49 protein-coding genes and 1 pseudogene (1 of these 50 only partly in view) are annotated in these 57,671 nt (G+C 63.7%); 42 read left to right on the forward strand and 8 right to left on the reverse strand.

Going from position 1 to position 57,671, the window contains the following annotated elements; all coding sequences use genetic code 11:
• The first annotated feature begins 349 nt into the window (after positions 1-349).
• From topA to OW493_RS01030, 3 genes are all read left to right on the forward strand, one after another.
• The gene (gene topA, locus OW493_RS01020) at positions 350-2,992 is read left to right on the forward strand and encodes a type I DNA topoisomerase (RefSeq protein ID WP_077371966.1); all 2,643 of its coding nucleotides are present in this window, start codon (positions 350-352) and stop codon (positions 2,990-2,992) included.
• Positions 2,992-3,471: a DUF6586 family protein gene (locus tag OW493_RS01025; protein WP_077371969.1), complete on the forward strand. Its 480-nt coding sequence runs from the start codon at positions 2,992-2,994 to the stop codon at positions 3,469-3,471. The genes topA and OW493_RS01025 overlap by 1 nt, the downstream gene beginning before the upstream one ends.
• A 253-nt stretch (positions 3,472-3,724) precedes the next feature.
• The gene (locus OW493_RS01030) at positions 3,725-3,964 is read left to right on the forward strand and encodes a hypothetical protein (RefSeq protein WP_103751365.1); all 240 of its coding nucleotides are present in this window, start codon (positions 3,725-3,727) and stop codon (positions 3,962-3,964) included.
• Positions 3,965-4,094: 130 nt separating this feature from the next.
• On the opposite strand, the gene lexA is transcribed toward OW493_RS01030, so the two are convergent.
• Entirely contained in the window at positions 4,095-4,724 is a 630-nt protein-coding gene (gene lexA, locus OW493_RS01035; protein WP_077371975.1) for a transcriptional repressor LexA, read from the reverse strand.
• A gap of 562 nt (positions 4,725-5,286) precedes the next feature.
• On the opposite strand from lexA, the gene OW493_RS01040 reads away from it, so the two are divergent.
• The 6 genes from OW493_RS01040 (at position 5,287) to OW493_RS01065 (ending at position 10,793) form a co-directional block, all read left to right on the forward strand.
• Positions 5,287-5,964, forward strand: coding sequence for a TetR/AcrR family transcriptional regulator (locus tag OW493_RS01040; protein WP_289862873.1), 678 nt, complete (start codon positions 5,287-5,289; stop codon positions 5,962-5,964).
• On the forward strand, positions 5,964-6,506 hold the full coding sequence (locus tag OW493_RS01045; protein WP_289862874.1) for a L,D-transpeptidase: 543 nt from the start codon (positions 5,964-5,966) through the stop codon (positions 6,504-6,506). Before OW493_RS01040 ends, OW493_RS01045 begins: the two co-directional genes overlap by 1 nt.
• A 202-nt stretch (positions 6,507-6,708) precedes the next feature.
• Positions 6,709-7,803, forward strand: coding sequence for a beta-N-acetylhexosaminidase (gene nagZ, locus OW493_RS01050; RefSeq protein WP_279874177.1), 1,095 nt, complete (start codon positions 6,709-6,711; stop codon positions 7,801-7,803).
• Between the two features lie 47 nt (positions 7,804-7,850).
• On the forward strand, positions 7,851-9,242 hold the full coding sequence (locus OW493_RS01055) for a mechanosensitive ion channel family protein (RefSeq protein WP_289862875.1): 1,392 nt from the start codon (positions 7,851-7,853) through the stop codon (positions 9,240-9,242).
• Positions 9,223-9,804 carry a hypoxanthine-guanine phosphoribosyltransferase gene (locus OW493_RS01060; protein WP_077371987.1) on the forward strand — a complete coding sequence of 194 codons (582 nt, stop codon included), beginning with the start codon at positions 9,223-9,225 and terminating at the stop codon, positions 9,802-9,804. Before OW493_RS01055 ends, OW493_RS01060 begins: the two co-directional genes overlap by 20 nt.
• A gap of 251 nt (positions 9,805-10,055) precedes the next feature.
• Positions 10,056-10,793, forward strand: coding sequence for an S-methyl-5'-thioinosine phosphorylase (locus tag OW493_RS01065; protein ID WP_289862876.1), 738 nt, complete (start codon positions 10,056-10,058; stop codon positions 10,791-10,793).
• A gap of 116 nt (positions 10,794-10,909) precedes the next feature.
• Here OW493_RS01065 and mfd read toward each other — a convergent pair whose 3' ends face one another.
• On the reverse strand, positions 10,910-14,437 hold the full coding sequence (mfd, locus tag OW493_RS01070) for a transcription-repair coupling factor (protein WP_136938277.1): 3,528 nt from the start codon (positions 14,435-14,437) through the stop codon (positions 10,910-10,912).
• Positions 14,438-14,985: 548 nt separating this feature from the next.
• Between mfd and OW493_RS01075 the strand changes: the two genes are divergently transcribed.
• The 11 genes from OW493_RS01075 (at position 14,986) to OW493_RS01125 (ending at position 26,187) form a co-directional block, all read left to right on the forward strand.
• On the forward strand, positions 14,986-16,434 hold the full coding sequence (locus OW493_RS01075) for a glyceraldehyde-3-phosphate dehydrogenase (protein ID WP_077371996.1): 1,449 nt from the start codon (positions 14,986-14,988) through the stop codon (positions 16,432-16,434).
• A 341-nt stretch (positions 16,435-16,775) separates the two neighbouring features.
• Positions 16,776-18,125: a Na(+)-translocating NADH-quinone reductase subunit A gene (locus tag OW493_RS01080; RefSeq protein WP_084209148.1), complete on the forward strand. Its 1,350-nt coding sequence runs from the start codon at positions 16,776-16,778 to the stop codon at positions 18,123-18,125.
• Complete coding sequence (locus OW493_RS01085) at positions 18,125-19,357, forward strand: NADH:ubiquinone reductase (Na(+)-transporting) subunit B (protein ID WP_077372002.1); 1,233 nt, start codon at positions 18,125-18,127, stop codon at positions 19,355-19,357. The genes OW493_RS01080 and OW493_RS01085 overlap by 1 nt, the downstream gene beginning before the upstream one ends.
• A gap of 1 nt (position 19,358) precedes the next feature.
• Positions 19,359-20,141: a Na(+)-translocating NADH-quinone reductase subunit C gene (locus OW493_RS01090; protein WP_077372005.1), complete on the forward strand. Its 783-nt coding sequence runs from the start codon at positions 19,359-19,361 to the stop codon at positions 20,139-20,141.
• A gap of 2 nt (positions 20,142-20,143) precedes the next feature.
• Positions 20,144-20,812: an NADH:ubiquinone reductase (Na(+)-transporting) subunit D gene (locus OW493_RS01095; protein WP_077372008.1), complete on the forward strand. Its 669-nt coding sequence runs from the start codon at positions 20,144-20,146 to the stop codon at positions 20,810-20,812.
• A 1-nt stretch (position 20,813) separates the two neighbouring features.
• Complete coding sequence (gene nqrE, locus OW493_RS01100; protein ID WP_077372011.1) at positions 20,814-21,434, forward strand: NADH:ubiquinone reductase (Na(+)-transporting) subunit E; 621 nt, start codon at positions 20,814-20,816, stop codon at positions 21,432-21,434.
• Between the two features lie 25 nt (positions 21,435-21,459).
• A complete protein-coding gene (gene nqrF, locus OW493_RS01105) occupies positions 21,460-22,692 on the forward strand; it encodes an NADH:ubiquinone reductase (Na(+)-transporting) subunit F (protein WP_077372013.1) in 1,233 nt (410 codons plus the stop codon).
• A gap of 3 nt (positions 22,693-22,695) precedes the next feature.
• The gene (locus OW493_RS01110) at positions 22,696-23,769 is read left to right on the forward strand and encodes an FAD:protein FMN transferase (RefSeq protein ID WP_240499576.1); all 1,074 of its coding nucleotides are present in this window, start codon (positions 22,696-22,698) and stop codon (positions 23,767-23,769) included.
• Positions 23,770-23,952: 183 nt separating this feature from the next.
• The gene (gene nqrM, locus OW493_RS01115) at positions 23,953-24,204 is read left to right on the forward strand and encodes a (Na+)-NQR maturation NqrM (RefSeq protein ID WP_289862884.1); all 252 of its coding nucleotides are present in this window, start codon (positions 23,953-23,955) and stop codon (positions 24,202-24,204) included.
• A 131-nt stretch (positions 24,205-24,335) separates the two neighbouring features.
• A complete protein-coding gene (gene sthA / locus OW493_RS01120; RefSeq protein ID WP_077372019.1) occupies positions 24,336-25,727 on the forward strand; it encodes a Si-specific NAD(P)(+) transhydrogenase in 1,392 nt (463 codons plus the stop codon).
• Positions 25,728-25,878: 151 nt separating this feature from the next.
• Complete coding sequence (locus OW493_RS01125) at positions 25,879-26,187, forward strand: YrhK family protein (protein ID WP_191236682.1); 309 nt, start codon at positions 25,879-25,881, stop codon at positions 26,185-26,187.
• 53 nt (positions 26,188-26,240) lie between these two features.
• Here OW493_RS01125 and OW493_RS01130 read toward each other — a convergent pair whose 3' ends face one another.
• The 3 genes from OW493_RS01130 to OW493_RS01140 form a co-directional block, all read right to left on the reverse strand.
• On the reverse strand, positions 26,241-27,110 hold the full coding sequence (locus tag OW493_RS01130; RefSeq protein ID WP_289862890.1) for a DNA replication terminus site-binding protein: 870 nt from the start codon (positions 27,108-27,110) through the stop codon (positions 26,241-26,243).
• A gap of 202 nt (positions 27,111-27,312) precedes the next feature.
• A complete protein-coding gene (locus tag OW493_RS01135; protein ID WP_077372028.1) occupies positions 27,313-28,233 on the reverse strand; it encodes a carbon-nitrogen hydrolase in 921 nt (306 codons plus the stop codon).
• Positions 28,233-29,294, reverse strand: coding sequence for an agmatine deiminase family protein (locus OW493_RS01140; RefSeq protein WP_289862892.1), 1,062 nt, complete (start codon positions 29,292-29,294; stop codon positions 28,233-28,235). The genes OW493_RS01135 and OW493_RS01140 overlap by 1 nt, the downstream gene beginning before the upstream one ends.
• A gap of 245 nt (positions 29,295-29,539) precedes the next feature.
• Between OW493_RS01140 and OW493_RS01145 the strand changes: the two genes are divergently transcribed.
• Positions 29,540-30,784 (forward strand): lipoprotein-releasing ABC transporter permease subunit, encoded by a 1,245-nt coding sequence (locus OW493_RS01145; protein ID WP_077373141.1) that lies wholly within the window; start codon positions 29,540-29,542, stop codon positions 30,782-30,784.
• A gap of 52 nt (positions 30,785-30,836) precedes the next feature.
• Positions 30,837-31,559 (forward strand): ATP-binding cassette domain-containing protein, encoded by a 723-nt coding sequence (locus OW493_RS01150; protein WP_077372034.1) that lies wholly within the window; start codon positions 30,837-30,839, stop codon positions 31,557-31,559.
• A 105-nt stretch (positions 31,560-31,664) separates the two neighbouring features.
• Here the strand turns inward: OW493_RS01150 and OW493_RS01155 are convergent, their stop codons facing one another.
• Positions 31,665-32,246: a DUF2062 domain-containing protein gene (locus OW493_RS01155; RefSeq protein ID WP_077372037.1), complete on the reverse strand. Its 582-nt coding sequence runs from the start codon at positions 32,244-32,246 to the stop codon at positions 31,665-31,667.
• A 168-nt stretch (positions 32,247-32,414) separates the two neighbouring features.
• Between OW493_RS01155 and OW493_RS01160 the strand changes: the two genes are divergently transcribed.
• The 9 genes and pseudogenes from OW493_RS01160 (at position 32,415) to murB (ending at position 41,986) form a co-directional block, all read left to right on the forward strand.
• A complete protein-coding gene (locus OW493_RS01160; RefSeq protein WP_289862895.1) occupies positions 32,415-35,252 on the forward strand; it encodes a ComEC/Rec2 family competence protein in 2,838 nt (945 codons plus the stop codon).
• A 120-nt stretch (positions 35,253-35,372) separates the two neighbouring features.
• Positions 35,373-35,981, forward strand: a pseudogene (locus OW493_RS01165) (MotA/TolQ/ExbB proton channel family protein); the annotation flags it as partial.
• A gap of 170 nt (positions 35,982-36,151) precedes the next feature.
• Positions 36,152-36,577, forward strand: a complete 426-nt coding sequence (locus tag OW493_RS01170) for a biopolymer transporter ExbD (RefSeq protein WP_077372047.1) — start codon at positions 36,152-36,154, stop codon at positions 36,575-36,577.
• Between the two features lie 28 nt (positions 36,578-36,605).
• Positions 36,606-38,354 (forward strand): lipid A export permease/ATP-binding protein MsbA, encoded by a 1,749-nt coding sequence (gene msbA, locus OW493_RS01175; RefSeq protein WP_254696427.1) that lies wholly within the window; start codon positions 36,606-36,608, stop codon positions 38,352-38,354.
• Positions 38,351-39,340, forward strand: coding sequence for a tetraacyldisaccharide 4'-kinase (gene lpxK, locus OW493_RS01180; protein WP_077372052.1), 990 nt, complete (start codon positions 38,351-38,353; stop codon positions 39,338-39,340). The genes msbA and lpxK overlap by 4 nt, the downstream gene beginning before the upstream one ends.
• A gap of 52 nt (positions 39,341-39,392) precedes the next feature.
• Positions 39,393-39,587, forward strand: a complete 195-nt coding sequence (locus tag OW493_RS01185) for a Trm112 family protein (protein WP_077372055.1) — start codon at positions 39,393-39,395, stop codon at positions 39,585-39,587.
• Positions 39,587-40,393: a 3-deoxy-manno-octulosonate cytidylyltransferase gene (gene kdsB / locus OW493_RS01190; protein WP_289862899.1), complete on the forward strand. Its 807-nt coding sequence runs from the start codon at positions 39,587-39,589 to the stop codon at positions 40,391-40,393. Before OW493_RS01185 ends, kdsB begins: the two co-directional genes overlap by 1 nt.
• Positions 40,386-40,928, forward strand: a complete 543-nt coding sequence (locus tag OW493_RS01195; protein ID WP_289862901.1) for a low molecular weight protein-tyrosine-phosphatase — start codon at positions 40,386-40,388, stop codon at positions 40,926-40,928. Before kdsB ends, OW493_RS01195 begins: the two co-directional genes overlap by 8 nt.
• Positions 40,925-41,986, forward strand: coding sequence for a UDP-N-acetylmuramate dehydrogenase (gene murB / locus OW493_RS01200; RefSeq protein ID WP_289862904.1), 1,062 nt, complete (start codon positions 40,925-40,927; stop codon positions 41,984-41,986). Before OW493_RS01195 ends, murB begins: the two co-directional genes overlap by 4 nt.
• A 125-nt stretch (positions 41,987-42,111) precedes the next feature.
• Here the strand turns inward: murB and rne are convergent, their stop codons facing one another.
• Complete coding sequence (gene rne, locus OW493_RS01205) at positions 42,112-46,230, reverse strand: ribonuclease E (RefSeq protein ID WP_289862905.1); 4,119 nt, start codon at positions 46,228-46,230, stop codon at positions 42,112-42,114.
• A 1,030-nt stretch (positions 46,231-47,260) separates the two neighbouring features.
• Between rne and rluC the strand changes: the two genes are divergently transcribed.
• The 3 genes from rluC to sppA are packed head-to-tail and all read left to right on the forward strand — an operon-like array spanning position 47,261 to position 50,011.
• Positions 47,261-48,220 (forward strand): 23S rRNA pseudouridine(955/2504/2580) synthase RluC, encoded by a 960-nt coding sequence (gene rluC, locus OW493_RS01210; protein ID WP_077372067.1) that lies wholly within the window; start codon positions 47,261-47,263, stop codon positions 48,218-48,220.
• Entirely contained in the window at positions 48,213-48,899 is a 687-nt protein-coding gene (locus OW493_RS01215; RefSeq protein ID WP_289862906.1) for an HAD-IA family hydrolase, read from the forward strand. The genes rluC and OW493_RS01215 overlap by 8 nt, the downstream gene beginning before the upstream one ends.
• Before the next feature lie 35 nt (positions 48,900-48,934).
• Entirely contained in the window at positions 48,935-50,011 is a 1,077-nt protein-coding gene (gene sppA / locus OW493_RS01220; RefSeq protein WP_289862908.1) for a signal peptide peptidase SppA, read from the forward strand.
• On the opposite strand, the gene OW493_RS01225 is transcribed toward sppA, so the two are convergent.
• Positions 50,008-50,595 (reverse strand): nucleoside triphosphate pyrophosphatase, encoded by a 588-nt coding sequence (locus OW493_RS01225; RefSeq protein WP_141392621.1) that lies wholly within the window; start codon positions 50,593-50,595, stop codon positions 50,008-50,010. The genes sppA and OW493_RS01225 overlap by 4 nt on opposite strands.
• Before the next feature lie 495 nt (positions 50,596-51,090).
• On the opposite strand from OW493_RS01225, the gene OW493_RS01230 reads away from it, so the two are divergent.
• The 8 genes from OW493_RS01230 to pabC form a co-directional block, all read left to right on the forward strand.
• Positions 51,091-51,489: a YceD family protein gene (locus tag OW493_RS01230; RefSeq protein WP_308457318.1), complete on the forward strand. Its 399-nt coding sequence runs from the start codon at positions 51,091-51,093 to the stop codon at positions 51,487-51,489.
• A 33-nt stretch (positions 51,490-51,522) separates the two neighbouring features.
• Positions 51,523-51,693 (forward strand): 50S ribosomal protein L32, encoded by a 171-nt coding sequence (gene rpmF, locus OW493_RS01235; protein ID WP_065392644.1) that lies wholly within the window; start codon positions 51,523-51,525, stop codon positions 51,691-51,693.
• Between the two features lie 29 nt (positions 51,694-51,722).
• Positions 51,723-52,745, forward strand: coding sequence for a phosphate acyltransferase PlsX (gene plsX / locus OW493_RS01240; RefSeq protein WP_084209135.1), 1,023 nt, complete (start codon positions 51,723-51,725; stop codon positions 52,743-52,745).
• A gap of 372 nt (positions 52,746-53,117) precedes the next feature.
• Positions 53,118-54,080 (forward strand): ACP S-malonyltransferase, encoded by a 963-nt coding sequence (fabD, locus tag OW493_RS01245; protein WP_077372081.1) that lies wholly within the window; start codon positions 53,118-53,120, stop codon positions 54,078-54,080.
• A gap of 60 nt (positions 54,081-54,140) precedes the next feature.
• Positions 54,141-54,884 carry a 3-oxoacyl-ACP reductase FabG gene (gene fabG, locus OW493_RS01250; RefSeq protein WP_043331893.1) on the forward strand — a complete coding sequence of 248 codons (744 nt, stop codon included), beginning with the start codon at positions 54,141-54,143 and terminating at the stop codon, positions 54,882-54,884.
• A 100-nt stretch (positions 54,885-54,984) separates the two neighbouring features.
• Positions 54,985-55,218, forward strand: a complete 234-nt coding sequence (acpP, locus tag OW493_RS01255) for an acyl carrier protein (protein WP_065392587.1) — start codon at positions 54,985-54,987, stop codon at positions 55,216-55,218.
• A gap of 530 nt (positions 55,219-55,748) precedes the next feature.
• Positions 55,749-56,993, forward strand: coding sequence for a beta-ketoacyl-ACP synthase II (fabF, locus tag OW493_RS01260; RefSeq protein WP_289862917.1), 1,245 nt, complete (start codon positions 55,749-55,751; stop codon positions 56,991-56,993).
• Positions 56,994-57,140: 147 nt separating this feature from the next.
• On the forward strand, positions 57,141-57,671 hold the 5' portion of the coding sequence (gene pabC, locus OW493_RS01265; protein WP_289862918.1) for an aminodeoxychorismate lyase. The gene runs 321 nt beyond the window's last position; the window shows 531 of its 852 coding nt (coding positions 1-531); the start codon lies at positions 57,141-57,143; its stop codon lies beyond the right edge, outside the window.

A 57,671-nucleotide genomic window follows, 5' to 3' on the forward strand; every position in this document is an offset into this window, starting at 1 on the left:
AGGCCTGCCACTGCCTGTGTCAGTAATGCCACACTGATGTGACGAATCGTGAAAAGGCCACTTATATATAGTCATGGCTTTCCTGTCGTCATGGCGACACATGCACCTGGCGGGTCTGGCAGGTCCGGGTGCCGGTCGATGACCGCGTCATGCCTCGGGCGTCGATTCTCGAGATTCGGGGTGGTGTGTGATGTCCGCTGCCACCACCCACATGTCGTGGTGCTGGCAACATTGCTGGTCAGCGCTGAAATGCTGGGGTAGGGTAGGCGCATTTTTAGGCTGGGATAAAACCCAGCGCTACGAGTCATTCGCCGGTGCAGTCAGCGCCGGCCAGGAGATGCGAGCAACCATGGGCAAGTCACTGGTGATCGTCGAGTCGCCTGCCAAGGCCAAGACCATCAACAAGTATCTCGGCAACGACTTCGTGGTGAAGTCGAGTGTCGGGCATATCCGCGATCTGCCGACCAGCGGTAGCGGCAAGCAGGCCACCGATCCCAAGGAGCGTGCCCGTCAGGCAGCCGAGACGCGCAAGATGTCGCCGGAAGCCAAGGCGGCTCACAAGGAAAAGAAGGCCAAGACGCAGCTCATCCGTCGCATGGGGGTAGACCCGGAGAACGGCTGGGAGGCGCATTACGAGATCCTGCCCGGCAAGGAAAAGGTCGTCTCCGAGCTGACGCGCCTGGCCGAGAAGGCCGACACCATCTATCTCGCGACGGATCTGGACCGCGAAGGTGAGGCGATTGCCTGGCACCTGCGCGAGACCATCGGTGGCGACGATACCCGCTACAAGCGCGTGGTGTTCAACGAGATCACCAAGAAGGCGATCACGGCGGCCTTCGATGAGCCGGGCGATCTGAAGATGGACCGCGTGCATGCTCAGCAGGCGCGTCGCTATCTGGATCGTGTCGTCGGTTTCATGGTCTCGCCGCTGCTGTGGGCCAAGGTGGCTCGTGGGCTGTCGGCCGGGCGAGTGCAGTCGGTTGCCGTGCGCTTGATCGTCGAGCGTGAGCGTGAGATCCGTGCCTTCATTCCGGAAGAATTCTGGGATGTGCACGCAGAGCTTGCCGCGACCAGCGGCGAGGCGATCCGTTTCGAGCTGGCGCGTCAGGATGGCAAGGCCTTCCGTCCGACCAGCGAGAAGGAAACGCTGGATCGCATCGCGGCGCTGCGTACCGCTCGGCTCGCGATTTCCAATCGCGAAGACAAGCCGACCCGCTCCAAGCCGAATGCCCCCTTCATCACCTCGACCCTGCAGCAGGCGGCCAGCAGTCGTCTGGGCTTCTCGGTCAAGAAGACCATGATGATGGCGCAGCGCCTCTACGAGGCCGGTTACATCACTTACATGCGTACCGACTCGACCAATCTGTCGGCGGACGCGGTGGCCACCGCGCGGGACTTCATCGCTGAGGAATTCGGCGACAACTATCTGCCGCAGGCCGCCAACGTCTACTCCAGCAAGGAAGGCGCCCAGGAAGCTCACGAAGCGATCCGTCCTTCCGAGGTGGCGCGTCGCGCGACGGACCTCACCGGCATGGAGCGTGACGCGGAGCGTCTGTATGAGCTGATCTGGCGTCAGTTCGTCGCCTGCCAGATGGTGCCGGCAGAGTATCTGTCCTCGACCCTGACCATCGAGGTCGATGGCTACGAGCTGCGCGCCAAGGGCCGGGTGCTCAAGTTTGACGGTTATACCCGCGTGATGAAGCCGGCGGGCAAGAAGGAAGAGGACCAGTCACTGCCGGACCTGGCCATCGGCGAGGTGCTGGAGCTGGTCGAGCTGGACCCGCAGCAGCACTTCACCAAGCCGACGGCGCGTTACACCGAAGCCAGTCTGGTCAAGGAGCTGGAGAAGCGCGGCATCGGCCGTCCTTCGACCTATGCGGCCATCATCTCGACCATTCAGGATCGTGGTTACGTGGCGCTGGAAAATCGGCGTTTCTACGCCGAGAAGCTGGGTGACATCGTCACTGATCGTCTCAGTGAATCCTTTAAGGACCTGATGGACTTCGGCTTCACTGCGCGCATGGAAGACTACCTCGATGAGGTGGCCAATGGTCAGCGCAACTGGCGCGAGCTGCTGGATGCCTTCTACGCCGAGTTCAAGGCCGAGCTGGATCACGCCCAGTCAGAAGAGGGCATGCGCCCGAATCAGCCGGTGCCGACCGATATCGCCTGCCCGACCTGTGGTCGCGAGATGCAGATCCGTACCGCCTCCACCGGCGTCTTCCTGGGGTGCTCCGGTTACAACCTTCCGCCCAAGGAGCGCTGCAAGACCACCATCGACCTGTTGCCGGGGGATGAGGCGGTCGCCGCTGACGCGGATGAGAATGCCGAGACCGATGCACTGCGTGCCAAGCGCCGTTGCCCGATCTGCGCCACGGCCATGGACAGCTATCTGATCGACGAGCAGCGCAAGCTGCACGTCTGCGGCAACAGCCCGGACTGCGTGGGACATGAAGTCGAGCAGGGTCAGTTCCGCATCAAGGGCTACGATGGGCCGGTCATCGAGTGCGACAAGTGCGGTGCCGACATGCAGCTCAAGACCGGGCGTTTCGGCAAGTACTTCGGCTGCACCAACGAGGATTGCAAGAACACCCGCAAGCTGCTCAAGTCCGGGGAGGTCGCGCCGCCGAAGATGGACCCGATCCCCATGCCGGAACTTGCCTGCGTGAAGGTCGAGGATCACTACGTGCTGCGTGATGGCGCCAGTGGCCTGTTCCTTGCCGCCAGTCAGTTCCCCAAGAATCGCGAGACGCGTCCGCCGCTGGTCAGCGAGCTCAAGGCGCATGCCGACGAGCTGCCGGAGAAGTATCACTTCATCCTCAAGGCGCCGGAGAAAGACCCCGATGGCCGCCCGACGCAGATTCGTTTCTCGCGCAAGGCCAAGGAGCAGTTCGTGATGACGGACGAAGATGGCAAGGCGACGGGGTGGAAGGCGACCTTCGACAACGGCCGTTGGGTCGTCGAGGACAAGCGCAAGGGAGCCAAGAGCTGATGAGCCAGCGTGGCCGCACCAATCAACTGCTGTATCAGGCCGAGTTGCTGCTGGAGCAGGCGGCCGTCGCGACGCGTGATGAGCATGCCGTCGCACGGCGCATGGCCGGTGAGGAAGGGGCGCTGGCGTTGATGGAGCTGGCATTGGCCTCGTTGATCGAGGAGTGCGCCGCGTCGGCACGCTGGCCTGAGGGCAGCTGGCGCGAGCGGCTGGCCACACCGCCGACTCCCGTGGCGGAAATCGAGCAGTTGCGAAGCCTGCAGGCGCAGCCGGACAGTTGGTTGAGCCAGCTGGTGGCCGATATCACGCGTCTGCATGAAGAGGGCGGTGCTGCCCGGCGTGAGGAAGGCCAGGCGCGTGGCGATGGTCTCATCATCGCCGCGGCGGCCAATGCGCCTCTGGCAGAGCGTCTCGCCACGGCAGTCAGCGCCATGAAGGCGTTGCTGTCACACCTTCGCGAGTCGAATGTGGAGTGGTAGCGTCGCGCCTTGCCTGACCCGAAGGCGCTGGCATGTCACGCACCTGTCATTCAGGTGACGCCCTGGCATGACGGGTGCTAGACTGGCGGCATTGTGGCAAGCCCTGCATTCTCCGGTACGACCATGGCTCTGGCTGTGGTCGTACTTTTTTCTGCATTGTCGCCAGTGACTGCAAGTCGCAGGGCCTGCCCGCCGTCAAGCTGACGATCACAACGACGCCGGTATCCTCAGGATGCCGTGCAGGAGGAATGACGTGTCCGATCCCGCCGTACTTGAAATCGTGCAAATGGAAGATGGGGAAGTGATCCTGCGTGCCGCCGAGAGTGAAGGTGAGCCACTTCTCAGTATCCGCATCTCCGATGAAGCTGCCGATCTGCTGCGTGACAATCGCTTCGAGGTCGCGCGTGAGATGATCGACCACGCCATCACCCGCACCCGCCTGTGGGATGGCGAGGATGATGAAGACGAGCAGTCGGAAGGCATGGTGCACTGAGCACTTCCCGCATGTCTGCCTGTCACGAAAAAACCCGCCAATCGGCGGGTTTTTTCGTGGATGCCCTGATGGCGACAATCGTCATCTGCGCGTCAGCGCTGTGAGGACAGACTGCCTGCGAGCCTTGAGATCAGTGCAGGCCGCCATCGCGGATCACGCCCACGCCGAGGCCCTCGATTTCCAGGCTGTCCGTGCGCAGATCCACCTTGATGGGAGCGAAGTCCTCGTTCTCGGCTTCCAGCCATACGTAATGGCCATCGCGACGGAAACGCTTCACCGTCACTTCATCCCCCAGACGCGCCACCACGATCTGTCCGTCACGCACGCTGCTCGTGCGGTGCACGGCCAGCAGGTCACCTTCCAGAATGCCGACATCCTTCATCGAGACCCCGCGTACGCGCAGTAGATAGTCGGCGGCAGGCGAGAAGTAGTCACTGGGCAGCGGGCAATGGCGATCGATATGCTGGCTGGCCAGGATAGGACTGCCAGCGGCCACTTCCCCGATGACCGGCAGGCCCTGCTCGCTATCCTCTTCCGCCTCGGCCAGAGACGGCACGCGGATGCCCCGCGAGGTGCCCGGCACCATCTCGATGGCTCCCTTGCGTTTCAGGGCGCGCAGATGCTCTTCCGCGGCATTCGGTGAGCGAAAGCCCAGTGCCTGGGCGATTTCGGCACGCGTTGGCGGATAGCCTGAGGACTTGATGGTCTTGATGATGAAGTCGAAGACATCCTGCTGGCGCGGAGTAAGCGGCTGAGTCATGGGCATTGCCTTTGGCCTGGGCGGCATCTGAGCTGACGGCACGGGGTGTGCATCCATACAACTGTCATTGTATCCAGTCATGGCGGTCATGCAAGGCATCGTGGGTGCTTTGGCAGCAACGTTGCCGGCATCTTCGTCGACATCGACATGCTGACGCGAGACAGCGGGTGTCCGGGACACCCCATGACCATCCCGTCCCCGAGCGTCCCGCGTGAATGCGCGTCCTGCCGGTCTTGGCTGTCGAGTGTTTGAAACAACCAGCAATTGCCAGTCATGGCATGGACAGCTAGAATTATCTTGTTTCAAACGAATGTTCGTCGGGCGCATCAGGCTACCGGTACCTGACCCTGTGTGTCCTGTGCTTCTGTCCTGTGCTCGGGATACGGCTCGTGGCAGCCTCCGCCTCGGAGTCGCTGCCTGACACGCGGTGCGTGAAGACCGACATGTCGTTTGATTGACCTGCATGAGAAGAGTCGCCCCCGGGCCACGGCCTTGCCGTTTCCCGGGGGGACAAGGACTCCCGTGCCCCCTCGTGACTGATCACCTGACAAGGCATCCGCCCATGGCCCAGACCGATACCGTTACCCGTATCCTCGATACCGCCGAGGTCCTGTTCGCCGAGCGAGGCTTCGCCGAAACCTCGCTGCGCAATATCACCAGCAAGGCCAAGGTCAACCTGGCGGCGGTCAATTATCACTTCGGCTCAAAGAAGTCATTGATCCAGGCAGTGTTCGCCCGCTATCTCGACCCCTTCAGCGAGCGTTTCCATGCGGCACTCGACAGTGTCGAGCAGCAGCATGCCGGTCGTCAGGTGCCGCTGGAAACGCTGCTGGAAGTGATGGCGCGCACGGTGCTGGAGGTGCCGGCCGAGCGCAACAGCCTGCGTACCTTCATGCGCCTGCTCGGGCTTGCCTATACCCAGGGGCAGGGCCACATGCGTCGCTACATCCGCGAGCATTACGGCACGGTCTTCAGCCGCTTCGCCGAGCTCCTGAAGCTTGCGACGCCGGACCTGCCAGACAACGAGCGCTTCTGGCGTCTGCACTTCATGCTCGGCAGCGTGATCTTCACCTTCTCGGGACTGGACGCACTGCGCGATATCGAAGAGGCCGAATACGGCCATCACACCAGTGTGCGCGAGCTGATCCAGCACATGCGTCCGGTGGTGGTCGCGGCGATGGCGGCTCCGCTGCCGGCATCGCTCGGAGATGGTGATGCGGTCACCCAGGCGGCCAGCTGATGGCTTGCTGGGTGGCGGTGGATCTCACCCGCCAGCGTCTCGAGATACGCAATGACGCGCCGAGTGGCAGTCGTGATGCGCCGCCCCCCGCGGCTGACCCTGACACGCTGGTGCATGCCTGTGCGATCTCCAGCGGCCTCAACGGTATCGGCGAGCTCGATGGCAGCGGTTGCACGCCGACCGGCTGGCATGTGGTTCGCGCCGCGATCGGGGAGGGCAATCCGCGTGGTGCCGTCTATCGTGGGCGGCGCTTCACGGGAGAGGTGTTCACGCCTCGACTGGCCGCCGAGCACCCCGAACGCGACTGGATCCTGACGCGTATCCTGTGGCTCAGCGGTCGCGAGTCCGGCATCAACCGTGGCCGCAACGCGGCGGGACAGCGCGTCGACAGCCTGCGGCGCTACATCTACTTCCATGGTACGCCGTCCAGCGAGCCGATGGGCACCCCGGCCTCCCATGGGTGCATTCGTCTGCGCGATGAGGATCTGCTGTGCCTTTACCGGCATGCGCCGGCCGGAACGCCAGTGCTGTTGCACGCCTGACGCTGCGTTGCCTGGCGGCTGGTGCTCGCGACTGTTCGAGTCGCGCTCAGTCGGCTAGAATTGCGCCTTTCCTCGCGCCGGCCGCCTGTCCTGAGGCTTGTCTTCCAGGCTGCCGAGCCCCGTAACGACATGAAACCCTGCCGTGCGTGCCATGCCTTGCAGCGCATGACACGGCCAGCAGGCCATGGACAGGAAGGATGTCATGACACAGCCATTGGGCTCCGTAATGCTCGACGTCGAGGGGCATACCCTCACGTCTGACGAACGTGAACTACTGGCACGCCCCGCCGTCGGCGGCGTCATCCTGTTTGCGCGCAACTGTGCTTCTCCCGAGCAGGTGCTGGCGCTGTGCGGTGAGATCCGCCGCGTCAATCCACATCTGTTGATCGCCATCGATCAGGAAGGCGGACGGGTGCAACGGCTGCGCGAAGGCGTGACCCGCCTGCCGCCGATGCGCGCCCTGGCACATTGCTGCCTGGGACGTGACTGTGACGGCTGCGGTGATGATGCCCAGTCGTCAGGGCTCGGGTTTGCCCGTGACGCCGGCTGGTTGCTGGGCATGGAGATGGCCGCCATTGGCTGCGACATCACCTTCGCGCCGGTATTGGATATCGATGTCGCGGGTTCCACCATCATCGGCGACCGCAGTTTCGGGACGACTCCCGAGGACGTGATTGCCGTCGGGACCGCCTTCATCGAGGGCCTGCGCGAAGCTGGTATGGCAGCGGTCGGCAAGCATTATCCCGGTCATGGTGGCATCGCGGCGGATACCCACCGCGAGCGCGTGATCGACCCCCGCCCCTTCCGCGAGCTGCGCGAGCATGATCTCAAGCCCTTCGCGGCGCTGGCGGATCGCCTGGGTGGCGTGATGCCGGCTCATGTCATCTATCCCGACTTCGATGCGCGCCCCGCCGGCTTCTCGCCAAGCTGGCTGGGGCTGCTGCGTGAGGAGTTCGGTTTCAAGGGCGCCATCTTCTCCGATGACCTGGGCATGGCGGCTGCCGTGGCCGAGGGCGAGCCGGAAGTGCGCGCTCGTCTGGCACTGGATGCCGGCTGCGACATGGCGCTGGTGTGCAATGATCCCGCCGCCGCACGTGCCGTGCTCGACAGCCTCGATGGGGATGAGCAGCGCAATGCCGGCAAGCGTCAGGCGCGTCTGCGCTACGGGCGCGCCCGCCCCACGCTCGAGGGCCTTGCGGGGCTGTCTCGCTGGCGGCGTACCCATGCACGTCTCGAGGCGCTGGCGGCCAGTCAGCCGCTCGAGCAGGTGGCCATGCCATCGGGCTTGGCTGAATGAGCCAGCCTTGAGGGGCTTTTCCTCCAGACGTCACCCAAGGACTCCACATGGCTGAGAAATCCGCCACCGAGGCGGCTGCCGACAAGCTGGCGGCGCCTGCCGAAGAGATGATCAATCACTGGGTCGAGCCGCTGCGCAACTGGGTGGAGCAGACCTTCGGTCTGCCACTCTGGGGGATCAACCTCGCCCTGGTGCTGGTGGCCGTGGTCGTGCTGCATCTGAGCGAGCGCATTCTGCTCAGTCGCCTGGCCGTGCATGCCGAGAAGAGTCGCAACCTGTGGGATGACGCGCTGCTGCACGGGCTGCGCCATCCGCTGTCTCTGTGGCTCTACAGCATGGGGTCGCTGGTCGCGCTGGACATTCTTGCCCATCAGTTCGCGCCCGGCAGCCTGGAGGCCTATCTGGGCACGGTGCGCCAGATCATCACCCTGCTGGCGCTGGCCTGGGCGTTGATTCGCATGATCAAGCGCTTCGAGTCGCTGCGTACCACGCCACCGCCCGGCACCAACGTCAACGCGATGGATGCCACCACGGCCTCGGCGATTAGCAAGCTTCTGCGTGCCGTCGTGATCGTGCTGGTGGGTCTGGCCATCCTGCAGAATCTCGGTGTGTCACTGTCCGGCGTGATGGCCTTCGGTGGGGTCGGCGGTATCGCGGTGGGCTTCGCCGCGCGTGATCTGCTGGCCAACTTCTTCGGTGCCCTGATGATCCATCTCGACCGTCCATTCAAGGTCGGTGACTGGATTCGCTCGCCGGACCGCGAGATCGAGGGCACCGTCGAGGACATCGGCTGGCGGCTGACGCGCATCCGCACCTTCGACATGCGTCCGCTCTACATCCCCAACGCCATCTTCACCAGCATCGCGGTGGAGAATCCGTCACGGATGTACAACCGGCGCATCTTCGAGACCATTGGCTTGCGTTACGAAGATGCCACCCGGGTCGGTGACATCATCACCGCGGTCCGCGAGATGGTGGAAGGGCATGACGAGATCGACCAGACGCGGACCCAGATCGTGAACTTCAACAGCTACGGTGAACACTCGCTGGACTTCTTCGTGTACGTCTTCACGCGCACCACCGACTGGGTGAAGTATCACGCCATCAAGCAGGATGTGCTGCTGCGCATCCATGACATCATCCGTGAGCACGATGCACACGTGGCCCTGCCGGGGCAGCGCCTGCACTTCGCTGACGTGCTGTCCCTCGAGGGCGCTGCTCCTCAAGGCGACACGAATGCTGATCGCGAGTCGTCCTCGCGCCGACCGCAAGACGAACAGGACGGCAAGGCCGCTGAAGCCTCGCCGTCACACGCTGCGCAGAGCGGGTCCCGCCGTTCTGCTTCATCCTCCGCTGCTACATCCTCTGCCACGTCCGCCCGACGTGGAGATGAGGCCAGTGATACCCAGGAAACTCCCGATGCTGACTCCGACGCCTGACTCCCTGAGCGCCCTGCATGCCGAAATGCGAGACGTGATGGACAACGCCGACTGCCTGATTCCCCAGGCAGAGCTGGAGGTCGCACTTGATCGCATGGCCGGGGAGTTGACCCGCAGCCTTGGTGATCGCATGCCGATCTTCTACTGCGTGATGAATGGCGGCCTGATTACCGCAGGTCAGCTGTTGACCCGACTCAAGTTCCCGCTGGAAGTCGATTATCTGCACGCGACGCGTTACCGCGGTGCCATGCGCGGTGGCGAGCTGTTCTGGCGCGTCAATCCGGAACTGCCGATGGCCGGTCGTGACGTGGTCATCGTCGATGACATCCTCGATGAGGGTGGCACCCTGGCGGCCATCATCGAGTACTGCCGTGAAGCGGGTGCGCGCAGCGTGTCCAGCTGTGTGCTGGTGGACAAGAAGCACGATCGCAAGGCCTATCCGGGCTTCAAGGCCGACTTCTGTGGTCTGGATGTCGAGGACCGCTTCCTGTTCGGTTTCGGCATGGATTACAAGGGCTACTGGCGCAACGCGCCGGGCATCTACGCGCCCAAGGGGCTGTAACGTTCCTGAAGACGAGGCGGTTTCGTCGCGCTGCCGTCTTGTCTCACCATCGCAGCCACGCCTGCATGTGATCACCACCCGCCCGGGCCACCGCGGCGGGTGGTGTCGTTTTCGGGGCCTTTTCTCGTCTCTTGGCGCAGAGCGTGACGATTGTGCTTGTCGTTGTCGGTTGGCTCGGAGTAGCGTTCGCTCAGGGCCGAAGCGTTCGGCCCTTGAGAGATTCCTGCACATGGGTGGCGAGGAGACAGGGGATGCTGGCAGTCATCGGGGGGACCGGGTTCGGCCATTGGCCGGGTCTGGAGGTGCTCAAGCGGGGTGGTCAGGAAACTCCCTTGGGGGCGGCGTCCTGCGGGGTGGTGCAGGGGCGGCTCGGCGGCAGGTCGATCCTGTTTCTGGCGCGGCATGGTCAACCCCACAAGATGCCGCCGCATCGAATCAATTATCGCGCCAACCTGTGGGCGCTCAAGCAGGCCGGGGCGACTCACGTCGTTGGCGTCAACTGCGTGTCAGGTATCGACCCGACGCTTGCGCCGGGCACGCTGGTGGTCCCGGATCAGTTGATCGATTACACGACGGGGCGCGAAGGCTCGTTCTTCGATGGCCGTTTCAAGCCGTTCCAGCATGTGGCATTCGCCTGGCCGTATCACCGTGTCTGGCGCGAGGAGCTGCATTCGGCGGCCTCTGACGCGGGACTGGCGATCCAGGCAGGCGGAGTGCTGGGCGTGGTGCAGGGGCCGAGACTGGAAACCGCGGCCGAGATTCGTCTGATGGCGCGCGATGGCAATACGTTGGTGGGCATGACGGGGATGCCCGAGGCCGTGCTGGCCCGTGAACTCGAGATGGAGTACGCCAGCCTGTGCCTGGTGATCAGTCACGCGGCCGGGGTCGGGGAGGAGGAGCCGACGAGGGCCGGAACGGAGTCGGTGATCGAGGCAGGCATGCCGCAGGTGCAGCGCTTGCTGGCGGCGCTGCTGGCACGCCATGTGTGAGGCGCTTGTCCCTGGGAGGTGAGGCGGTCTGCCTGCCAGAAAAACGGCCTGCATCAGCGATGCAGGCCGTTTTCATGTTCCGCGTATTTTCACGTGCACAGAGGTGAGTGGGTGCGTCAGGCCGCCTGGGTCTTGGCGTTGAGCAGCTCAAGCAGGGATTCGCAGAAGCTGAAGCGCGCCTCGGCGTCTTCCATCTCGGTGGTGAAGCGCAGCGTGTCGGCACCTTCCAGCCTGTAGACATCGGGCTGGCGCTGGATGAGTGTCACCAGCGTCAAGGGATCGACAGGCGTCTGGGCGCCGAAGATGATGCGGCCGCGTGCGGCACCGGCTTCCAGCTTGACGATGCCCAGTGCCTGGGCGCGCTGGCGCAGCCGGGTCTGGCGGAACAGCGTCTTGACCGGCTCCGGCAACAGGCCGAAGCGGTCGATCATCTCGACCTGCAGTTCCCGGAGATCGCTGGCGTTCTCGGCGTTGCTGATGCGCTTGTACATCATCAGGCGCTGCTGGACATCGTGGAGGTAGTCACCCGGAATCAGCGCCGGCAGATTGAGTCCGACTTCCACACCCTCATCCAGCGGCGATTCGATGTTGGGTGTCTTGCCGGCCTTGATGGCCTTCACGGCGCGATCCAGCATCTCCATGTACAGCGAGTAGCCGATGGTTTCCATCTGGCCGGACTGCTCATCACCCAACAGCTCGCCCGCGCCACGGATCTCCATGTCATGGGAGGCCAGGGTGAAGCCTGCCCCCAGGTCATGCGATTCGCTGATTGCCTCCAGACGCTTGACCGCATCGCGGGTCATGGCCTTGGGGTGCGGGGTCAGCAGGTAGGCGTAGGCCTGGTGATGCGAGCGCCCGACGCGCCCACGCAGCTGGTGCAGCTGCGCGAGGCCGAACTTGTCGGCGCGTTCGATGATGATGGTGTTGGCGCTCGGGACGTCGATGCCGGTCTCGATGATGGTCGAGCAGACCAGCACGTTGAAGCGCTTGTGGTAGAAGTCCGACATGCGCCGCTCCAGGCTACGCTCCGGCAGCTGCCCGTGGGCGACACCGACGATGGCCTCCGGCACCAGTTCCGCGATGCGTGCCGCGCTTTCCTCGATGGTCTTGACCTCGTTGTGCAGCACGTAGACCTGTCCGCCGCGCAGCAGCTCACGCAGGATGGCTTCCTTGATCACGCCGTCGTTGCGCTGTTGGACGAAGGTCTTCACCGACAGGCGGCGCGCCGGTGGTGTGGCGATGATGGACAGGTCGCGAATGCCGCTCATCGCCATGTTGAGCGTGCGCGGAATCGGCGTGGCGGTCAGGGTCAGGATGTCCACTTCGGCACGCAGGCTCTTGAGTCGCTCCTTCTGGGAGACCCCGAAGCGGTGCTCCTCATCGATGACCAGCAGTCCCATGTTGGGCAATTCCAGCGACTTGGAGAGCAGCTTGTGGGTGCCGATCACGATATCCGCCTGCCCCTTGCGGATGCGCTCCAGTGACGCTTCCTGGCCCTTGCCGCTGGTGAAGCGCGACAGCAGGGCGATCTCCACCGCGGTGTCGGCGAAGCGATCGCGGAAGTTGTCATAATGCTGCTGGGCCAGCAGGGTGGTGGGCACCAGCACCACCACCTGACGGCCGGAGTTGACGGCCAGGAAGGCGGCGCGCATCGCGACCTCCGTCTTGCCGAAGCCGACATCGCCGCACACCACGCGATCCATCGGCTGAGGAGAGCACATGTCCTGGATCACCGCGCCGATGGTCTGCGCCTGATCCGGTGTCTCCTCGAAGGGGAAGCTGGCCGCGAAACGGGCGTAGTCCTCGGCGGGGAAGTCGCAGGCATGGCCGACACGTGCTTCGCGCCGTGCATAGACATCCAGCAGTTCGGCGGCAGTGTCGCGAATCTTCTCGGCCGCCTTGCGCTTGGCCTTCTCCCACTGCTCGGACCCCAGCTTGTGCAGCGGTGCCAGTTCATCGCTGGCGCCGGAATAGCGTGAGATCAGATGCAGGCTGTCCACCGGCACATAGAGCTTGGCGCCGTCGGCGTATTCAAGGGCGAGGAACTCGGCTTCCTGGCCGCCGGCATCGATGGTCTCGAGTCCCAGGTAGCGACCGACCCCGTGGGTGTGGTGTACCACCGGTGCGCCTTCGCGCAGCTCCGAGAGATGACGCACCGCCAGTTCGTTGTCATCGGTGGCGCGCGCCTGACGACGGCTCTGGCGGACTACCTCGCCATAGAGCTCGGTCTCGGTGACGATGACCAGCCCCTTGGCGGCGTCTTCGCGCTCGGGGGAGGGCGCCTGGGAGGCCTGCTCACCCGCTACCCAGGCACCACGCGTCAGGCCGCCGACGGTCAGGCCGACCGCGGCGGGACTGTCGACGAAGTGCTGGAAGCTCGCGAAGTCCTCCAGGCTGCGTAGCCCGAAGCTGCGCAGCAGCGGGGCGAGCTGCTCCTCGACGACTTCCCGGCGGCCCTGGGTCTCGGCGACGAACAGGATGCGCTGTGCGCTCTGGCCGTTGAGTCGCTGCTTGAGGAAGCTCGCCAGCGCCTGGGTGGGGTCGGCGCTGCGTGCATCGATGGCGAGGCTGGGCAGCGCCTGCTGGCCGAATTCGATGGTGTGCGCATTGGGCTCGCGCAGCAGTTCGATGCGCTCGTGCTGCTTGATCAACGCGAACAGTTCGTTGACCGGCACGAAGGCGCGATGCGGCGGCAGCAGCGGGCGCGTGGGGTCCACGCCGAGATTGGCGTAGCGCGTGGTGATGGCGTCCCAATGATGTTCGGCCGCTTCGCGAGCTCCCGGCAGCATGGCGATCCGCAGGTTGTCGCCCATGTGATCGAACAGCGTCGCGGTCTCCTCGAAGAACAGCGGCAGATACTGCTCGAGCCCCGGTGAGGGAATGCCCTTGATGGCATCGTTGTAGAGGATGCACTGGCGGGGGTCGACATCGAACAGTGTCTCGAAGCCCTCGCGGAAACAGGCGATGGCGCTGCGCGTCAGAGGATATTCGTGGGCGGGCAGGATCTCGATCGCCTCGACCTTGTCGCCGCTGCGCTGGGTGTCGGGGTCGAAGGCGCGCAGGGTGTCGATCTCGTCATCGAACAGATCGATTCGCAGCGGTTGCTCACTGCCCATCGGGAACAGGTCGATCAGCGCGCCGCGCAACGCATACTCTCCGGGCTCGTAGACGGTCTCCACCGCACGGTATCCGGCACGTGAGAGGCGTGAGCGGAAATTCTCGCGGTCGAGAGTGTCTCCCCTGGCGAGACTGAAGACCTGGCCGGCGATGTAATCCGCCGGCGCCAGGCGCTGCATCAGGGTGTTGACCGGCACTGGCACGATGGCGCGGCGGCTGGCCTGCAGGGTGCGCAGCGTGCGCAGGCGCTCCGAGACGATGTCCTGGTGGGGCGAGAAACTGTCGTAGGGCAGTGTCTCCCAGTCAGGGAATGGCAGCAGGCGCTCCGGGTGGCGGGTATAGAAGTGCAGGTCCGCCTCCAGACGCTGGGCGCTGGCGGTGTCCGGCGTGATCACCATCAGTGGCGCTTCATCGGCGTCCGCCAGGCGCGCCAGCGCCAGGGCGGCAGCGCTGCCATCCTGCAGCGTCCAGTAGGTGGTCTCACGGGGAGAGCGTGGCAACGGGGGCGTCAGCGGAGTCTCGAACATGGGCTCTGGTGTCTTGTGTCCTGGGCTTGGGCGCACGGGAAGATTCACCGGCGGGAGGGGTGCTCCTCGCCAGTCACGCCAAACGGTGAAAGCCCGCGGCGGCGCGAGCGATGGTGATGAAGGCGCAATGGTCGGCGCAGGGCGCTCCTCGTGGCAGCCAGCATGGAGGGGGCGTTCTGACGGCCCGCTCTGATGGTCGCAGACCCAACCCCTTGCCGTGACGGGGCTGCCGAGGCGGTGTCGTCAATGCCCTGCGCCTGATGATAGCAAGTCATTCCCTGTCATGGGGGCGAGGCGTGGCCTTTTCATCGGTGGCGAGGCCCGGAATCTCGCAAGAGCTTGTCCGGCGATCCTCCACGGGATGCGGACGGTGCTTCAGGAAGGGCTCTTGTAGTCAAATCGTTGATTCTGTAGCACTACTACCCTCCGTGCGACCATCCTTTCATTGTGACCCCGCCCCCCGTTACGCATACTCAGCTGGCCTTGTCCGACGCTGCAAGCTCGCTTGCCGCGTTCGCCTATCGTTCGCCAGTCAGAGGAATTCCTCCGTGAGCAAAGAGAATCTCGAAGCCTGTTTCAAGCAGTGGCAAGACAATGAAGCCCTCGCCGAACAGATGATCCCGCTGCTGGGTGACCTCTATCGTCGCTTCAATGTCGTGCCCTCCATCTATGGGCGTTCGCTGATCAACCGCTCCATGGTGCGTATCCTCAAGAACCACCGTTGGGTGCGCAAGGCGGAAGGGGTGGAGCTGTCCGTCGAGGACACCTTCCCGCTGGTGCGTGCCATGATCGAGCTGAATCTCGGGCCGGCCCATGTCGATATCGGCAAGCTGGCGGTGGCCTTCAAGCGCTCCGACGAGACGGACATCACTGCCTTCCTCAAACGCGAGCTTGCCGAGATCGTCGGTGGCTACGTCGAAGGCGGCATGGGCGGCGACCCGAAGGATGTCGTCCTGTATGGCTTCGGGCGTATCGGCCGCCTGCTGGCGCGCATCATGATCGAGAAGGCCGGTGGCGGTAATCTGCTGCGTCTGCGCGCCATCGTGGTGCGTGGCAGCAAGGAGGATCTGGAAAAGCGGGCCAGCCTCCTGCGTCGTGATTCCGTGCATGGTCCCTTCGAGGGCAGCATCACGGTCGATCAGGAGAATTCGGCGCTGATCGTCAATGGCAACTACATCAAGATCATCTACGCGAACTCGCCGTCCGAGATCGATTACACCGCGCACGGCATCGACAATGCCATCGTGGTCGACAATACCGGCAAGTGGCGCGACGAGGCCGGCCTGGGGCAGCATCTCGAGTGCAAGGGCGTGGCCAAGGTGCTGCTCACCGCTCCGGGCAAGGGCGATCTGAAGAACATCGTCTATGGCGTCAACCACACCGACATCCGTGACGATGATCGCATCATCTCCGCGGCGTCCTGCACCACCAACGCCATCGTGCCGGTGCTGAAGGTGCTGCACGACGAATACGGCGTCAGTCAGGGGCATGTGGAGACGGTCCACTCCTATACCAACGACCAGAACCTGATCGACAACTTCCACAGCGGGGACCGTCGCGGTCGCGCGGCGGCACTCAACATGGTGCTGACCGAGACCGGTGCCGCCAAGGCCGTCGCCAAGGCGCTGCCGGAGCTTTCCGGCAAGCTGACCGGCAACGCGATCCGCGTGCCGACGCCCAACGTCTCGATGGCGATTCTCAATCTGACGCTGGACACCGCAAGCGACGCCGAGCGCATGAATGACTTCCTGCGCACGGCCTCTCTGCACTCTTCACTGCAGAAGCAGATCGACTACGTCGATTCCTGTGAGGTGGTCTCTTCCGACTTCGTCGGCAACCGTCATTCCGGCATCGTCGATGGTCAGGCGACCATCGTCACCGACAAGCAGGCCGTCGTGTATGTGTGGTATGACAACGAGTTCGGTTACAGCTGCCAGGTCGTGCGTATCCTGCAGCACATGTCCAACGTGCGTTTCAGCTATTTCCCCACTCGCTGAGGCAATGGGTCGCGCCATGGCGTGATTCACGCACGGTGAGGAAAAAATGCCTGTCAATACAACGCCCCTGCCATCCTCGATGGCAGGGGCGTTGGCGTGTTGAATGCCCTCACCACTTTAGTGTCGTATGGTCTTTCGGGGCTCGCATCTTTATAATGAGGCGGATTTTTTTGGGCCGGTCCAATCTCTGGGCTACACCTCCAACCGTCTGATAAGAAAAGCATTCACATCAACTGAAACGCGAATCTCGCGAGGTTGCCTGGCCGTATGTCGGCCTCGAGGCGTGTCATTGATGCGTGATCTTTCCTGAACAACATCAGATCCGACAATTGGGCGAGTCTATGATCGAAGTCAAACGTGGCCTGGATCTCCCCATCGCCGGGGCGCCGGAGCAGCGTATCGAGGATGCGCAGCCCGTTCGTCGCGTAGCGATCCTGGGTGTTGACTACGTCGGCATGAAGCCGACGATGGAAGTCCGTGAAGGGGACAAGGTGAAACTGGGGCAACTCCTGTTCACCGACAAGAAGACCCCGGGCGTCCGTTACACCGCGCCTGCTGCCGGGACCGTGGTCGAGATCAACCGTGGCGAGAAGCGCAAGCTTCTGTCCGTGGTCATCGAGACCGATGCGCAGGGCGAAGCGGTGGAATTCACCGCGCATGGCGAGGCGGCGCTGGCCGGTCTCGAGCGTCAGGTCGTGGTCGACCAGCTGGTCGACTCCGGTCTGTGGACGGCATTCCGTACCCGCCCGTTCTCGCGTGTGCCGGCACTGGATGCCACCCCGGCAGCCATCTTCGTCACCGCCATCGATACCCACCCGCTGGCCGCAGATCCGGCCGTGGTGCTCAAGGGGCAGGAAGTTGCGTTCCGTCAGGGTCTCGTCGCATTGACGCGTCTGACCGAAGGCAAGGTGTTCCTGTGCCAGGCACCGGGCGCGGATATCCCGGGCGGCGATGTGGCCGGCGTGGTCAGCGAGTCCTTCAAGGGCCCGCACCCGGCAGGTCTGCCGGGTACGCACATCCATCATCTCGCACCGGTCAGCCTGAAACGTCATGTCTGGCATGTCGGTTATCAGGATGTCGTCGCCATCGGTACCCTGCTGGCGGAAGGGCGTCTGGACACCACGCGTGTCATCGCCGTCGGTGGCCCGCGTGCCACCAAGCCCCGCCTGCTGCGTACCCGTCTGGGCGCGAGCACTGAAGAACTGCTCAAGGGGGAAGTCGAGCAGCCGGAAGATACCCGTGTGATCTCCGGTTCCGTGTTCTCCGGTCTGACCTGTGAAGGGGCGCTGCGTTTCGTCAGCCGCTATCACACTCAGGTGAGTCTGCTGGAAGAAGGCAACAAGCGTGCCTTCATGGGCTGGCTGTCCACCGGTGCCAATCGTCACTCGGTGCTGGGTATCTACCTGTCGAAGCTGACCGGTCTGCGTGACTATCGTCCCAATACCTCCACCAATGGCTCCGAGCGTGCCATGGTGCCGGTGGGGGCGTACGAGAAGGTCATGCCGCTGGACATTCTGCCGACGCAGCTGCTGCGCTCGCTGATCGTGGGTGATATCGAGACCGGCATGCAGCTTGGCTGCTTGGAGCTTGATGAAGAGGACCTCGCACTGTGCACCTATGTGTGCCCGGGCAAGTACGAGTACGGTCCCATCCTGCGTGACAACCTCACCACGATCGAGAAAGAGGTCTGATGATGGGTATTCGACAGACTCTGGATAACCTGGAGCCGCACTTCCACAAGGGTGGCAAGTACGAGAAGTTCTACGCGCTCTACGAAGCCGTGGACACGATTTTCTATGCGCCGGCGAGTGTCACGCGTACCACCGCGCACGTGCGTGATGGTATCGACCTGAAGCGCATCATGATCACGGTCTGGATGTGTACCTTCCCGGCCATGTTCTTCGGCATGTACAACGCCGGTCTGCAGGCCAACGAGGCCATCGCTGGCGGTTACAGTGCATTGGGCGGCTGGCGTGAAGCCATCGTCATGATGCTGGCGGGCAGCCATGATGCGGGCAGCGTGTGGGCCAACTTCATCCTGGGGGCCACCTACTTCCTGCCCATCTATCTGGTGACCTTCGCGGTCGGCGGCTTCTGGGAAGTGCTGTTCGCGATGCGTCGCGGTCACGAGGTCAACGAAGGCTTCTTCGTCACCTCCGTGCTCTTCGCGCTGACGCTGCCGGCCACCATCCCGCTGTGGCAGGTCGCGCTCGGCATCACCTTCGGTGTGGTGATCGGCAAGGAAGTCTTCGGCGGTACCGGCAAGAACTTCCTCAACCCGGCGCTGTCCGGTCGTGCCTTCCTGTACTTCGCCTATCCGGCCAGCATTTCCGGTGACGCGGTGTGGGTGCCGGCTGACGGCTATACCGGTGCGACCGCACTGTCCACCGCGGCACAGGACGGCATGAGCGCCCTGATGCAGCAGATGAGCTGGACCGATGCCTTCCTGGGCTTCATTCCGGGCTCGTTGGGTGAGGTATCGACGCTGGCCATCTTCCTCGGCGCGGCGGTACTGCTGTGGACGCGCATCGCCTCCTGGCGAATCATGCTGGGCGTGTTGCTGGGCATGGTCGCGACCTCGGCGCTGTTCAACGCCATCGGCAGTGACACCAATGCCATGTTCGCGATGCCGTGGTACTGGCATCTGGTCATCGGCGGCTTCGCCTTCGGCATGGTCTTCATGGCCACCGATCCGGTCTCGGCTTCCATGACCGACAAGGGCAAGCTGATCTTCGGTGCACTGATCGGCGTGATGACCGTGTTGATCCGTGTCGCCAACCCGGCCTTCCCGGAGGGCATCATGCTGGCGATCCTGTTCGCCAACCTGTTCGCCCCGCTGATCGACCACTTCGTCGTGCAGGCCAACATCAAGCGCCGCGTCAAGCGCGAGGCTGCCGGCATCGCGAACGAGGAGACCGCCTGACATGGCCAGCAACAATTCCATCAAGAAGACCCTCGGCGTCGCGCTTGGGCTGTGCATCGTCTGCTCGGTGGTGGTATCCACCGCAGCGGTCGTGCTGCGTCCGATGCAGATGACCAATGCCGAGCTGGACCGCAAGAGCAACATCCTCGCGGTCGCCGAGCTGCTGCAGCCGGGCGAGGATGTCGGCCAGCAGTTCCGTGACAAGGTCACCGCCAAGGTCGTCGACCTGAACAGCGGTGAGTACGTCGACGACATCGATCCGGAAAAGTACGACCAGGCCAAGATGTCCAAGGACCCGGCCACCTCACGTACCCTGTCCGGTGACGAGGATCTGCCGGGCATCAAACGTCGTGAGCAGTACTCGGTGGTCTATCTGGTCGGTGATGTCGAGCAGCCGGACGAGATCATCGTCCCGGTGCGTGGCAACGGCCTGTGGTCGATGATGTACGGCTACCTGGCACTCAAGGGTGACGGCAACACCGTGGTGGGTCTGTCCTTCTATCAGCAGGGGGAAACTCCGGGGCTGGGCGGCGAAGTCGACAACCCGAAGTGGAAGGCCCAGTGGGATGGCAAGAAGATCTATCCCGAAGACAGCATGGACCCGGAAGTGCACCTGAAGAAGGGCGGTGTCAATCCGTCATCTCCGGATGCCAAGTACCAGGTTGATGCCCTGTCAGGTGCTACCCTCACCAGCAACGGCGTGACCAACCTGCTGCAGTTCTGGATGGGTGAGAATGGCTTCGCCAAGTACCTGACCCAGTTCCGCGACGTCAAAGGAGCGTAATGATGGCAGCCGAAACTCCTAAAGGTGTCCTGACGACGCCGATCTTCAAGAACAACCCCATCGCGCTGCAGATCCTCGGTATCTGCTCCGCGCTGGCGGTGACCAACTCGATGAACACCGCCCTGATCATGGGGATCGCGGTGTCACTGGTGACGGCGTTCTCCAGTCTGTTCATCTCGTTGATCCGCAATCACATCCCGTCGTCCATCCGCATCATCGTGCAGATGACGATCATCGCCTCGCTGGTCATCGTGGTCGATCAGTCGCTCAAGGCCTTCGCCTTCGAGACCTCCAAGCAGCTGTCGGTCTTCGTCGGTCTGATCATCACCAACTGCATCGTGATGGGCCGCGCGGAAGCCTACGCCATGCAGAATGGCCCGGCGATGAGCTTCATCGACGGTATCGGCAACGGTCTCGGCTACACCGTGATCCTGCTGGTGGTCGGCTTCGTGCGTGAGCTGTTCGGTTCCGGCTCCCTGTTCGGCGTGACCATCCTGCAGACCGTCAACGACGGTGGCTGGTACATCCCGAATGGTCTGATGCTGCTGCCGCCGTCCGCGTTCTTCGTCATCGGTCTGTTCATCTGGGTGCTGCGCAGCGTCTATCCGGAGCAGGTCGAAAAGGCGGAGTACAAGATTACCGCCAACACCAAGATCAAGGAGGCCGTGTAACATGTTCGAACACTACCTGAGCCTGTTCATCAAGGCCGTGTTCGTCGAGAACATGGCGCTGGCCTTCTTCCTGGGCATGTGCACCTTCCTGGCGGTGTCCAAGAAGATCCAGTCCGCGATCGGTCTGGGCGTGGCCGTCATCGTCGTGCTGGCGGTGACCGTCCCGGTCAACAACCTGATCCTGAACTATCTGCTGCGTGAAGGCGCGCTGACCTGGACCGGTCTGGAAGGTGCGGAAAGCATCGACCTGTCCTTCCTGGGTTACCTGTCCTACATCGGCGTCATCGCGGCGATCGTCCAGATCCTCGAGATGTTCCTCGACAAGTTCGTGCCGGCGCTCTACAACGCGCTGGGCGTGTTCCTGCCGCTGATCACGGTCAACTGCGCGATTCTCGGTGCGGCCCTGTTCATGGTGCAGCGTGACTACAGCTTCGGCGAGTCCGTGATCTATGGCGTGGGTGCCGGCTTCGGCTGGGCACTGGCGATCGCCGCACTGGCCGGTATCCGCGAGAAGCTCAAGTACTCTGACGTGCCGGCTGGCCTGCAGGGTCTCGGCATTACCTTCATTACCGTTGGCCTGATGTCGCTGGGCTTCATGTCCTTCTCCGGCGTCCAGCTGTAACGCAACCGAGCATAAGGAAATCGAAATGGTAGATACCTCCATCATCGTGCTCGGCGTCGTCATGTTCACTGTGGTCGTGATCGGCCTGGTGCTCGTGATTCTCGCGGCACGCAGCAAGCTGGTCTCGAGCGGTGACGTCCAGATCGAGATCAATGGCGACCCCGCCAACACCCTGACCACCCAGGCCGGCGGCAAGCTGCTGCAGACCCTGGCGGCCAATGGCATCTTCCTGTCCTCCGCCTGTGGTGGCGGGGGTTCCTGTGCCCAGTGCAAGTGTCGGATCGAGGAGGGCGGCGGCTCCATCCTGCCCACCGAGGAATCCCACTTCACCATGGGTGAGAAGAAGGAAGGCTGGCGCCTGTCATGCCAGGTCCCGGTCAAGCAGGACATGAAGATCGAAGTGCCGGAAGAGATCTTCGGTGTGAAGAAGTGGGAAACCACCGTGACCGCCAACCCGAACGTCGCGACCTTCATCAAGGAGCTGAACCTGCAGCTGCCGGAAGGCGAGGAAGTCAACTTCCGCGCCGGCGGTTACGTGCAGCTGGAAGCGCCGGCCTACGACATCAAGTTCTCCGACTTCGATATCGAAGAAGAGTATCGTGGTGACTGGGAGAAGTTCGGTCTGTTCAACGTTCAGCACAAGAACGAAGAGCCGGTCATCCGCGCCTACTCCATGGCGAACTATCCGGAAGAGTACGGCATCCTGAAGTTCAACATCCGTATCGCCACTCCGCCGCCGAATTCCCAGCATCCGCCGGGGCTGATGTCCACCTATGTCTTCTCGCTGAAGCCGGGTGACAAGGTGACCGTGATGGGGCCGTTCGGTGAGTTCTTCGCCAAGGATACCGACGCCGAGATGGTCTTCATCGGTGGCGGTGCCGGCATGGCGCCGATGCGCAGCCATATCTTCGATCAGCTCAAGCGTCTGAATTCCAAGCGCAAGATGTCGTTCTGGTACGGTGCGCGCTCCATGCGCGAGTCGTTCTACAACGAGGAATACGACCAGCTGGCCGAAGAGAACGAGAACTTCGAGTGGCACCTGGCGCTGTCTGATCCGCAGCCTGAGGACAACTGGGAAGGCCCGACGGGCTTCATCCACAACGTCCTGTACGAAAACTACCTCAAGGACCACCCGGCCCCTGAGGACTGCGAGTACTACATGTGCGGGCCGCCCATGATGAACGCCGCCGTCGTCAAGATGCTGACCGACATGGGTGTGGAGCCGGAGAACATCCTGCTCGATGACTTCGGTGGTTGATCGATGATGTCACGCGTCGCAAGACGACTGGCAGGGCCGGCCCTCATGGGGCTGGCCCTGCTGGTTGCAGGCTGTGAAAATTCCAGCAACCCTGAGTTGCATCGCTTTGCCGGTCCCATCTTCGGCACCGGATTCCATGTCACGGTGGCAGGGGATCTGGATGTCGATGAGGTGGCGTCACTCAAGCAGGCGAGCGTCGAGGCGCTGGACAAGGTCGACTGGCAGATGTCGACCTACAAGGACACCTCGGAGCTCTCGAAGCTCAATCAGGCACCGCTGGATACGCCGATCACGCTGTCGGATGGCCTGGCGCAGGTGCTGGCCGAATCGCAGGATATCGGCAGGCGCTCCGAGGGTGCCTTTGACATCACCGTCGGCCCGGCCGTCAATCTGTGGGGCTTTGGCCCGGATGAGCGTCTCGACAAGGCACCGAGTGATGCACAGATCGCGCAGGCGCTCGAGAAGGTCGATCATCTGGCGCTGGAGCTCGATGGCAATACGGTGATCAAGCGCAAGCCGGTGTATGCCGACCTGTCGGGGATCGCCAAGGGCTATGGGGTGGATCGAGTCGCCGATGTGCTCGAGGCCAATGGCATCGAGAACTATCTGGTCGAGGTCGGTGGCGAGATCCGCGTCAAGGGTGAGAAGCCCGGCCACAAGCCGTGGCGTATCGCCATCGAAGCGCCGAAGTCCTTCGAGCGTTCCGTGCAGCGGATCATCGACCCCGGCAATGCTGCCGTGGCGACTTCCGGTGACTACCGCAACTATTTCGAGCAGGACGGCGTACGTTACTCACACACGATCGATCCGCGTACCGGTCGTCCCATTCAGCACTCCCTGGCATCGGTGACGGTCATCACGCCAGATTGTGCGAGTGCGGACGCCTGGGCCACGGCACTCAACGTGCTTGGCGCCGAGAAGGCAATGGCCATCGCAAGACGCGAGAACATTGCCGCCTATTTCATTGTCAAAACGGATGATGGCTTCAAGCAGTCCTGGAGTCCGGCATTCGCGCCCTATCTGAAGGACGCGCCGGCGACAGGCGACACGAAGCCCGCAGGGGAATCCAGCGTCTGAGCCTGTCTGCCGTCAGGCAGACGGGGAGGACGTGATCCGCTGCCACCTGTCGTGACACGCCCCTGACCGGGCCTGCCACTCACGATGCATTGGCACCCTCCCGTCAGGGCGGGTACCGATGTGGCGGTCGAGTCGGGTCGGTCACAGTGGGCCAACATGGGGCCATGCCCCGGGAGAAATGACATGACTATCTGGTTACTGGTGTTCGCCGCCATGCTGCTGTTGATCGGCGCGATGGCTGTCGGGGTGTTGATGGGGCGCAAGCCGATCGCCGGCTCCTGCGGCGGCCTCAACAACCTCGGGCTCAAGGATGGCTGTGATATCTGTGGCGGCAAGGATGACGAGTGCGAGAAGGAGCAGGAGCGCCAGCGTCTGATGGCCGAGAGCGGCGGCAAGCTGGCCAGTGATCTGGCCTACGAAGCCCCGCGTCGCTGATTTCTGCTCTGATGACTCAGAGCCCGCCGGCCGCAAGGCCAGCCGCCGGCCCTGGCATGCCATTCTCTCCCTGAGCAGAGTGTGGCGTGTCAGGGCCGGCCTACGAACAACCAAGGAGCAAAGCGAGTCTCATGGCAGTCTACAACTACGATGTGGTCGTGATCGGTACCGGTCCGGCAGGGGAGAGCGCGGCGGTCAATGCGGCCAAGCATGGCAAGCGAGTGGCCGTGATCGAGGCCCAGTCCTCCGTGGGCGGCAACTGCACCCACAAGGGCACCATCCCCTCCAAGGCCCTGCGTCACGCGGTCAAGCAGATCATCGAGTTCAACACCAATCGCATGTTCCGCGACATCGGTGAGCCGCGCTGGTTCTCCTTCCCCAAGGTGCTGGAACGTTCGCGTCGTACCATCGAGCAGCAGGTCGAGATGCGCACGCGCTTCTATGCTCGCAATCGCATCGACGTGTTCTTCGGTACCGCGCGCTTCAAGGACGAGCACACCGTGCTGGTGCGTGATGCCCATGAAGGGACCGAGGAGCTGCATGCGGAGAAGGTCGTGATCGCCACCGGGTCGCGCCCCTACCGCCCGGCAGACGTCAATTTCCGCCACCCGCGTATCTATTGCTCCGATACCATCCTGGGTCTGTCGCACACGCCGCGCACGTTGATCATCTACGGTGCCGGTGTCATCGGGTCCGAGTACGCCTCCATCTTCTCGGGGCTGGGCGTCAAGGTGGACCTGATCGATACCCGTGATCGTCTGTTGTCATTCCTGGATAACGAGATTTCCGACGCGCTGTCCTACCACCTGCGCAACAACGGCGTGCTGGTGCGCCACAATGAGGAATACGAGCGCATCGAGGGCGATGAGTCCGGTGTGGTCGTGCACCTCAAGTCCGGCAAGAAGCTGCGTGCGGACGCCTTCCTGTGGGCCAATGGGCGCACCGGCAATACCGACAGCCTCGGGCTCGAGAACATCGGTCTGCAGGCCAATGGTCGTGGTCAGCTGACGGTCGATGATCAGTACCGCACCGAGCTGGACCACGTCTATGCCGTGGGCGATGTCATCGGCTGGCCGAGCCTGGCCTCTGCTGCCTATGATCAGGGCCGCTTCGCCTCGGCCAATCTGCTGGGCGAGGAGTTCAAGTTCGTCAATGAGGTGCCGACCGGCATCTACACCATCCCCGAGATCAGCTCGGTGGGGCGTGGCGAGAGCGAACTGACCGAAGCGCGCATTCCCTATGAAGTGGGGCAGGCCTTCTTCAAGGACACCGCACGCGCCCAGATCACCGGCGACACCGTTGGCATGCTCAAGATCCTGTTCCATCGCGACACGCTGGAAATCCTCGGCATCCACTGCTTCGGTGATCAGGCATCCGAGATCGTGCACATCGGCCAGGCCATCATGCAGCAGCAAGGTGAGGCGAATACGCTCAAGTACTTCGTCAACACCACCTTCAACTACCCGACCATGGCAGAAGCCTATCGGGTCGCTGCCATGAATGGACTCAATCGTCTGTTCTGAGCCCTGAGCCCTGAATCATGAGCCCTGAGCTCGCTGTGCCAACGCGGCCACGCACAAGGCCCCGACATCCTGGATGTCGGGGCCTTGTGCTTTGTGCCCACTGACACGAGATATTCACAGATGACCCAGTCTTTTACCCAAGGAGCCTTCGATGAGTCGACAGCCACACCCCGAGTCGCAATCCCCTCGCGAGCAGGATGTCACGAGTGACCTGACCTTGCGTCTCGGCCGCGAGGAGCTGGTCATCCACCGCCGTTACGAGCTGGCCAGCATCATCAACGAGCTGGTGCTGGGCCTGTTGTTCACCATCGGCAGCGTGTGCTTCTTCTGGGATGAGTGGATGACGCTGGGGATCTGGCTGTTCGTGATCGGCTCGCTGCAGCTGACGCTCAAGCCGTTGATCCGCCTGGCGCGCCGCATGCACCTCAAGCGCCTGCCGGAATCAGGACTGGATCTCTAGCAGGCGACTTCACAGTCTGTCTCACTGGCTCTCCGGCTCTCCGGCTCTAGAGATCAGCGATAGCGATGCACGCGCAGGCTCTTGAGAAAGGGCGTGTCCTCGATGCGCACATCTCCGCGTCTGGCGCGTGTGCGCTGTGCGGGCGGAGTCGGTGAGGGTTGGTTGAGCGCCGGCAGGCGCAGGTCATCGTGGGGCAGGAACAGCGGTAGCGAGACGTTCATCGCGCGGCGAGTGCGCAGCTCGCCATCCTCGCGCAAGACCGGCTCACGATAGAAGAGATTGGCGCGCATCAGCGGCGCCTGAGGCTGGATGCGTGCCAGTATCTCGTCAGAGGGCAGGCCCGCCAGCAGTCTGAGCTGCAGGCGCACGTGATCGGCCTCGGTATCCAGTTTCATCAGCATCGCCTCGCACTCCGGCACACTGACGCGCTGAATGGAGCGTCCGGAGCTGTACCAGGCGAAACGCACTCGCGCCACCGCTGCTTCCGCGACCGGTACGCGCCGCCAGCATTGCTTCAGATGCAGACGAGCGAGGCCATCGCCCTTCAGGTGCTGGTTGAGGCCAGGGTGGCGGAAGGGCAGGATGGCCTTGAGCTCCGCGAGCTGATCGGGATACGCCTCACGCAGTTCGGCAAACAGTCCCGCCAGATGCTCCTTGGCCAGATTGAGGGCGCAGACTGCCTGGATCACCTGCGGGCCTGCCGCCACCACGCCCAGATAGGGGCGGGTGACACGCCCATCCTGCCCATCCTGATACCACACATCCTGCAGCGCGAGCCGTAGCCAATCGAGATCGGCATGGCCGCCATCCAGCCGCCACAGCGGCGAACTCTCCTCCGCGACGGCAGTGATGACCTGTTCGGCTGCGCTGATCTGTTCATCGAAGGCCGCCTCTATTCTGGCCATCAGCTGATATTCGGGCATGGTCCGCGTCCTGGTTGGCGCTTGAGGGATACACTCTTTTTATCGCGTTATCCTGTTTAGCGCAGCCTGGCGGGAAAGACAAGCGTGCGGATACGACACGAGGCGCCCCGCAGGTCGCCTCGTGGCATGGCTGGCATCTCCCGGGCGGGAAGCGTCGTCAAGAAACACGCGGCTTCCTCAGGAGCTGATCGCGACCTTGCGTCTAGCGGTCGCGATAGCGTTCGGTGAGATCCCCATAGGCATCGATGCGGCGGTCACGCAGATAGGGCCAGATGCGGCGCACGTCCTCGCCACGCGCCAGATCCACCTCGACCAGCAACTCCTCGGGCTCGGTGCCGCCATGCGCCAGCAGCTCGCCCTGGGGTCCGCACACGAAGCTGCCTCCCCAGAACTGGATGCCTTCGCTGGCAGGCGTCGGGTCCGCTTCATGGCCGACTCGATTGGCGACGATCACCGGCACGCCATTGGCGACGCCGTGACTGCGCTGGATCAGGGTCCAGGCATCCTTCTGGCGCGTCTGCTCGGCCTCATCATCGCGCGGGTCCCAGCCGATGGCGGTGGGATAGAGCAGCATCTCGGCACCGGCCAGTGCCATCAGTCGCGCGCCTTCCGGATACCATTGATCCCAGCAGACCTGCACGCCCAGGCGGCCCACCGAGGTATCGATGGGCTCGAAACCGCGGCGCGGCGACTGTGCGCTGGGCGCATCGCCCGGCGTGAAGTAGAACTTCTCGTAGAAGCCGGGATCATCCGGGATGTGCATCTTGCGGAAGGTGCCGACCAGGCCATCGGCCTTGTCGAGCACCACGGCGGTATTGTGATATACGCCCGCCGCGCGGCGCTCGAAGATGGAGCCGACGATGACCAGACCGAGTTCAGCGGCCAGACTGGCCAGGCGCTGGGTGGTCGGGCCTTCGAGGGGTTCGGCGAGATCGAAGATCGCGGTGTCTTCCGTCTGGCAGAAATAGTGGCTGGCATGCAGCTCCTGCAGCATCACCAGCTCAGCACCGCCGGCTGCCAGGCGGCGGATGGCCGCCTCGCTGGCCGCCAGGCTCGTATCCTTGTCGGGCCAGCCCTGCTGCTGGACGACACCGACCTTGAGTGTACGGCGGGAAGTGGTCATCACAGTGCTCCTTGAGTGAGGTTCGAGGTGGCCAGGGTGCCCTTGGGCAGTTGCATGGTCATGCAGTGCAGACTGCCATGCTGGCGAATCACGGCGCGGCAGTCGACCGGGATGATGTCACGTCCCGGGAAGGCGCCCGCCAGGGCCTTGAGCGCGATCATGTCGTGACGATCGGCATAGGTCGGCACCAGCACCGCGCCGTTGATGATCAGGAAGTTGGCATAGGTCGCCGGCAGGCGATGGCCATCTTCGGGATCGAAGCATGCCTCTGGCCATGGCAGCGGTACCAGGAAGTACGGATCGCCATTGGCATCCAGCATGCCTTCCAGTTCGGCTTCCATCGCCTTGAGCGCCGGGTAGTGCGGGTCGTCGCGATCATCGCAACGCACGTAGGCGATGGTACGCGGGTCGCAGAAGCGCGCCAGGGTGTCGACATGACTGTCGGTGTCATCGCCTTCCAGATGGCCATTGGCCAGCCACAGGATGCGTGAGACACCGAAATCGGCCGTGAGCTGTGCCTCGACCTGCTCGCGGCTCAGCCCGGCATTGCGATTGTCGTTGAGCAGGCAGGCCTCGGTGGTCAACACTGTCCCCAGGCCATCCGTCTCGATACCACCGCCTTCCAGAATGAAATCGCGACTTTCCACCGGGCTTGCATAGACCCCTTGAGCGGCCAGCGCTCGGGTCAGGGCGTTGTCACGAGCGGCTTCGAACTTGCCGCCCCAGCCGGTGAAGGTGTAGTCGAGCAGTACCGGCTGGCCATCACGTTCGACGGTGATGGGGCCGTGGTCACGCGTCCAGGTGTCATCCAGCGGCGCCACATGCAGATGCAGACGCTCGGCCGGCACGCCGAAACCGGCGAAGCGTGACGTGAGGCGCTCGCGGGTGGCCTCGTCACTGACGCTGATCAGCACGTGCTGATACCGGCTGATGGCGATCACCATGGCCTCGCAGGTGGCTTCGATGCTCTCGAGCATCTCGTTCCAGTCGCTGTGGGGGCTGGGCCAGCTGAGCTGGATGGCATCCTGCGGGTGCCATTCGGCAAGCAGACGGGTGGCCATGGGCATCTCCCTGATGAAGAAGTGACGGTAATGCCGCGATACCGCGGACTCGGCGCGCGATGATAGCAGAGCCATGCGTCGACGCTAGCCCCTGCGTGCGTCATATGGCCAGACACTCGAGACTGGCGGTTCATGCTGTTCTCATGCGAGGGCTGGCAAACTGGGCGCGATTGTGGCCCCATGCGCCGAGCCTGCGGAATGCGTATCATGGCCCGCGACCCTGACCCAAGGAATCGACTTCGATGCTGCTGGATCGCCTACCCTTTCTGATCGGCCTGCGCTATACCCGCGCCAAGCGCCGTAACCATTTCATTTCCTTCATTTCCCTGACCTCGATGCTCGGCCTGTCGTTGGGCGTGGCCGTGCTGATTCTGGTGCTGTCCGTCATGAACGGCTTCGACCACGAATTGCGTACCCGCGTACTGGGCATGGTGCCGCATGTGCGGGTCGAGGCGCGCGACAGCGTCACCGACTGGGAGACGCTCGCCGGCATGTTGCGCGAGAAGCCGCATGTCGTCGGTGCCGCTCCCTACATCGAGCAGCAGGGCATGTTCACCACCAATGGTCGCAACAAGGGCGCGCTGGTCACCGGTATCGATCCGTCCGCGGAGGACCAGGTCTCGATCATCAGTGAGCACATGGTGCAAGGAAGTCTGGCAGACCTCACGCCGGGCAGCTGGGGCATCGTGATGGGGGAGCTGCTGGCACGCAATCTCGGGGTCGGCGTCGGGGATCGCGTCACGCTGCTGGTGCCCGAGGCCTCCATCACGCCCGGGGGCATCTTCCCGCGCCTCAAGCGCTTCACGGTGACCGGCATCTTCAAGGTCGGCGCGGACGTGGATGCCAGTCTCGCCTACACCGACATCTCGGACATGGCCAAGCTGGCACGCTTCAAGGAAGGCGAGGTGCAGGGCGTACGCCTGAAACTCGATGACCTGTTCAGTGCCGATGCCGTCACCCGTGACATCATCAGCCAGCTGGGGCCGCAGTATCGCGGCATGGACTGGAAGCGTACCCACGGCAACCTGTTCGCCGCCATCCAGATGGAGAAGAACATGATCGGCCTGCTACTGATGGTGATCGTCGCCGTGGCAGCCTTCAACATCGTCTCGACGCTGGTGATGATGGTGACCGACAAGCACGCCGACATCGCCATCCTGCGCACCCTCGGGGCCAAGCCCGGCAGCATCATGGGCATCTTCATCGTCCAGGGGCTGACCATCGGCGTGATGGGGATCATCATCGGCGCCATCGCCGGGGTGGCATTGGCATTGAGCGTCTCCGACATCATCGCCTGGGTGCAGTCGACCTTCGGTATCCAGTTCCTGGATCCCAACGTCTACTTCATCAGCTATCTGCCGTCTCGTCTCGAGCTGTCCGACATGGGCGTCATCATCGGCTCCGCGCTGGTGCTGAGCTTCCTGTCGACACTCTATCCGGCCTGGCGCGCTTCCCGCATCCAGCCGGCCGAGGTGCTGCGCTATGAATGATCTACCGACATCGACCGATGCATCATCCCGCTCTGCTGCTGGAGACTCCGCCATGCCGACCCCGGCTTCTGACACCCGTGCGACTGACCTGGCTCACGGCAAGCCGATGTTGATCTGTGAGCGCCTGAGTCGCAGCTACGACGAAGGCCCGCAGAAGGTGCAGGTTCTGGACGAACTGGAGCTGCGTGTGCACGCCGGCGAACGGGTCGCCGTCGTCGGCAGCTCCGGCTCCGGCAAGACCACGCTGCTCAATCTGCTCGGCGGGCTGGATCATCCCAGTCAGGGCATCGTGAAGGTGGCCGGCCAGCGCCTGTCCGAACTCAGTGAGTCGGCGCTGGGCAGCTTCCGCAATCAGCACATCGGCTTCGTCTATCAGTTCCATCATCTGCTGGCGGAATTCAGCGCCGAAGAGAATGTGGCGATGCCGTTGATCATCCGGGGCCACAAGCGTGCCGAGGCCGCCGTCAAGGCGCGCAAGCTGCTGGAGCGTGTCGGCATGGCGCCGCGCGCCGATCACAAGCCGGGCGAGCTGTCCGGGGGGGAACGTCAGCGCGTCGCCATCGCGCGTGCGCTGGTGACGGACCCGAGCCTGGTGCTGATGGATGAACCGACCGGCAACCTGGATCAGACCACGGCGGCGCGCATTCTGGAGCTGATGGACGACATCGCTCGGGAAGCGCAGGCCGCCTTCATCATCGTGACCCACGACAATGGGCTGGCCGCGCACCAGCACCGTGTGCTGCGCCTGGATGGCGGCAAGCTGCACGAGGACTGAGCTCCACCGCTGAGTGGCGGATGTCTGCCTCACGCCATGCCAGAAAGCCAAAAGCCCCGCCATCGAGAGATGGCGGGGCTTTTTCATGGGCGGCGTCGTCAGCCTTCAGGACTTGTCGGTATCCGGGGCAGCGTTCTGGTCGGACCGCTGCGCCTTGGTGCAACGCCTGGCGGCCAGACGCGCCTTGCGGCGACTGCGCCAGCTGCGCACGACCTGATAACGCCACAGCAGCCGGACCAGCACGTTGGCGAGCAGGGCGACCACCACCGCGCTGACCAGCGAGCCCAGCGCAAGTGCCGGCAGGATATCTTCCAGCTGGTTGGCGAACCAGGCCGCGGAGACCTGGTCCGGCATCACCCGGGCAGGCGTATCGAGCATCCAGGCGCCCACGCGATAGGTCGCGTAGTAGACCACGGGCATGGTCAACGGGTTGGTGATCCACACCAGACCTACCGAGAGCGCAAGGTTGCAGCGCAACGCCCAGGCGCCGAAGGCGGCCACCACCATCTGGAAGGGGATCGGCAGCAAGGCACAGAAGAAGCCTACCATGCACGCATTGGCAACGGTTCGACGCGACAACGCCCACAACGCGGGGTCGGCGATCAGGTGATGCATGAAGCGCAGGGATTTCTTGCGCCTGAGGGCATCCGGTTCCGGCATGAACCGCTTGAGTAGACGACGAGGCATGGCTTGGCCATTTGGCATTCAACGCCGGCCATTATCCATACATGTCCCCGGGACTGCCATGCTGTGAGCTCAGTTAAGCGGCCCGCATCGTGCAATCCTGTGTGCTTGAAATGATGCTGAACGCAGGCCAGCCCCCGTCATGCCTGATGAAGAGCGATATCTGCCTCCTTGAACGATTCGTCTGAAAAGCTGCCCGTGGGCGCGAGCGACGCCACGCGGTTTCGCGGGTCCTGGCTGACACCGGGGGCTCTGATCCAGTGGCTCGCCGGTCTGGTGGCCGGGGTGTGGCTGTCGCGACAGGGGGAGTGGGCGGCCGATTGGCAGGGACGCATGCCGGATGGCGCACCCGAAAGCGCAGGGGATGTCTTGAACGGGATGGCAGACAGCCTGTTGCTGCCATCCCTTGTGTTAAGCCTGCTGGTGATGCTCGCCTTCGCGCGACGCCCGGCAGTTTTGCGGCTGGGGATTGCTCTGTGGGGTGGGCTGTTGCTCGGGCTGGCGCATCAGCCACTCATGCTTGCCGAAGCACTGGCGCGCGAGGATATCTGGCTGGAGGGGCGCATCGAGCAGGCCAGCCGTTCGCTCCCGGCCCCGGGGGAGTCGGTGCGTCTGGTCTTCAGGGTGGAAGCCTGTCGAGCCTCGGGCGCTGAGGGCGAAGCAGGCGGAGAGCAAGGTGAGGCGCTCAAGCCCCCCAGGGTGAACGCATCCGGCATGACGAGCGCCGGGCGTGAGCTGGCCTGTCGTCGTCTCGAGGGTCAGCGGGTGCAATTGCGGCGCTACTGGCCGCGGCGTACCGCCTCTGAATCATCAGCTTCGCCTCTTCTCGTTCCCTGGCAAGCAGGGGAGCGGTGGCGGCTGATCGCCAGACTGGTGCCGCCGCATGCTGCCAGCAACCCGGACGCGCTGCAGAGTTTTGATCGGGTCAGCTGGTGGTGGCGCGAGGGGATCGTGGCGACGGGGTACGTGCGAGACCCCGCCCGAGCACAGCGACTGGCACCACCCCGCGGGGTGGCAGCGTTGCGCCTGGCGGCCGAGCAGCGGCTCTGGCAGGGCTGTGGAGGGCGGAGCGATGACATCCAATGGGCGCATTCGCCCTGCCGCTGGCTGGCGGCGCTGACGCTGGGGCGTGCCTCGGCGCTGACTCGCGATGACTGGGAGTCCTTGAATGCCACCGGGTTGACGCACCTCGCCGTGGTGTCAGGGCTGCATGTCGGGCTGATGGCAAGCCTGGTGCTGGTGGTGAGCTTTGGCGTCCTGCGCCGTCTTCGTCCTGCCGACTGGCGTTTCAGCGTCGCTCCCTGGTGGCTGGCGTGTCTGGCGGCCTGGAGTTTCGCGATACTGGCGGGGCTGGCACCGCCGGCGCTGCGAGCGGCGCTGATGACAAGTGTTGGGTTGTGGATGGCCAGCGGGCGCAGCGGCCTGGGCGTCTGGCAGATATGGATGCTGGCGTTGTCGCTGGTGATCGGCCTTGATCCGCTGGCCTTGTGGCGACCCGGCACCTGGTATTCGTTTCTTGCCGTGGCAGCGCTGCTGCTGGCCTGGCAGGGGTGTGAGCGCCCCCGCGGCGCGCTGGGCTGGTGTCGCGCCACGCTGCGCAGTCAATGGGTGTTGACGCTGGTGATGGGGGTCGCTCTGCTGGTCGGGCGTGGTCAGCTGTCATGGCTTGCCATGCCGATGAACCTCGTCATTGCTCCGCTCGCGACCCTCTTGGTCGTGCCGTTGGGGATGCTGGGCTGGGGGCTGGCTGGCATCGATTCCCTGCTGGACGCGATGGGCTTGCGGCTGTCGGAAAGGGCAGGAATGAGCGGGACGCTGTGGCAGTGGCTCGCCGAGCGAGTGGATCATGGCATGGCGTGGCTCGGGACCGTCACGCAGCGCCATGGCCTCTGGCCCGCACGGACAGCGACGGACACCCTGTCCGCTGACATGGCAGCAGCGATGGCGATGATGGTACTGGGCGGCCTGTGGCTGGCAAGTGGAGTGCCGGGGTTGGAGCGCCGTGTCAGAGGGCTGTGCACCGCCCTGGCGATGCTGTGGGGGACGGGGCTTGCCTTGCTGCTGTGGCCGCCTGCGCCATGGCCGTCCAGCGCCCACGCCGGCGAAGGACGCATAGGGCGCGACAGCGAATGGCTTGCCGATTCGCGAGCGGCCCCGTTGGTCGTGACCGTCCATGACGTCGGACAGGGGCTGGCGATATCGCTCAGGGTAGCGGGGCGCGTGCTGTCACCTGAGACGATGGAGGATCTTCCTCGTCATTGGCTCTATGATCTCGGCCCCGGTGCTGCCTTCGGGCCGCCGCGCATGGGGGAGCTGCTGACGGCTGCCGAGGCGCCCTGGGGCGTCATCATCAGTCATGGTGATGGCGATCATGCAGGCGGACTGGCGGCGCTGCGAGCGGAGCAGATCGCGCAGTTGTGGGTGCCTGAGGGACAGAGAGGCCGTCTTGACCGTCAGGTGGGCTGGCTGAAGGACGTGCCGACCGCGTCCTGTGAGGCAGGGCGGCGCATCACGCTCGGCCATCTCGCCGACCGCCCCGTGAAACTGGAGATGCTGTGGCCGCCGCCCGGGTGGAAGGTGCGGCGTGACAATGCCCACTCCTGTGTGGTTCTGATCGCGTGGGGTGAGCGTCCGCTGGCGTTGCTGAGTGGCGATATCGGGGTGCAGGAGGAGCGCCAGCTGGTGGAGCTGCTCTCGCGTCGGCTGGCGGGAAGCCCGCTGCCATTGCTGGTCGTCGCGCACCATGGCAGTCGCAGCAGCAGTGGGGAATCCTGGCTCGCGCGTCTGGCACCGCGCCACGCGATCATCAGTGCCGGACGCTACAATCCGCATGGTCATCCGCATGACGAGGTGGTCGAACGCCTGATGCGGCATGCGCAATGTGTCTGGCACAGTGGCCTGGAGGGAGCGCTGCGCTGGGAGTGGTCCCCTGACGCGGAGCGCCTCATTCCCGCGCGGGGTGCTGCCGGTATCGATACGCAGTGCCTTGGGGTAAAATCCGTTGATTGATCAGGGGCATGGCGAATGTCTGCCTGTCAGCGTGCCAGGGACGCGGTCGCGCAGGCCTGATGACGACAACAATGATCGGCGCCGTTGACGGTGCACCATCAAGACCAAGGGAGAGGTCACATGTTGGAAGCCTTGTACGCAGGGGGGCTGCTGATGCTCCCGATCCTGGGATGTTCGGTCGTGGCACTGGCCATCATCCTCGAACGTCTGTGGACGTTGCGCACGCGCCGTATCGCGCCGCGCGGTCTGGGACAGGAGGTGTGTGAACTGATCAGTCAGGGACAGGTCAATGTCTACTGGTTGGAGAGTCATTCGCCCCTTGGGGGGGTGCTGGCGGCAGGGCTTCGCAATGCGCGCCTGGGCAATGAACAGGTGCGTGCGCGCATTCAGGAATCGGCCGTTGCGGTGATCCACGACATGGAGCGCTTCCTGAGCCCTCTGGGGACCATCGCGGCCATCACCCCGCTGCTGGGCCTTCTGGGCACGGTGGTCGGCATGATCGATGTCTTCGCCGTGATCGTGGACGCCGGGTCCGCCGAGCGTGCCCAGGAGCTGGCCGGCGGGATTTCCCAGGCGCTTGTCACCACGGCGGCGGGTCTGACGGTCGCGATTCCGGCGCTGATGTTCCATCGCTATTTCCAGCGTCGCGTGGAAGACATCACCGTGACCATGGAAGAGCAGGCGGGGCAGGTGGTGGAGTACATCTCGCACCATCAGGGGGAGCTGGGGCTGGCCGAGAGTCATGACGGCTTCGATCGTCGCGCGGGCCAGCGCAACGGGCCAGCGCCGAGGGAGAGTCTGCCGGAAGACCTGCCGGCCTACATGCGTCGGGACGAGGATGATCCGCTCTCGGGCTCCGACACGCTCGCCGATCGAGGCGTGGGGCCCGGGAGGCCGTCATGAGGTTTCCTCGTCGCCAGCGTGAATCGGTCGAGGTCAATCTCACGCCGCTGATCGACGTGGTCTTTCTGCTGCTGATCTTCTTCATGGTCTCGACCACGTTTGACAGTCGACGCGCCCTGGACCTGATTCTGCCGCAATCCAGTCAGGCCAGCGCCGTGGAGCAGGCGCCGCTGATCATGACCATCGGCGCCAAGGGAGATTTCACGCTCGGTGACACCTCGCTCACCGAGTCAGCATTGGGGGCTGCGCTTGCACGACACAAGGACCAGGCTGATCGCTTCGGGTTGATCCTCGAAGCCGATGGCCGTACGCCACATGCGAAGGTGGTGAAAGCGTTGGACGCTGCCGCCGAAGTGGGCATTACCCGAGTGCGCATCAGTACGCGCACCGGGACCGATACATCACCACCGGATGCCCCATGAGGGCGCCGCTCAAGTCTATGGAGACCCCGTGAGTCGCGACTCCACCTGGATTCATTACCGCCGCCTGCTCGGCTATGTCCGTCCGTACTGGAAGATGTTCCTGGCTGCCGTGCTGGGTTACGTCATCTATGGTGCCTCGAGCACGGCGCTGGCCGAGATGATGAAGCGCCTGATCGATGGCATTCAGAATCCTGACGCCCAGTTCAGATTGTTCCTGCCGTTGTTCGTGATCGGCATGTTCGCGATACGCGGTGTGGGGACCTTCCTGGGGACCTACTGCATGAGCGACGTGGCACGCAACGTGGTGCATACCCTGCGTACCACCGTGTTCAACCACATGCTGCATCTGCCGGGACGTTACTTCGACGAGAACTCCACCGGTCACCTGATCACCCGCGTGACCTATCACGTGGAGCAGATCACCGGCGCCGCCACCAAGGCATTGACCATCATCATGCGCGAAGGCTTCTTCGTGCTGGGTCTGCTGAGCTATCTGTTCTGGACCAACTGGAAACTCACGCTGGTATTCATCGCGGTCACGCCGCTGATCGGCTGGGTGGTCAGCTATGCCAGCAAGCGCTTCCGCAAGCTCTCCAAGCGTATCCAGGGCTCGATGGGGGAGGTCACCCATGTGGCATCCGAGGCGCTGTCCGGGCATCGGGTGGTCCGCACCCACGGTGCGGAAGATTACGAGAAGGCGCGCTTCGCTGCGGTCAGTGAGTACAACCGCGAGCAGAAGATGAAGGAGGCGTTGACCAAGGCCACCGCCACGCCGGTGATCCAGCTGTTGATCGCCGTGGCACTGGCGACCCTGGTGTGGCTGGCGATGGCGCCGGAATTGATGGCTGGCATGTCGGCGGGTGAATTCGTCGGCTTCATCACCGCGGCCTCGATGATGGCCAAGCCGGTGCGTCAGCTGACCGAGGTCAACGGCGAGATCCAGAAGGGCATGGCGGCATCCGAGGAGCTGTTCGGGCTGCTCGACATGCCCGCGGAGCCCGACAACGGCAACGTGGTTCCGGACGGTCGCCTGGCGGGTCGGGTGCGCTTCGACAACGTCCACTTCCGCTACGCCGACAACCAGCCGGATGTGCTCAAGGGCATCGATCTGGAAGTGGAGGCCGGACAGATGGTGGCCATCGTCGGGCGCTCAGGTTCCGGCAAGTCGACGCTGATGAGCCTGCTGCCACGGTTCTACTCGCCTACCACGGGCCGCATCCTGATCGACGACGTGGCCATCGAGGACTACAAGCTGCGCCCGATGCGCCAGCAGATCGCGCTGGTCTCCCAGAACGTGACGCTGTTCAATGCCAACCTCACCGCCAATATCGCCTACGGCACCGGGGAAGCGGATGTCCAGCGGGTCGAGGAGGCGGCGCGCGCCGCCTATGCCCACGAGTTCATCGAACGCATGAGTCAGGGCTATGACACCATCGTCGGTGACAACGGCATCATGCTCTCGGGAGGGCAGCGTCAGCGCATCGCCATCGCGCGTGCCATCTACAAGGATTCGCCGATTCTGGTGCTCGATGAGGCCACCTCGGCACTGGACACCGAGTCGGAACGCTACATCCAGCGGGCGCTGGAGGAAGTCTGTCAGGGCCGTACCACCTTCGTCATCGCGCACCGCCTGTCCACCATCGAGAAGGCGGATCGCATCCTGGTGATGGATGACGGCGAGATCATCGAAGACGGTACGCATGAAGCGTTGATCGCTCAGGAAGGGGCCTACGCCGCCCTGCATCGCATCCAGTTCCGGGAGACGGCTGACGCATGAGTGAACGACTGGTAGACGCCTGGTATCGGGGCGCCGCCTGGCTCCATCTGTTACGTCCGCTGGAGCATGTCTATAAAGGGGTGGTGGCACGCCGACGTGAGGCCTATCTCACTGGCAAGCGTGAGGTCTGGAAGGCGCCGGTGCCGGTGATCGTGATCGGCAACATCACCGTCGGTGGAACCGGCAAGTCGCCGCTGGTGGCCTGGCTCGGCCGTTGGTTGAGCGAGCAGGGCTGGCGCCCGGGCATCATCTCACGGGGCTATGGTGGCCACGCGCCGCGTTACCCGCTGTATGTCCAGGCCGATACGGACCCGCAGCATGCCGGTGATGAGCCGGTGATGCTGGCTCAGCAGACCGGCCTGCCGGTGGCGGTGGACCCGGACCGTCCCAGTGCCGCGCGTCGTCTGATCGCGGCGGGGTGCGACATCCTGCTCTCCGATGACGGCTTGCAGCACCATGCGCTGGGGCGCGACATCGAGCTGGTGGTGGTGGATGGCGAGCGCGCCTTCGGCAATCAGCGGTGCCTGCCGGCGGGCCCCCTGCGGGAGCCGCTGTCACGGCTGGCGAGTGTCGATGCTGTGATCTCCAATGGGGTGATCGACTGCACCCGTCTGCCGGTGGAATCACATTGCATGACGCTGACGCCGGTCCATTGGCGCCATCTGATCGATGATGTGCGTTATCCCGCCACTCATCAGCCATTCAGTGGCTCGGTGCATGCACTGGCCGGTATCGGCAATCCACAGCGTTTCTTCCGTACCTTGACCAATCTGGGGGTGGAGCATCAGCCCCATCCCCTGGCGGACCATCATCGCTTCACGCCGACGGATCTGCGCTTTTCCGACAACCTGCCGGTGGTGATGACGGCCAAGGATGCCGTGAAGTGTCGCCGCTTCGCCAACGAGCGTTGCTGGGCACTGGATGTCGAGGCGCGTCCGGATCAGGCGCTGGTGGATTGGCTCGCCAACCGCCTCGAGGCGCTGTGAGCGACTGACCGATTGTTTCTTTCTTATTAGCTGTTATCCCGGAGATGTCTCGATGGACAAGGAATTGCTCGCGCTGCTGGTCTGCCCGCTTTGTCAGGCCAAGCTGACCTATGATGCGGCGAATGCCGAGCTCAAGTGCTTCTATGATGGACTGGCCTATCCCGTGCGTGACGGCATCCCCGTTATGCTGGAAGAAGAAGCGCGCGTGATGGATGCCGACGAGAAGCTCAAGGGGAGTCGCGGCTGATGAGCGATGTGGCGCACAGCAGTGATGTGACAGGTCGTGGCGCCGTGGTGGTGATTCCGGCGCGCTTCAACTCCTCGCGCCTGCCCGGCAAGCCGTTGGCGGACATCCATGGTCGGCCGATGATCGAGCATGTCTGGCGCAATGCCTGTGCCAGTCAGGCAAGCCGTGTGGTGATCGCCACGGACGACGAGCGTATCCGCACCGTCTGTGAGGGCTTCGGTGCCGAGGTCGTGATGACTCGTGCCGATCACCCCAGTGGCACCGATCGTCTCGCGGAAGTGGTCGAGCGGCTGGCACTGGCTCCCGAGACGCTGGTCGTCAACGTGCAGGGAGATGAGCCGCTGTTGCCTGCCGCGCTGATCGATCAGGTCACCTTGCGTCTCGAGGAAGACGAGGGGGCTTCCATCGCGACCCTGGCCGAGCCCATCACCAGTGTCGATAGCCTGTTCAATCCCAATGTGGTCAAGGTGGTGCGTGATCTGCGTGGTCGCGCGCTGTACTTCTCGCGCGCACCGCTGCCGTGGGATCGGGAGCACTTCACCACGCCGCCGACCGTGCTGGCCACCGACTCCTGGTTGCGCCATATCGGTCTCTACGCCTATCGCGCCAGCTTTCTGAGCGAATATGTCGATTGGCTGCCGGCGCCGCTGGAGCAGCTCGAGCAGCTCGAGCAATTGCGCGCACTGCATCATGGTCATGCGATTCAGGTCGCCATCGCCTGCACCTCCCATCCTGCCGGTGTGGATACCCAGGAAGATCTCGAGCGCGTGCGTGACTGGCTGACGCAAGAGGTCGGTGATGAGTGAGTTGCTTGAGCGGATAGCGGCGCGCAGACCGCCGGTCAGACGAATTCTGATGGTCTGTCTGGGCAATATCTGTCGCTCCCCCAGCGCGGAAGGCGTACTGCGTGCCGCGCTGGCACGCCATGGGCTGGATGAGCTCATCGAGGTCGACAGCTGTGGTACCAGTGACTGGCATGTGGGTGCTCCGCCGGATTCACGTGCCATCGCGCATGCGGCTGAGCGTGGGTACGACATCAGTGGCCTGCGCGCCCGCCAGCTGTGCGTGCAGGACTTTTATGACGTCGATCTGATCCTGGTGATGGATGATGCCAACCTGAGTGACGCGCGGCGTCTGGCACCTCAGGACAGTCCGGCACTGCTTGGCCGTCTGCTGGACCTGCTGCCGACGCCGCTGCCGGCTCCGGCGCGAGGCAGTCGCGAAGTGCCGGACCCCTATGCCGGGGGGCCTGCGGCCTTCGAGCAGGTGCTGGACCTGATCGACATCGCCTGTGAGGCATTGATCGATGCCCTGCCACCTGTCACGCGGGCCCCTTCATGATGGCGCCCGACAAGTCATCGACGAGAGCATCACTGACGGCCTGCAATACCCTGGGCTTTGCCGCCACCGCACGTACCTTCAGTGAGCCACGCAGCGTGGCCGAGGCGCGTCGCCAGATTCTGGACTCGCGTGCGGCCGATGAGCGTCTGGTGGTGATCGGTGGGGGCAGCAATCTGGTGTTGCTGCCCTGGCTGGATGCCCATGTGATGCGCCCGGCCTTCGAGGCCATGACGATCACGCCGGCAGCGGATGGCAGAACCGCCACCGTGAGTGTCGAGGCGGGCAAGCGCTGGCACGCCCTGGTGATGGAGCTGGCGACAGCTGGCTGGTGGGGCTATGAGAATCTGGCCTTGATTCCCGGCTGCTGTGGCGCAGCCCCGATCCAGAACATCGGTGCCTATGGTGTCGAGCTGGCCGACCATCTGCTGCGACTGGAAGTCATGTCGCTGGAGGATGGCAGCACGCGCTGGCTGAGTCGCGAGGAGTGCGCCTTCGGCTACCGTGACAGTCTCTTCAAGGGGTCGCTTGAGCATCGCGTCCTGATCACTCGCCTGGAGTTCGTGGTGACGCGTGAAGCGACACCGCAACTCGCCTATGGGGACCTCGCTCAGCGCGTCAATGCCGCCACACCGCAAGGGGAGGCCATCACGCCATTGAGCGTGGCGAATGCCGTGATTGCCACGCGCAGTGAAAAGCTGCCGGACCCTGCGGTGCTCGGCAATGCGGGAAGCTTCTTCAAGAACCCTCAGCTTGCCGCCGACGAGGCTCGCGAGCTGTTGGCGCATCATCCGACCTTGCCGCACTACCCGCAGGCCGATGGCAGCGTGAAACTGGCGGCCGGCTGGCTGATCGACCAATGTGGCCTCAAGGGGGCACGTCGGGGTTATGTCGGCGTGCATGATCGCCAGGCGCTGGTGCTGGTTCACTTTGGGGGCGGGCAGGTCTCGGAGCTGCTGGCGCTGGCACAGGAGGTGCGTGAGAGCGTTCATGCGCGCTTCGGGGTCTGGCTGGAGCAGGAACCGCGCGTACTGGGAGAGATGGCCGCGACGCCTTCCTGACGGTTGGTCGGTTTGTCGAAGGTATTCCGTCACGAAAAAGCCCCGCAGATCACTCTGCGGGGCTTTTTCGTGACGGGTCAATCCCCTGCCTGCACCGATGAAGCCGGTGAGGCAGGGGGCAGGGCTCAACGTGACGTGCTGTCGTCGTTGTCCTGCGAGCTGACTTCTGCCTGACCCTCTGTCGCCTGAGCATCGGCGGCCGCTTTCTCGGCGGCCTCACGCTCACGACGACGAACTTCGCGCGGGTCATTGTAGGCGCGAGCACCACGGCGGCGACGTGAAGTGTTGGCGGTCCCGGCTGCCTCATCTTGCTTGTCATCGCTCGCAGGTGCCTGAGCGTCTGCCGCGGCGATGTCGTCATCCTGTGCTGGCGTTTCCGTCTGCACGGAGGCGGTCGCCTCGACATCTTCCAGAGCGGGCTCTGCTGGCGCAGCCTCTGCCCGAGACGCATCAGGCTGTGCATCGGCCTGAGTCGACGCCAGCGGGGTCGCGGCAGATTCCGTCTGTGGCTGCTGCACTTCCGGCTTGGCGGCTTCAGACTGTCCTGCATCTTGCTCGGTAGGAGCAGTCTCAGGAGTCGCTTCTACCTGAGCTGTCGCCTCTGGCTGCGTCGCTGCTTCGCTGTCGTCTTCTGCTGTCGCAGTCGGCGCAGCGTCGCTGGCGTGCTCAGTGCGATGGGGGGTGTCTGCTTCCACGCAAGCTTCGGTCTCGGCCACGGACGCCGTCTCCTGCGGCATCACGCTGTCCTTCAGCGCCTGGCTATCGACGGCCGCTTCCGGTGCGGTCTCCACCGCGACCTGCGCCTGTACCGCGCTGTCATCCGCCTTGACGTCCGTTGCTGCCACATCGGCCTCGGCATCGGACACGGTTTCAGAGGTGTCGGCATCGGTATCGGTCGTTGCGCTCAGCGTCTCGGCCTGCGCTTGATGAGCGCTGGCCTGCTGCGGTGCATGCTGCTCAGTACGCTGGGTGGCGTGCTGTTCAGTGCGCTGAGCCTGATGGGGCGTGGCAGACGCGGTGCTGGAGTCGCTGACCTCGGCAGAGCCATCCCGTGTCGTCACGTCCTGTTGCAGGGCCTGCGTGCTGGGTGCACTGATTTCCGGCGCCTCTGGCGTCTCGGCGACCGACGGCTGCTCATCAGGCGTGGCGTCGTCAGCGGTCACAGCCACGGCCGGCGTCACCTCCGTCTCCACCTTGGCGCTGACGTCGGCACTGGTGTCGGCAGGTACTGCCTTGTCGCCATCGCTGTCAGCGACGACAGCTTGCGCTTGCGGTTCACTGCTCTCGACCGTCTCAGGCGCGACCTTCACGCCTTCGGCGCCTTCCTCGGCAACGGCGGGAACCGGTTGCTGCGGTGCTGCGGTCGGGGCGACGTCATCGAGCACGGCGTCGGCTGGCTGAGCGCTCTGCGCCTGCGGGCCGGCCAGTGCCATGGCCTTCAGGGACTGCTGCTGAGCGACGGCGTCAGGGTTGAGTGCATGGCTGCGGCTACGAGCGCGCGGATTGTTGCGCGTCGGCTGCTGGACATCGTCTTCCTGCTGCTCGCTCTGCTGGGCCTGTTCTGCCGCCTTGATGGACTCGCGAGCATGATGGCTGTTGACCTGCTCTGCCTTGTCCGCCTTGGAAGGCTTCTCACGGCGCGCCGGCTTGTCATCACGCTTGGCAGCATTGTCCTGCTTGGCATCGTTCTGCTTGGCATAATTCTGCTTGGCATCGTTCTGCTTGGCATCGTTCTGCTTGGGATCGCTCTTGGCATCATTGCCGGACGGCGCCTTGGCAGGCGTCTGTGCGTCGGATGTCTTCTCCGTCGCTTCTGCCTGCGGCTTGCTGTCGTTGTTCACGATGTCCTGAGCGTTGTCCTGACGCGACTCGCTGGACTTGCGACGATTGCCACGGTCATTGCGCTGACGACGCTTGTTGTTGCTGCGACCCTCGGAGCGGTTGTCGCTTTGGCTGTCGTTGCGACCATCGTTGTCGTTGCCGCGCGTGTCCTGCTGACGAGAGTCCTGCTGACGCGAGTCCTGCTGGCGTGAATCGCCCTCGGCGTTGCGGCGACGATTGTCGTTGCGTGCGTTGCCGCGGTTGGCATTGCGGCCATCCTTGCGTGCATTGCCGTCGGTTGAGGCTTCGCTGACGCTTTCGCGACGCTCGCGTGCCTTTTCCAGTGCCTTGCGGGCTTCGCTGGACTTGGCCGGCGTCGCGCTGGCGCTGTCGTCGCTGCCCAGCAGGCGGCTGAAGCCCTTGGCCAGACGTGCCAGCAGGCCGCCGCCGGAAGGGGCTGCTGCCGGTGCCTGAGTGGCCGGGGTCGCTGTGGCCTCGGATTTGCTCACCGCATTGCGCCCGTCATTGCGAGAGGTCTGACGGTTGTCGTTGCGATTGGCATTGCGGCCGTCGTTACGAGTGTCGCTGCGCGATCCCTGACGACTGTCGTTGCGAGTCTCGCTCTGGCTGTCGTTGCGATTGTCGTTGCGATTGTCGTTGCGGCTGCGGTTATTGCTGCCATTGCCATTGCGACGACGGTTGCCGTTCTTGGCATTGTCGTTGCCGTTGCCGTTGCCGTTGCTGGAAGCGGAGGTGTTCTCGTCAGTCTCGGCAGGCTCGGCAGGCTTGCTGACTTCCGGTGCGGAGGCGGGGGCTGGTGTCGTGTGGGACACGCTCTTGACCGCCGCTTCGGTGCGTGCCGGTGGCTTGTCGAAGTTCGGATCCGGCTCCTTGCCGACTTCGGTCTCGACGGACAGCTCGAAGCTGGACTTGTCGGCACCGTCTTCATCGACATGGTCATCACGCAGACGCACGACTTCGTAGTGCGGCGTGTCGAGTTCCGGGTTCGGCAGCAGCACGACATTGACGCCCTGACGACGCTCGATGTCGAACAGTGTGGCGCGCTTCTCGTTGAGCAGGTAGGTCGCGACCGGCACCGGCAGGATGGCGCGGATCTGCGAGCTGCGCTCCTTCATGGCCTCTTCCTCGATCAGGCGCATGATGGAGAGTGCCATGGAGCGCACGTCACGGATGGTGCCCTGGCCGTCACAGCGCGGGCAGACCACGCCGCTGGTCTCGCCCAGTGACGGACGCAGACGCTGGCGCGACATTTCCATCAGACCGAAGCGTGAGATGCGACCGATCTGCACGCGAGCGCGGTCGATCTTGAGCGCGTCTCGCACGCGATTCTCGACTTCACGCTGATTGCGCGCCGGGGTCATGTCGATGAAATCGATCACCACCAGGCCGCCGATGTCACGCAGACGCAGCTGGCGCGCGATCTCGTCCGCCGCTTCCAGATTGGTCTGCAGCGCGGTTTCCTCGATATCGCTGCCACGCGTGGCACGCGCGGAGTTGATGTCGATGGAGACGAGAGCTTCGGTGTGGTCGATGACGATGGCGCCACCGGAAGGCAGCTTCACTTCGCGCTGATAGGCGGTCTCGATCTGGGATTCGATCTGGAAGCGCGAGAACAGCGGGACGTCGTCTTCGTAGAGCTTGATCTTCTGCTGATAGCTCGGCATGACCTGGCGGACGAAGGACAGGGCTTCTTCCTGGACGTCGCCGGAATCGATCAGCACCTCACCGATGTCATTGCGCAGATAGTCGCGCATGGCACGGATGATGACGTTGGATTCACGATAGATCAGGAAGGGGGCAGGGCGGCTGGCGGCAGCCTTGGTGACGGCATCCCAGACCTGTGCCAGATAGTCGAGGTCCCATTGGAGCTCTTCTGCGCTCTTGCCGATACCGGCGGTGCGTACGATGACGCCCATCTTGTCTGGCAGGGTGAGGCTGTTCATCGCCTCTTTCAGCTGGGCGCGCTCTTCCCCCTCGATGCGGCGGGAAATGCCACCGGCACGCGGGTTGTTGGGCATCAGCACGAGGAAGCGGCCGGCCAGGCTGATGAAGGTGGTCAGGGCGGCGCCCTTGTTGCCACGCTCTTCCTTGTCGACCTGGACGATGACTTCCTGGCCTTCCTTGAGCACTTCCTTGATGTTGGGGCGGCCTTGGCCCGGGTCCTTGCTGAAGTACTCGCGGGAGATTTCCTTGAGCGGCAGGAAGCCGTGGCGATCGGCGCCGAAATCGACGAAGCAGGCTTCCAGGCTGGGCTCGATGCGGGTGATCTTGCCGCGGTAGATGTTGGCTTTCTTCTGCTCGCGGGCACCAGACTCGATGTCGAGATCGTAAAGGCGTTGTCCGTCGACCAGTGCGACGCGCAGCTCTTCCGGCTGGGTCGCGTTGATGAGCATCCGTTTCATGTCGTCTCGCTAGACTGGGCGTGCCGAAGGGCAGCCGCATTTGCGTCGGCGACGAGGAACCGTTTTCAGCTTCGTGTTGTGCTCAGCGCATGTCGTGGGATGCGTCTTTCGCATGCAGGCACGTCTCGTGACGTGCCACATGCGGCATGATCATGTTGAGTACTGGAAAGAGGCAGGACGTGTTGCGGGGAACGTTGACTCCTCCGGCCCTGCGGTCTCTTCCCTAACACCTGGCATTCGCCGATTCATCGACGCCGGCCTTCGGCACGGATATCGAATGATTGCCCGGGCATCATGCCCGGGCGGTAGTGTGTCATTGGCCCACCAGAAGGCTGGGCATTGCATCGTGTTGCTGCGCTCAAGGGCAGTGACGTGTCTCGCGGGGAGGTGGCGTCACGGCCGGTCGCGCTGCGGCGCGCGGGGTAACACGTCCCGCGCCCGCTGATAGCGTTACCTCGCCATCTCTGGCGCGGACGTTATCGATGTCTTTCGTCATGATGCTGGCCAACCAGCGGCATTGGACGACTGTCCGTGAGGCGGCATTCGTGATCTGCAATCGGCAGACCCGTTGCGCAGGACAGCACGCGGCCGACAGTCCAGGTGACAACAGGGTGCGTGAAGACTCTGCACGGTGCTGACGTCGGTGCGCATTGTTTCGTCGTGGGCCGGCTGGCCCTGTTCACGTGGTCTGCATGGGGTTTCACGCCGCATGCAGAACCGTCTACCTCGCCGTCTCGGCGGGGTCGTGACGCGGGTGATCGGGCATATAGAGAAGGCCCATCTCACTGGGCCCGAATATACCAGTAAAGGTATGGGCCAGCAATTCGGCAGGCATATCAAATGCTTCGCCCGAATGCCCGCCATTCGTCCCGGGTTTCGCGGCCTTGAGCGGCGCAGCCAGAGCCCTCCGATGGCGGGATGATTCCCCATTGGTCGCATGACACCGTAGAATGGCCAGTCTGAGTGCGCCCCGGCGTACGGCAACATGATGAACAGGCCGCGCGAAGGCGAGGCCGGAAAGGAGCGAGACATGGCCGAGGGCCAATCAGTCCAGTGGATCGAGGTTGCCCCGGAACTGGCCGGGCAGCGCATCGACAATTTCCTGCGTACACGTCTCAAGGGGGCACCCAAGGCCTTGATCTATCGCATCGTGCGCAAGGGTGAGGTTCGGGTGAACAAGAAGCGCATCAAGGTCGACTATCGCCTGCAGGCGGGAGACCTGGTGCGCGTACCGCCACTGCGCCTGTCGCCGGAAGCCGCGGTGCAGGAAGTCAGTGGCAATCTGCGTGAGGTGCTGGCGGGCTGCATCGTGCGCGAGACCGATGATTTCATGGTCATCAACAAGCCGTCCGGTCTCGCCGTGCACGGCGGGAGCGGCGTCAAGATCGGGCTGATCGAGGCCATGCGTCAGATTCGTGATGAACTGCCGTTTCTGGAGCTGGTGCATCGTCTGGATCGTGATACCTCCGGCTGCATCCTGCTGGCCAAGACGCGTGCGGCGTTGCTGCAGCTCAATGCGGACCTCAAGGCCCACAAGATGACCAAGCTGTATCTGGCGCTGGTGGAGGGGCGCTGGGACTCGCGGCGTGATTACGTCAATGCACCGCTTGAGCGTTACGACGGCGGCAACGGGGAGCGTCGCGTGCGCGTCGACGAGGCCGGCAAGACGGCCAGTACCCGTTATGCGGTGCGCGAAGCCTATCCCAGCATGACGCTGGTCGAGGCCGAGCCGATCACCGGGCGTACCCACCAGATTCGTGTGCACTCCGTGCATGCCGGTCACCCGCTGCTCGGCGATACCAAGTACGGGACCGAGCGCGGCAATGCGCTGGCGAAGAAGGTCGGGCTGGAGCGCCTGTTCCTGCATGCCGCTCAGCTCAGCTTCCCGGACCCCACCGACGGGCGGACCGTGACGGTCCGTGCGCCGCTGGACAAGCGCATGAAGCGCGTCCTTGCCAATGCTCGAGAATTGGGAGCCCGTCATGACTGACGCCTCTGCGGTACTGCCTTTACCTCGCTATCGTCTGGTCATCTTCGATTGGGACGGTACCTTGATGGACTCCGAGGCACGCATCGTCGATTGCCTGCAGGCGGCCTCGCTGGCGGTCGGCATGGGAGAGCTTCCGGCGCATGCCGCGCGCGACATCATCGGTCTCGGATTGCCGGAGGCCATGGCGCGGCTGTTCCCCGGAGCTTCGGCTGCCCAGTGCGAGGCACTGGTCGAGGCCTACAAGCAGCATTTCGTGGCAGTCGATACCACGCCGCTGGATTTCTTTCCGGGCGTGGAAAATGGCATCGAGCGTCTGCGAGCTCACCCGGAGCAGCTGCTGGCCGTCGCGACGGGCAAGAGTCGTCGCGGGCTTGATCGGATGTTCCAGGCCCATGACTGCGGTGACTGGTTCCACGCCTCGCGTACCGCGGACATGACGCTGTCCAAGCCGCATCCACTGATGCTCGAAGAGCTGCTGGCCGAGTTGAACGTTGAGGCGCATGAGGCGCTGATGGTCGGCGATACCGAATATGATCTCGAGATGGCGCGTGCGCTGGGCATGCACAGTGTCGGTGTCACCTATGGCGTGCACAGCGTGCCGCGACTCGAGGCCTGTGCCCCACAGCGCATCGTCTCGCACTTCGATGAATTGATGGAGTGGCTTGGCGCGGTCAGATGATGACGGTGTCCTGCCCATGACAGGAGCAGCAAGCGATGAGTGACAGGCCGCAGGATCCCTGGCGTGAAGGGCCAGGTGGCAAGAACGAGGGGGGAGCGGGCGCGAGCGGACAGGGCGCTGACAGCGCTGCCACCTCCAGCAGCGAGGTGGACTGGCAGGCGCGTGAGCGTACCGTGCAGCTCGAGATGATGGACCGCTGGGTGCAGGGCGTGGTCACCGAGCAACGGCGCTCCAGGCGCTGGAAGCTGTTCTTTCGCTTCCTGTTCGCGTTGTTGTTCATTGCCTCGATCGCGACATCCGTGACCCTCTTCACGCTCGGCAGCCAGCCGGCAGCCTTGCCCGGTGAACGGCACCTCGGTGTCGTGCGCGTCAAGGGCGTGATCGAGGCGGATGGCGAAGCCAATGCCGAGCGCATCATCAAGGGTCTGCGAGCGGCCAATGAGTCGCCGGCCTCCGTGGCGGTGGTGCTGGATATCAACTCCCCCGGCGGCAGTCCCGTGCAGTCCCAGCGCGTCTATGACGAGTTGATGCGCATGCGGGAGCAGGGTGGCAAGCCGGTGATCGCCGTGATCGAGGATCTCGGGGCGAGTGGCGCCTATTACATGGCAGCTGGCGCCGGCGAGATTCTCGCGGCACCGTCGAGTCTGGTCGGGTCCATCGGGGTGATCTCCTCGAGCTTCGGGCTGAAGGGGCCGATGGAAGAGCTGGGAATCGAGCGACGTGTGTTCACGGCAGGTGACAACAAGGCGTTTCTCGATCCCTTCTCCGAGATCTCGCCTGAGCAGCGCGACTTCTGGCAGAACGTGCTGGCCACGACTCACCAGCAGTTCATCGCGGCGGTCAAGGCCGGGCGCGGTGAGCGGCTCAAGGACGATCCGGCGCTGTTCTCCGGGCTGATCTGGACCGGCGAGCAGGCTCGCGCGCTCGGGCTTGTGGATCGTACCGCAACGCTTGAGGAGCTGGCCGCCGAGCTGGCGCCGCAGGGTGGCGTGCATGATTACACGCCGCGTCAGGATCCCTTCGAGCGCTTCACGCGGCGCTTTGCCGGTGTGATGGCCAGCGCGTTGGGGCTTGACGCCAATGTCTCGCCGGTCAGCTATCGCCTGCCCTAGTCCTCCAGCAGTGGATCCAGGCCTGCCTCACGCAACAGTTCGCACAGGCGAATCAGCGGCAGGCCGATCAGGGTGTTGGGATCACGTCCCTCGAGACGCTCGAAGAGCGTGATGCCCAACCCCTCCATGCGAAAGCTGCCGGCCGAGTCCAGCGGGCATTCGCGCTCGACGTAACGCGTGATCTCCTGCTCGCTCAGCGTGCGAAACACCACGTCGTAGCTTTCATGGCAGACCCAGTGTCGCGCGCTGTGTGTATCCAACAGCGCCAGGCCGGTGACGAAGCGGACTCGGCGTCCCGAGAAGCGTGTCAGCTGAGCGCGGGCGGCGGCCAGGTCCTGTGGCTTGCCGAGGATCTCGCCCTCGAAGACGGCCACCTGGTCGCTGCCGATGATCAAGTGGTGTGAATAGGCCTCCGCCAGGGCGTTGGCCTTGCCCAGGGACAGGCGATGGACCAGTGCCTCGGGAGATTCCGTGGGACGAGGGGTTTCATCGATGTCAGGCGCCCCCCATGTGTAGGGGAGTCCGAGTCGATCAAGCAAGGCTCGGCGCCAGCGGGAGCTGGAAGCCAGTACCAGTCGTGTCATGGCGTTGTTCTCTTTTTGGGCTCTCGATTCGTGCAGGCGTTCGGAGCGCGAAGGGGGGCGGAGCATGAGAGGGCAGGAGGTCGAGAGGGGCCGGCGCGCGCGTGATTCTCCGTGTGATGCATCGCCGCCATGCTTTCTCACGACAACTCGTTGATATGCTTGAGATTGGAGGATGCCGCAAATCCTCTCGGCATTGAAGCGACACAGGCGTACAATCGCGCGCTGAAGGATCCGCCTGACCTCATCTGTGCTCATGCTCGGGTCGGGTGGCGCGGAAAGGCCGCCATGCCGTGGGCTGGCAGAATGAACAAGTTGCTCATGCATTTTGACACCGGGAGGGGGAATCTCTATTATGGCGCGCCTATGTTGACCACAAGACTGCCGACCAAGGTCGAGCCCTACCGGCTGGCGTCAGCGGGAAAACGCCTTGAAGGCGTGATTCCTCTGGCGGACATGCCCCGTGTAGTTGAAGCGATCGGTGCACAGGAGGGTGACGTGAGCATCACGTTGGCCTTTGACATCGATACTCAGCGTCGCAGCTTCATCGAGGGCAGCATCGCCTTCGAGGCAAGTCTGCTGTGCCAGCGCTGCCTGGGACCTACCGAGCCGGAACCGCTTTCCAGCGAATTCCTGTTGGGACTGGTCACCAATGACGCACTGGCATCGCAGCTGCCCGGTGAGTACGAGCCGGTAGTGGTGGAAAACGAACAGCTGGATCTCCTGTCAGTGATCGAGGATGAAGTGCTCCTTGTCCTGCCGCAGGTGGTCTACCACGAGGAGGCCGATTGTGCCGTCTCTCGCGACCAGCTGGCCAGCGGTGTGGAACCCGAGGCCTCGGACGCACCCGCTGTGAATCCATTCAGTGTGCTTGGCACCCTGAAGGACAAGCACTGAACTCAATTTGTCGACAAGATTGGAGTAATTCCCATGGCAGTTCAGCAGAACCGCAAAACCCGTTCCAAGCGTGGCATGCGTCGCAGCCACGACGCCCTGACTGCACCGACCCTGTCCCAGGACAAGGAAACCGGTACAGTTCACCTGCGTCACCACGTGTCTGCCGACGGTTTCTACCGTGGCCGTAAAGTCGTCGATGCCTAAAGCATTGATGCAGCGCACGGCGTAACGCCGTGCGTATCGCCATCGATACGATGGGCGGGGACTTCGGTCCCCGCGCTACGTTACGGGGCACTGCCAGTGCACTGTTGCGTGACCCACGACTCAGCGCCACGCTGGTGGGTCCAGGGCATCTTCTGGATGCCGAGCTTGATTCCCTCCCTGTTTCACTCTCCCGTGTTCGTGATCGCCTTCAGACACTCGCTGTCGACGGCATTGTCGCGTCTGATGCTCGCCCCTCGCGTGTCGTGCGCAGTCGCGAGCCCAGCAGCATGTCCCGTGCGCTCGACCTGGTGGCGAGCGGGCAGGCCGATGCCTGCGTCAGTGCGGGCAATACCGGCGCCTTGATGGCGTTGGCCATGCGGGACGTGGGAACGGTCGAGGGAGTGGAGCGGCCAGCCATCTGTGCGGCGGTACCCACGCAGGGAGAGCGGTCCTGCAGTCTGCTGGATCTTGGCGCCAATGTGGCGGTCGCGCCGCAGCATCTGCTGGCATTTGCTCGCATGGGTGCCGTGCGGTGCCAGCTGGTGGAAGGTGTCGCCAACCCGCGCGTGGGGCTGCTCAATGTCGGTGTCGAATCCGGCAAGGGGACGGCGCAGGTGCAGGAAGCGCATGCCTTGCTGGCTGGCAGCGGTGCGAATTTCGATTATCTCGGCTTCGTTGAAGGGGGCGACCTCTTCGCAGGTGAGGTAGACGTCGTGGTCTGCGACGGTTTCGTCGGCAATGTCGTGCTCAAGAGCAGTGAAGGGCTGGCCCAGATGCTGTCGGCACAGCTGGGGGCGACATTGGCGGCGGATTGGCGTACGCGCCTGATGGCCTGGTTGGCACGTCCGGCATTGACGCGCCTGTCTCGTCAGCTGGATCCGGTGCGCTACAACGGTGCCAGTCTGCTGGGCGTGGCCGGCGTGGTCGTCAAGAGTCATGGCGGGGCGGCCGCGGAGGGATTCGCCTATGCTGTCTCGCGCGCGGCGAGTGAGGCGCGTCGAGGCTTGCCGGAGCGTCTTGCGCATGCTCTCAAGGGCAGCCTGCCGGGTTAATTGCGTAAATTGGTCGGATTCTTGGTCGGCGGGGGTCGAGCTTGGTCTCACTCGGTGCGACAATGCCTGCGCCCGACCGATGTGGCATCGGGTCTGACGCGAAGGCGCCGCCTGACGTCCAGGGGGTCCGGCAGGTGTAAGGCCTGTGCTCGCGAGAAATGGCGAGTGAGAGGGTGGCAGCAGGCAGCAAGTGTGTCGCTGGCGAGTACAATGCAGTGAAGGGAGAAGCAGGCTTTCCCCTGGCAGGAGTGTGTGGCGTTGGTGAATGGCTCCGGATGGGAGCGACACGGCGCAGCGCACTGGCGGGCCAGCGGAAATCGGGTTTCCTTACCCGTGTCAGTCCCACCTGAACAGATGGAAATGGTGACAGCAATGACAGATTCCCTGGCCCTCATCTTCCCGGGACAGGGCTCCCAGCAGGTCGGCATGCTGCGGGAGCTGGCGGAGCGCTACAGCGTCGTCCGCACTACCTTCGAAGAAGCCTCTGACGCGCTGGGGCGCGATCTCTGGCATCTGACGCAGGAAGGCCCGGCAGAGGAGCTCAATCGTACCGAGTTGACCCAGCCTGCGCTTCTGACGGCCAGCGTTGCCATCTGGCGCGTCTGGCAGGAGCTGGAAGGTCCGCGTCCGGCGCGCATGGCCGGTCACTCCCTGGGCGAATACAGCGCGATGGTCTGCGCCGGCGTGATCGGCTTTGCCGAAGGCGTCAAGCTGGTCAATCTGCGCGGCGAAGCCATGCAGACTGCCGTGCCTCAGGGGCAGGGCGCGATGGCGGCCATTCTCGGTCTCGAGAATGCTCAGGTCGAAGCTGCCTGTGCCAGTGCGGCGCAGGGTGAAGTGGTCGCGGCAGTCAACTACAATGCGCCGGGTCAGGTGGTCATCGCGGGCGGCACGGCTGCCGTCGAGCGTGCCATCGCGGCGTGTCAGGAGGCGGGTGCCAAGCGTGCCATGCCGCTGCCGGTCTCCGTGCCTTCGCATTGTGATCTGATGCGTCCGGCGGCTGACAAGCTGGCCGAGGCGATGAACGACATCGACTTCCGTGCGCCGCGCTACACCGTCATCCAGAATGTCGATGCCAAGGCCCATGAGGATGTCGAGACACTGCGTCAGCGCCTGATCGAGCAGCTCTATCAGCCGGTGCGCTGGACGGATTGCGTCAATGCCATGTTCGACAGCGGCGCGCGGACCTTCATCGAATGCGGTCCGGGCAAGGTGTTGACCGGTCTCGGCAAGCGTATCCAGCGTCAGGCCCGTGGCCTGGCCGTGAACGACCCGGACAGCCTGGAAGCGGCGCTGGAACTTGCCCGTGAGACCGCTGCCGAACAGAATCAGTAAGCTCGTGATTGGCCCGCGCGGCCAGTCATGTGACTTGGATCAGCCAACTCAGGACTCAAGATGACGAGCGAACGCAGAATCGCACTGGTAACCGGTGCCAGTCGTGGCATCGGCCAAGCCATCTCCCGTGAACTCGGCCGTCAGGGCCGTATCGTGATCGGCACGGCCACAAGCGAAAAAGGGGCGGCCGCCATCGGCGCTGACCTCGAGGCGCACGGTATCGAAGGCGCGGGCATGCTGCTCAACGTCACCGACCAGGCCAGCGTCGACGCCGTGCTCAAGGAAATCGGCGAGCGCTTCGGCGCACCGACCATCCTGGTCAACAACGCCGGCATCACCCGTGACAACCTGCTGATGCGCCTCAAGGAAGATGATTGGGATGCGGTGCTCGACACCAACCTCAAGTCGGTCTTCCGTGTCAGCAAGAGCTGCCTGCGCGGCATGACCAAGGCGCGCTTCGGTCGCATCGTCAACATCTCGTCCGTGGTCGCGACCATGGGCAACCTCGGTCAGGTCAACTATGCTGCCGCCAAGGCAGGCATGGAAGGCTTTGCCCGCTCGCTGGCGCGTGAAGTCGCGTCGCGCAACATTACCGTCAATTCAGTGGCGCCGGGCTTCATCGCCACTGACATGACCGAAGCATTGCCGGAAGCGCAGCACGAAGCGCTGCTCGGCAACATCCCGCTGGCGCGCCTTGGCCAGCCGGAAGAGATTGCTGCGGCAGTCGGCTTCCTGACCAGTGATGCAGCAGGCTACATTACCGGTGAGACGTTGCAGGTAAACGGCGGCATGAACATGCGCTAAGCCCCGCGCGGGGACGTGGTTGCGTCCTTTTGGGGTGGCCTATAAACTACGCCCAGCTTTTTCGAGCTGCGGATTCCGTACCACTAGGAGTGATTGTTAAATGAGCACCATTGAAGAACGCGTCAAGAAGGTTGTGGCCGAGCGCCTGAACGCCAAAGAAGAAGACATCCAGAACTCTTCCTCTTTCACTGAAGACCTGGGCGCCGACTCCCTGGACACCGTTGAGCTGGTGATGGCTCTGGAAGAGGAATTCGATACTGAAATTCCTGACGAAGAAGCAGAGAAGATCACCACCGTGCAGGAAGCTATCGATTACATCGTCAACCACCAGTAAGGTGGATTGAAGCGACCAGCGGGCCCTTCGTGGCTCAGGGTCGTGATGCAATCGTCTGTACGTTCAAGAGCCGCACTGTCTTCAGTGCGGCTCTTGTCGTTTCTGCCATTCGTCACTCTTGAGCGCTGGTCGGCCGTGCCTTTCTCGGCAGAGCGGCCAGCAAGGACGGCAGACTTCTCTGTCGGCGGGAGATGCGAGAGTTTGGCGGTGCCAGGGGCGGGCGGCGTCCGAGGCAAGGGCGAGGTCTGCGCAGGAGCGTGAGCCTGTCGCGGGATGTCTCGCGCGACATACCTGTGCCAGAGCCCTGTCTTTGTGGGCGAAAAGAGGCGGGAGCAGGGCGTGTGGTCGGCAGTGTTGATCGCAGGTGACATGGCGGTGTCACCCCCGTCGCCTGTGCGCAGGACAGCGTCTGGAAAACCGCAGGAAAACCGACTGCCCATCACTGGCAAGGTTTCTGTATAATGCGCTCAATTACCGCCCAGGTGCAGCTGGCCCAGGCGTGCCAAGTCGATAGTTTTGGAGGAGACACGATGCCTCGCAGAAGGGTAGTGGTGACAGGTCTAGGCCTGGTGACCCCGGTAGGGAATACCGTCGAGGAAAGCTGGAGCAACATCAAGGCGGGCAAGAGTGGCATCGCACCCATCGAGCATTTCGATGTCAGCGGTTTCAATACCCGTTTTGGCGGTTCCATCAAGAATTTCGATGTGGGTCAGTATCTGAACCCGAAAGAGGCCCGCAAGATGGACCTCTTCATCCAGTACGGTATCGCGGCGGCCCATCAGGCCATCACCGATTCCGGTATCGAGTGCACGGAAGACAATGCTGATCGCATCGGTGTTGCCATCGGTTCCGGTATCGGTGGTCTGCCGATGATCGAGCACAATCACAAGGCGCTGGAGAAAGGCGGTGCGCGTCGCATCTCGCCGTTCTTCGTGCCGGGCTCCATCATCAACATGATCTCCGGCAACCTGGCGATCCAGTTCGGTTATCGCGGCCCCAACATCGCGATCACCACCGCCTGTACCACCGGAACGCACAACATCGGTTACAGCGCTCGTACCATCGCCTACGGCGATGCTGACGTGATGGTGGCCGGTGGTGCCGAGATGGCGACCACACCGCTGGGTCTGGGCGGCTTCTCCGCGGCGCGCGCGCTCTCGACCCGCAACGACGACCCTCAGGCGGCCAGCCGCCCATGGGACCGTGATCGTGATGGCTTCGTGCTGTCCGACGGTGCCGGTGTCGTGGTGCTGGAAGAGTATGAGCACGCCAAGGCACGTGGTGCGACCATCTACGCCGAGGTGCTCGGTTTCGGCATGTCCGATGATGCGCATCACATGACGGCGCCGCCTGAAGACGGCCGTGGCGCGGCCGCCTCGATGCGCAACGCCATTCGGGATGCCAAGCTGTACCCGAGCGAGATCGATTACATCAATGCTCACGGCACGTCCACCAATGCCGGCGACAAGGCCGAGAGCCTGGCCGTCGAATCCGTGCTGGGCGACGCGGCGCGCAACGTGGCCGTCAGTTCCACCAAGTCGATGATCGGTCACCTGCTGGGTGCCGCCGGTGCCGTCGAGGCCGTGTTCTGCGTGCTGGCGATGCGTGATCAGGTCGCCCCGCCGACCATCAACCTCGACAATCCGGCCGAGGGCTGCAATCTCGACTACGTTCCCAATGTCGCACGCGACATGAAGATCGAGTACACCCTGTCCAACTCCTTCGGCTTCGGTGGCACCAACGGCTCGTTGGTGTTCGGCAAGCTCAAGGACTGAGGTCGCACGCTGTCGTGATCTCCCCTCTGACGCGCTCCCATCCGGGGGCGCGTCTGTCTGTGGGGCGTTGCCTGGCGGTGATGACCGGATCACGATGTCTTGCTGACACCTTGTGTGCCATGCATGTCGCGAAGGAGTGTTGCATCGATGACGGCTGACCATACCGGTACCACGCAGGAGATGCTTCACGACTCGCTTGCGGCGGACCTGCCCATGGAGGATCGCGGCCTTGCCTACGGTGAGGGCGTGTTCGAGACGATTCTGGTGCGCGATGGCCAGCCGCAGCTATGGTCACGGCACCTGGCGCGACTGATCCGTGGTTGCCGGCGACTTGGCTTGCCCGTGCCCTCGTCGCAGGCGCTCGATGCGTGTCTGGACGTCTGTCGGGGCGAGGGGCTCGAGGTGCTCAAGCTGGTCGTCACCGGCGGGTCCGGTGGTCGTGGCTACAAGGCACCCGAGTCACCCGAACCTCGTCTGCGGGCACGCGCAATGCCCTTTGTGGTCAATCGTGAGGCCCGTCAGGGCATCACGGCGCGCGTGTGCGAATTGCGCGTGGCGGAGCAGCCGGCGCTGGCGGGACTCAAGCATCTCAACCGGCTCGAGAATGTGCTGGCACGCCGTGAGTGGACAGACCCCGCCATCCGGGAGGGGCTGTTGCTGACGGCAAGCGATGAGCTC

The sequence above is a fragment of the Cobetia sp. 14N.309.X.WAT.E.A4 genome (assembly GCF_030397495.1).
Lineage (GTDB): Bacteria > Pseudomonadota > Gammaproteobacteria > Pseudomonadales > Halomonadaceae > Cobetia > Cobetia marina.

Coding starts and splice junctions, on each gene's coding strand:
- topA (WP_077371966.1), top strand. CDS start 350: ATGGGCAAGTCACTGGTGATCGTCGAGTCGCCTGCCAAGGCCAAGACC.
- OW493_RS01025 (WP_077371969.1), top strand. CDS start 2,992: ATGAGCCAGCGTGGCCGCACCAATCAACTGCTGTATCAGGCCGAGTTG.
- lexA (WP_077371975.1), bottom strand. CDS start 4,724: ATGACTCAGCCGCTTACTCCGCGCCAGCAGGATGTCTTCGACTTCATC.
- OW493_RS01040 (WP_289862873.1), top strand. CDS start 5,287: ATGGCCCAGACCGATACCGTTACCCGTATCCTCGATACCGCCGAGGTC.
- OW493_RS01045 (WP_289862874.1), top strand. CDS start 5,964: ATGGCTTGCTGGGTGGCGGTGGATCTCACCCGCCAGCGTCTCGAGATA.
- nagZ (WP_279874177.1), top strand. CDS start 6,709: ATGACACAGCCATTGGGCTCCGTAATGCTCGACGTCGAGGGGCATACC.
- OW493_RS01055 (WP_289862875.1), top strand. CDS start 7,851: ATGGCTGAGAAATCCGCCACCGAGGCGGCTGCCGACAAGCTGGCGGCG.
- OW493_RS01060 (WP_077371987.1), top strand. CDS start 9,223: ATGCTGACTCCGACGCCTGACTCCCTGAGCGCCCTGCATGCCGAAATG.
- OW493_RS01065 (WP_289862876.1), top strand. CDS start 10,056: ATGCTGGCAGTCATCGGGGGGACCGGGTTCGGCCATTGGCCGGGTCTG.
- mfd (WP_136938277.1), bottom strand. CDS start 14,437: ATGTTCGAGACTCCGCTGACGCCCCCGTTGCCACGCTCTCCCCGTGAG.
- OW493_RS01080 (WP_084209148.1), top strand. CDS start 16,776: ATGATCGAAGTCAAACGTGGCCTGGATCTCCCCATCGCCGGGGCGCCG.
- OW493_RS01085 (WP_077372002.1), top strand. CDS start 18,125: ATGATGGGTATTCGACAGACTCTGGATAACCTGGAGCCGCACTTCCAC.
- OW493_RS01090 (WP_077372005.1), top strand. CDS start 19,359: ATGGCCAGCAACAATTCCATCAAGAAGACCCTCGGCGTCGCGCTTGGG.
- OW493_RS01095 (WP_077372008.1), top strand. CDS start 20,144: ATGGCAGCCGAAACTCCTAAAGGTGTCCTGACGACGCCGATCTTCAAG.
- nqrE (WP_077372011.1), top strand. CDS start 20,814: ATGTTCGAACACTACCTGAGCCTGTTCATCAAGGCCGTGTTCGTCGAG.
- nqrF (WP_077372013.1), top strand. CDS start 21,460: ATGGTAGATACCTCCATCATCGTGCTCGGCGTCGTCATGTTCACTGTG.
- OW493_RS01110 (WP_240499576.1), top strand. CDS start 22,696: ATGATGTCACGCGTCGCAAGACGACTGGCAGGGCCGGCCCTCATGGGG.
- nqrM (WP_289862884.1), top strand. CDS start 23,953: ATGACTATCTGGTTACTGGTGTTCGCCGCCATGCTGCTGTTGATCGGC.
- sthA (WP_077372019.1), top strand. CDS start 24,336: ATGGCAGTCTACAACTACGATGTGGTCGTGATCGGTACCGGTCCGGCA.
- OW493_RS01125 (WP_191236682.1), top strand. CDS start 25,879: ATGAGTCGACAGCCACACCCCGAGTCGCAATCCCCTCGCGAGCAGGAT.
- OW493_RS01130 (WP_289862890.1), bottom strand. CDS start 27,110: ATGCCCGAATATCAGCTGATGGCCAGAATAGAGGCGGCCTTCGATGAA.
- OW493_RS01135 (WP_077372028.1), bottom strand. CDS start 28,233: ATGACCACTTCCCGCCGTACACTCAAGGTCGGTGTCGTCCAGCAGCAG.
- OW493_RS01140 (WP_289862892.1), bottom strand. CDS start 29,294: ATGGCCACCCGTCTGCTTGCCGAATGGCACCCGCAGGATGCCATCCAG.
- OW493_RS01150 (WP_077372034.1), top strand. CDS start 30,837: ATGCCGACCCCGGCTTCTGACACCCGTGCGACTGACCTGGCTCACGGC.
- OW493_RS01155 (WP_077372037.1), bottom strand. CDS start 32,246: ATGCCTCGTCGTCTACTCAAGCGGTTCATGCCGGAACCGGATGCCCTC.
- OW493_RS01170 (WP_077372047.1), top strand. CDS start 36,152: ATGAGGTTTCCTCGTCGCCAGCGTGAATCGGTCGAGGTCAATCTCACG.
- lpxK (WP_077372052.1), top strand. CDS start 38,351: ATGAGTGAACGACTGGTAGACGCCTGGTATCGGGGCGCCGCCTGGCTC.
- OW493_RS01185 (WP_077372055.1), top strand. CDS start 39,393: ATGGACAAGGAATTGCTCGCGCTGCTGGTCTGCCCGCTTTGTCAGGCC.
- kdsB (WP_289862899.1), top strand. CDS start 39,587: ATGAGCGATGTGGCGCACAGCAGTGATGTGACAGGTCGTGGCGCCGTG.
- OW493_RS01195 (WP_289862901.1), top strand. CDS start 40,386: ATGAGTGAGTTGCTTGAGCGGATAGCGGCGCGCAGACCGCCGGTCAGA.
- murB (WP_289862904.1), top strand. CDS start 40,925: ATGATGGCGCCCGACAAGTCATCGACGAGAGCATCACTGACGGCCTGC.
- rne (WP_289862905.1), bottom strand. CDS start 46,230: ATGAAACGGATGCTCATCAACGCGACCCAGCCGGAAGAGCTGCGCGTC.
- rluC (WP_077372067.1), top strand. CDS start 47,261: ATGGCCGAGGGCCAATCAGTCCAGTGGATCGAGGTTGCCCCGGAACTG.
- OW493_RS01215 (WP_289862906.1), top strand. CDS start 48,213: ATGACTGACGCCTCTGCGGTACTGCCTTTACCTCGCTATCGTCTGGTC.
- sppA (WP_289862908.1), top strand. CDS start 48,935: ATGAGTGACAGGCCGCAGGATCCCTGGCGTGAAGGGCCAGGTGGCAAG.
- OW493_RS01225 (WP_141392621.1), bottom strand. CDS start 50,595: ATGACACGACTGGTACTGGCTTCCAGCTCCCGCTGGCGCCGAGCCTTG.
- rpmF (WP_065392644.1), top strand. CDS start 51,523: ATGGCAGTTCAGCAGAACCGCAAAACCCGTTCCAAGCGTGGCATGCGT.
- fabD (WP_077372081.1), top strand. CDS start 53,118: ATGACAGATTCCCTGGCCCTCATCTTCCCGGGACAGGGCTCCCAGCAG.
- fabG (WP_043331893.1), top strand. CDS start 54,141: ATGACGAGCGAACGCAGAATCGCACTGGTAACCGGTGCCAGTCGTGGC.
- acpP (WP_065392587.1), top strand. CDS start 54,985: ATGAGCACCATTGAAGAACGCGTCAAGAAGGTTGTGGCCGAGCGCCTG.
- fabF (WP_289862917.1), top strand. CDS start 55,749: ATGCCTCGCAGAAGGGTAGTGGTGACAGGTCTAGGCCTGGTGACCCCG.